A 51,749-nucleotide genomic window follows, 5' to 3' on the forward strand; every position below is an offset into this window, starting at 1 on the left:
TTAAAATTCAACCACCGCGCCATCATTTGAACCGACGGAAGCTCAACCCAGTTCGCCTGACTGTGGTGAGAGCAGTTGAAGAAAATCCACCCCAGGGTGAAACTCCAGTCAGCTGGTTATTACTCACAACTGTTCCGGTGTCCAGTTTTGATGATGCAGTTCGTTGCCTGCGCTGGTACAGTTATCGATGGCTGATTGAACGCTATCACTACACTCTGAAAAGTGGCTGCGGTCTGGAAAAGCTTCAGTTAGAAACAGCCCGTCGTCTTGAGATGGCTTTGGCCACTTATTCAATTGTGGCGTGGCGATTGTTGTGGCTGACCTATGAAGCTCGCAAGAATCCAGACACTCCTTGTGACACGGTTTTGTCAGCTCACGAGTGGCAGTCTCTTTATGCAACGATTCACCGGACGCCAAATCCCCCGTCCACACCGCCTTCGTTGCGAGAAGCCGTGCGCATGATTGCGCAACTTGGAGGCTTTTTGGGTCGTAAGGGTGATGGGGAACCGGGAGTCAAGACAATTTGGCGTGGGCTGTGTAGACTCCATGATATTGCCTCTACTTGGCAACTGAGGGACTCTGGCCACCCCAAAGAGGTGATGGACTTCCAAATGGGCTATACATAAATCTTCATTAAGAAAGATGTGGGTAATGGATAGCCCTTTATGGGAGAGGGGGGTTAGGGGGGTGAGGGTGAAAATCTGAGGAAAATGGGATGCTCCGATGAAAAACCCCCGCCCCTACAGCACCCACCGGCTCACAGGAGATACAGGAGCACGAACAAGATAACCCAGATAACGTCTACAAAGTGCCAGTAAATTTCAGCTGCTTCCACGCCAAAGTGGCTTTCATTGGAGTAGTGACCGGCTTTGAGCGAGCGCCACAGCACAGCCAAAATCAGCAGCACCCCAAAAGTAACGTGCAGCCCGTGGAAGCCGGTCATGACGTAAAACGAGCTGGCAAAAACATTTGAGGTCAGCCCAAATCCCAGATGGCTGTACTCATAAGCTTGGCCGGCTAGGAAAATCGCCCCCATAATAGCAGTAGCCGCAAACCAAGTGCGCAAACCCGCAACATTGTTCTTCTTAATCGCCCCATTGGCTTGGTTAATCACAAAACTGCTAGAGAGCAGAATTACCGTGTTAATTCCCGGCAGGACAAGCTCTCGCTCAATGCCTTCCGGAGGCCACACCGGCGAGACAGCCCGAAAGATCAAATAGGCGGCAAACAAGCCGAAAAATATCATCCCCTCTGCGAACAGAAACACGAACACCCCGAACATGCGGAGATCGGGATGGGCTTCGTGGTGGCCTGATGCCGCCTCCGGGTTGTGGTGATAGTTGAGTTCGGTCTTAGCGGGATCGATGATGGGAGTTTGCATGAATTTATAATGCCAGTAGCTTGACAAAATACTGTTGGGCATCGGGCATCGGGCATCAGGAACCCAAGATTGCTTTTAACAGCTCATCGTTCCCAGTGCCAAGCGCCCAGCGCGTTAGCGAAGCGGCTCCGTAGGAGCGGCGTGCCCAGTGAGCGCCAACAGCGAATACCAAGTTGAGATAGATAGGATTTTTTCCTGTGGCTGAAAAGGCTTTTATGCCGCCTTTTTAAATCCAAAATCCCCAATCCAAAATCCCAAATTGGTATAGCTGCTAGCGATTGTGACTTTCCCCCTCACGGTCGTCCGGATGGGCAGCAACAGCCGGGTCTGGCTCAGCACGCAAAACAGAACTCGGACCGGCAGACAAAAGTGGGTCTTTAGCCTCAGACAGAGGCACCTTCACCTCAGTGCTGCGGTCGCCCATACCGTAGTCATAAGGGCCGGTTGCCAGCACCGGCACCCCTTCAAAATTCTCCACCGGCGGCGGTGAAGCCGTCATCCACTCCAGAGTCAGCGCTTGCCAGGGATTGTCGCCCGCCTTCGGGCCATACATCCAGCTCCAAATCGCATTCACAATAAACGGAAGCGTCGAAACTGCCAGCAGGTAGCTGCCGACCGTACACAGCATATTCAAGCCGGCATATTTCGGGTCATACATTGCCACCCGCCGGGGCATGCCTTGCAGGCCCAGAATGTGCATCGGCAAGAACGTCAAATGAAAGCCAAAATACGTCAGGCAAAAGTGAACAATGCCCCAAGGTTCATTCAACATCCGCCCCGTCATCTTGGGGAACCAGTGGTAGATCGCCGAGTAAATCCCAAACACCGCGCCGCCAAAAAGCACATAGTGCAGGTGAGCCACCACAAAATAGGTGTCGTGAACGTGAATGTCGAAGGGCACCGAAGCCACCATCACGCCGGTGATGCCGCCGAGCACAAAAGTAGAAATAAAGCCCATCGCGAACAGCATAGCGCTGTTCAGGCGGATTTTGCCGCCCCACATCGTCGCCAGCCAGCTGAAAATCTTAATCCCAGTCGGCACAGCAATCACCATCGTGGCGATCATGAAAAACATGCGCAGCCAGCCGGGAGTGCCGCTGGTAAACATGTGGTGCGCCCAAACAATCAAGCCGAGAAAGCTAATCGCCAGACTGGAGTAGGCAATTGCCTTGTAGCCAAAAATCGGCTTGCGGGAGTGCACCGGAATCACTTCCGACATCACCCCAAAAAACGGCAGGATCATAATGTACACCGCCGGGTGGGAGTAAAACCAGAACATGTGCTGGTACACCACCGGATCTCCCCCGCCGGTCGGGTTAAAAAATGCCGTTCCCGCCAGCAAGTCAAACGACAGCATAATCAGCGCCGCTGCCAGCACCGGCGTGGCAATCAGAATCAGCGCCGAAGTCGCCAGCATCGCCCAGCAGAACAGGGGCATTTCATTGAAACCCATGCCCGGAATCCGCATCTTAAAGATGGTGACGACAAAATTCACCGCCCCCAAAATTGATGAAGTTCCCAGAATCAAGACGCTGAGAATCCACAGCTCCTCGCCGACTTTGCCGGTTATCAAGCTCAAGGGCGGATAGGAAGTCCAGCCCGCCTGTGGCGTGTTCACCAGCAAACTGCTCAGCAGCAGCAAACCTCCCGGCGGAATCAGCCAGAAGGCGACCCCATTCAGCCGGGGGAAAGCCATATCCTTCGCCCCAACCATCAGCGGCACAAGGAAGTTAGCAAACCCCGCCCCTGCCGGTACGATCCACAAGAAAATCATTATTGTGCCGTGGAGCGTAAACAGGCCATTGTAGAGTTCAGGGCTGACAAAATCGGCATCCGGCGTGGCGAGTTCCGTGCGGACTGCCGTCGCCAAAGATCCGCCGATCAAGTAGAAGAGAAACGAAGTGACCAGATACTGAATCGCGATCACTTTGTGGTCGGTACTGAACCCGAAGTAGTCTCGCCAATTTCTCTGAGCCGGCTCTGTACCGTGAGCCGGCAGATTGGCTGTTTCTTGCAGCTGTACTTGTGATGTCATAGCTTTTTATAGTCACAGGTGCGAGGGGAAAGGGCGTTGCGCAGTTCGGGGATGAACCCCACCCCCCAACCCCAGCCCCTTATCCCCAGAGGGGGCCCCCCCTTCCCCGCTTGCGGGGAGGGGGAGAAAAATGCCAGGTTCTGGAACAGGCTGGAAACCTCAGCTCAGTCTCCAATCCTCCTCCAGATCCCCGAATCCCTAGTTTGTTTTTGACCTAATTCCCCGCATGGTGAGCGGCGTGGTGCTCGGGGTGCAACTGCTCTAGAGTTTGTTTATCAATCCCGATTTCCGCCGCATAAGGAGCCAGAAACTCGCCATCGGACAAGTTCGCGGGGCTGACCGCCACTGCTCCCTCCAGGTTTTGGGAGCTGGCAATTTCTTCAAGCTGACTTGACAGCCAGCTGTCGAACTCTTCCGGCGTGTGGACAATCATCTGCGTCCTCATCGATCCGTGGTATGAACCGCACAGTTCAGCGCAGACGACGGCGTAGTCGCCGACTCTTGTCGGTCTGAACCGCAGTTCAGTCGCCCGTCCGGGAATTGCATCCTGCTTGAGTCGCAGTTCCGGAACCCACAGGGCGTGGATGACATCGCTGGCGGCGATATTCAGCTGGACTTCGCGCCCAACCGGCAGGTGCAGCTCGCCAGAGGTGACGCCACTCTCACCGTAGTTAAAAATCCAGGCGAATTGCAACCCGGTGACATCGATCTTCAGGTCTGCCGGTTTGCCTTGCTCATCTGGGGAAGCGCCAATGCCGACGGCGAGCAGACGGGACTCAGCCGGCAGCATCTGGTGGGTTTCTCCCGCCTCTGAGGGCAGGGGAGCTGCGATCGCCGACCCAGGAGGCATTTTGGCTATTTGCATCCGGCTGTGGTCGTGGGAGGCCATCGGGTCCAGACCGCCCATCGAGTTGTAAATTTCAAAGCTGTAGACAGAGATGCCGAGAACGATCACCGCTGGGATCGCTGTCCAGAGAATTTCTAAGGGAACATTGCCGTGCACCGGCGGGCCATCGGTACTGTCGCCCTTGCGCCGGCGAAACCTAATTGCCGAGATCAGCAGCACCCCCTGCACCAGGATAAACAGGCCGGTGGAGATGGTGACCATCGTGTTGAACAAGTCGTCCACGGCGGATGCTTCTGCGGAGGCGGCCACCGGCATCAGACCGTGGTTCTGGCCGTACCACAGGCTGACGAGTGTCAGCGCAATGCCGGCCAGCATGGTGAGTATGGAATTTGGGACGCTCACAGCGAATTAGAACCTCCTAACCAAATTTTTTGAGCTCTGGCTATGCTAAGGAGCCTAGCAACACAGATCCAGTAACAGCTCACACCTCATCACCCGCACAGGCCAAGTGCGGCAACAGTCGCCACTGATTTTCAAGTTCCGCACTACTTCCTTAAGGTAAAGCAGGTATTAGCTCAAATGGGGCCCAATCTCCTATCTTTTGGGATTTCTTTGGGATCGCTCCGTGGCCCTCTCTATTGCAGAGCGCCCCATCCCATCTCCCCCGTGCCGGTCAAATTGGCCCAGCCCAAATAAAGAACTGTAACAATCGGAAGAATTCCTAAAGCCTGCCAGCTTTTCAGGAAGCCGACTATAAGGTGTTTCTAGCAAGATGAGCAAACGCTCAGGATTCGATTAAGTTTTATTTCCTAGTGAAACTGAGGTATAGCGCATGGCCAACTCTGTACTGCATCAAGACGCAGCAATAGCAGCCCCGCAGTCCGGGGCGGGGGAACGCATCCGCCGCCTGGTGTGGAAACTGGCGGTGGCGACACTGCTTTTGATGGCCATTGGCAGTGCGACGCGGGTGATGAATGCCGGACTCGCCTGCCCAGACTGGCCACTGTGTTACGGGGAATTGGTGCCGGCCCAGCAGATGAACTTTCAGGTCTTTCTGGAGTGGTTTCACCGGCTCGACGCCGCCTTAATTGGCTGTGGCGCAATCGCACTCGCCGGCATGTCGTGGTGGCACCGGCGCTCTGTGCCTGGGTGGCTCCCGTGGGCTTCCAGCTTCGCCCTCGGCTTAATAATTTTCCAGGGCGTCTTGGGAGGGCTCACCGTTACAGAACTGCTCAGATTTGACATTGTAACCGCTCACCTGGGAACAGCGCTGCTGTTTTTCACCACCCTCCTGGTCATCTGGCTCGCCCTAATCCCCTATCAAGGCGCAGGCACAGCCGGCGTCTTGCGCTGGGTGGGGCTAGCGGCAGCCATCCTAGTCTACCTGCAAAGCCTTTTAGGAGCCCTCGTCGGGTCACAGTGGGCCCTGCACCAGTGCTTTGGCTATGGCCAGCTGTGCGCCGTCATGAACAGCCACATTGCCGGCGTTGTCCCAGCCAGCTTAGCCACTCTCTCAGTCGCCCTTCTGGCGTGGCGCAAGCCGGCCCTCCACCCAACCCTGCGCAACCTGGCCTTCTGCGCCGGCGGATTGCTAGCCGGCCAAATCGCCCTAGGCGTCGCCACCTTCTACCTGCGCCTGCAAGTCGAGCCCCTAACCGTCGCTCACCAGGCCACCGGCGCAGCCTTGCTCGGAGTCCTAGTCGCCTTCTCCGTCCTAGCAATGCGCGACCAACCCTCCAAAACTATACCGCAAAATTAACCCTCACCCCCTCCCACTTACTCCTAATTAACTTCCCCTCCCACCTCCCTCTCTTGTTCCTTGGCGCTCCCTCACGGGGGCGGTTACTAAAAAAAAATCAAACAAAAATCCATGCAAGAAATCATTGGCACTGCTGGTGTGAGCAGGCACCATGAAAACCTGTTGCAGGTGATGCAAAGCTACTACCAGCTAACCAAGCCCCGCATTATCCTGCTATTGCTAATCACCACAGCCGCCGGCATGTGGGTAGCAGCCGGAGGACAGGTCGATCCGCTGCTGTTACTTGTGACCCAGACCGGCGGAGCGCTAGCTGCCGGTGCCGCCAATACCATCAACTGCCTCTACGACCGAGACATTGATTATATCATGGAGCGCACCCGGCACCGCCCGATTCCTTCCGGTCGGATTAAGCCTCGCGACGCGCTGATATTTGCCATCGCTCTCGCTTCCGTTTCCTTCACCTTGCTAACAGTTTTCGCCAACCTGCTGGCAGCGTTGCTAGCGATGTCTGGCATTGTTTTTTATGTGCTGATTTACACCCACTGGCTGAAGCGCCACAGCACCCAGAATATCGTGATTGGGGGGGCTGCCGGTGCGATTCCGCCCCTGGTGGGGTGGGCGGCTGTCACCGGCGATTTGAGCCCGGCACCTTGGGTGATGTTTGCCATCATTTTCTTGTGGACGCCCCCCCATTTCTGGGCGCTGGCGATGATGATTCGGGATGACTACGCGGCGGTGAACGTTCCGATGCTGCCGGTGATTGAGGGAGATGAACCGACGGCGCGGCAAATTTGGCTGTACACTTTAGTTTTGCTGCCGGTGACGCTGCTGCTGGTTTATCCTTTGCACGCGACGGGGGCGGTGTATGCCGGTGTTGCTGTCTTGCTGGGGGGAATTTTCGCTCAGAAAGCTTGGCAGCTGTTGCGGGCTCCTAGCGAGCGGGATGTGGCGCGTTCGCTGTTTAAATACTCGATTCTGTACCTGATGCTGCTGTGCGCCGGCATGGTGGCTGACAGCTTGCCGGTCAGTCACCAGCTGACGGCTACAGTGATGGAAAACCTGCGGGCGTTAACTGCCGCAATTTCCATCCTGTAATGCTTAAAGACAATTGCAGATTCTCCTGTGGGGCGGGCGATAGATTGCCCGCCCTTTTTTGCGCTATCGCCCAGACGCGCAGGAGTTTCACGAAGCAATGACCATCACGCGCGTGAAAACGGATCGCTTTGGGACGCATTTGTTCGTCAGGGAAATGGCAGCGAACCGCATCGCGAACAATTTCCCGCAGGCTTTCTAGATCGTCAGCCTGAGTGAAAATCGACTCGCCTAGCGCCCTAGCGGTATAGCCTCCGTCCGGATCGTCTTCAACCAGAAATACAATTTCAGTCATAGCTCATCTCTCTGAATTTTTCCTCTTTTATTAATTCCCCTCGTTCCCAGGCTCTGCCTGGGAACGCTTCTCGTTTAGGCTCTGCCTCCTTTCGATCGCATGCAGCATTATTAGCTTAACAGCTTAATGGATATCACATTCTTCAAGCCGGGAAACGAGAATGTGGTTTATCCCGACATTAAAAAACATCGCCACGGAAAAGACAAACTTGCCGAACCCCTGGCGAGCCAAAACACACGCCGGCAGGTGTCCCTCAGGAGCGTTTAATGTAAAAGTGATGTTTTCATAGTTAATCGAACCATTCACGCGCCAGCCAACGCGGTCGCAAAAATCGTCAAAAGTAGCGTAGGGGTTGCTCTTTACAATTTCCTCCCAAATCCGCTTCTGGACACTAAACCCAAAGCGCCCCATGCTATATCTTACCCAAAGATCGTTGATAGTGCGGAGGTCTGCGCACGGAAATTTTTCCAGGTCTTCTTTTCTGATCCAGCCTTGACTGGTCCGACCGGCAACCTGCAGCATGACAGTCTTTGTTTCCATATCTGCCTCCTCCCAGTTTGCAGCGGCGAGTAAATCCCGCAGTCTCGTGTAATCTACCCTCACTGCTGAACTGAGACTGTCAGGGGGAGAAACATTCACCGGCTCTGATGCTGTGGCGCTTGCCTGAGATAGGCTAGGAGTTGGCGCATTGAGAGCTTCCAGCACCTGACCGGCATCTTGATAGCGATCCCTGACGCGCTCCTGTATGAGCTTGTCCAAAACTTCGCCCAACTGGGGGCTAATCACTGTGCCGGTGGGCAAACGCTCGCGCCAGATCCAGCAAGCGTTCACCCCATCATAAAGCCCGTCGGAACCGTCTTTCTTTGGCAAACACCCAGTCAGCAACCTCATGCAAGTTACGCCCAAACTGTATAAATCGCTAGCCGGATAAACCAGACCGCGCAGCTGTTCCACCGGCGCATATCCAGGCGTCCCAACTGTTGTCCCCACTTGACCGGTAAGAGTTGCCGCCGCCTGTTTGGAGACGCCAAAATCAATCAGCACCAACTCTCCCCTCTCCCTGTGCGGGGTTAGGGTTGAGGGTGAGGGCGAGCGCCGGCGCATAATATTCTCAGGCTTAATATCGCGGTGAATCACCCCGCGCTCGTGAACAAACTTGAGAACCGGCAGTAAATCCGCCAGCAGCTGCCGAATTTTTCCCTCACTAAACACACCCTGCTGCTGCAATTCTTCCAGTAAAGTCTGCCCCTCAATAAACTCCTGCACCAGATACAGGCGCTTGTCTTGCTCAAAATAAGCAATTAGCTGGGGAATTTGGGGGTGATCTCCCAGTTCGTAAAGTCGCTTCGCCTCTTCCTTAAACAGTTCCGTTGCTTTTTCGAGCGCAACCGTTCCCTGAACTTGCGGAAAAAATTGCTTAATCACACACGGGGCGTCCATCCTGTCCGCATCTGTGGCTTCATAAGTTCTGCCAAATCCTCCCGATCCCAAGAGTCGAATTACGCGGTAGCGGTTGCGGAATAGGGGGGTGAGGGTTGGCGAGCCGCAATATTGGCAAAACTTATGGCTGTCGGGATTGAAGGGATTTGAGCAGATGGGATTGGAGCAGTAAAGCATATCTGCGAAGGAAGCGCCGGATTTATTCTATGATAAATCTTATTCGGGGTTTTCACAAGACCTCAGTCACCGGCACTCGCCGGCGATCCGCCAGACTGAAGGGGCGGTCTTGGAAGGGTGTGCCGGCGCGATCAGCGGATGTGCCGGTGCTATACTGAAGACAGTCAGCAGGCAATCCCTATGAATCCCATAACGAATCCCGAATCAGCAGAAGTCCAAGACTATCAAGCCAGACACGAGCAACTCATCGAGCAGTTGCGCCGGTTTATGGGCGGACAGATGCGCTACGTTGAAATCTGGCTCAACTCTCCCCATCCTGACTTGGGAGGTTTGACGCCTCAATTCTTCATCGATGCCGGGAAGATTGAAGTTGTCGAATCCCTCGCCTGGGCGATCGAGCATTGCCTTATTGGGTAAAGGACATCCTAAATGCTTACAGGTAATCAACTTATCGCCGCTCTGGCGGCACTGCCCACCGTGTCCCTACCTGGGGAGGTTTTTCGTGTTGTTCAGGCAAAATACATCAATACCGCCTTATCCTCGGTTGGCTCTCGATTGGGTGGCAGGTACAATCCACCATCAGCATTTGAGGCGCTCTATCTGGCTGACAGTTCTGTAACTGCCCTGCTAGAGGTTGAAGCTTTAATCAAAGCAGGGACACTGCTGAGGTCTATTGCCAAACCGCCTCTGATTGTACTTTCCATCAACTCCCAGCTGAACGCCGTTTTAGATATCACCAATCTCAACAGCCAGCAGGCATTGGGCACCAATTTGCAGGAACTCACCGGCAATTGGCGATTGATGAATGCTCTGGGTCAGATTGCTCCCACTCAAAGCCTCGGAGAGGCGGCGTACAATTTATAAACCATCGAAGCCTTGAAAGTGCCTTCAGCGCGTGACCCCAATTCTTACAATTTGGTTGTCTTTCCAGACCGGCTTTCTGCTAACAGCTTCTTGCGAGTTTACGACGATTCTGGCACGATTAGCGCACAACTGCCTTGAGCGATCGCTGTTTGCAGATTCGGGCTTCAGCCCCCACACCCCGCAGAGGAGGGCCCGCACTGCGGCCAACCTGCCCACCGGCTGAAAGCCCCCACCGGCGATATCATAAAATACAATAAAAGAGTGTTTAGATTTGTATCAACCCCTCAAACATAGAGAAAATCATGGCTCCAGCCGTTTTAATCGAGAAACTCCAGAAACGCTACGGCTCGGTGGAAGCCGTGAGAGACGTTTCCTTTCAAATCGAAGCGGGGGAAATTTTTGGCCTGCTCGGTCCCAACGGTGCCGGTAAAACCACAACCATCCGCTGTCTGTGCACTTTGGCGACGCCAGACGCCGGTCGCCTGGAAGTGTGCGGCATCTCCGCTGTCGAAAACCCCAAGCTTGCCAGACAGCGCCTCGGCTACGTCGCGCAAGAGGTCGCCATAGATAAGGTGCTCACCGGTCGGGAACTGCTGCAACTGCAGGCGGCATTATACCACATTCCAAATAAATTGGCAAAAGAGCGGATTGACACGGCAATTTCCTTGCTGGGGTTAGACGAGTGGGCGGACAAGCAAACTGGCAAGTATTCTGGCGGATTGCGCCGGCGTCTCGACTTGGCGGCGGGGTTGCTGCACCAGCCGGCGGTTTTGGTGCTGGACGAGCCTACAGTCGGGCTCGATATCGAAAGCCGCATAGCGGTGTGGGATTTCCTGCGCCGGCTGCGGGATAGCGGCACCACAGTGCTGATCACCAGCCACTATCTCGAAGAGATTGACGCCCTCGCCGATCGGGTGGCGATTATTGACCGGGGGGTGGTGATTGCCACCGGCACCCCCTCCGAGTTGAAAGACCGGGTGGGAGGCGATCGCATCACCCTGCGCATCCGGGAGTTTTCCCCCATCGAAGAAGCGGAAAAAACCAGAGACATGCTGAAATCGCTGCCCTTTGTGCGGGAAGCGATTATTAACAGCGCCCAAGGCAACTCCCTGAACTTGGTCGTCACGCCGCAGAGTGACGCCCTGCTGACAATTCAGCAAGCCTTGCGAAATGCCGGTTTGCCCACTTTTGGCATTGCCCAGTCTCGCCCCAGCTTGGATGATGTCTATCTAGCGGCGACCGGTAAAACCTTATTGGATGCCGAACTCGCTGCAGCGGGGACACGCGATCCCAAGGCGGAACGCAAGCAAAACATGCGCTAATCGGCGTGGGTGCCGGTATTCGCCCGCAATTGCTCGCAGGGTCGAAACCGGCTCCCCCTGTGGCGCACCCCACCCCCAGGGAGATTTAGTTTAACCGGATGCTCCCAAAGGGATTTGGCTTGAGAGCGGAACGCACTGTACCGCACCGCCAAAAACGCCCTAGTACGCTGCCATCACCTACTTTTTAAACGCCAAAGAAGCCCTAACAAAGCTGGTGGTGTGCTCCCATTTCCAGTGCCCCCTTTTTGCCGCGCTACCTGTGAGGTTAGCAGAAGCAGCCACCGGCACGCCCGCCAGCCGGCTGAGCTTTCGCACAAAAGCTTGACCAATTTCCCCAGCTGCCACCTCGCACCCATAGAGGAAAATAGCAGGAGAATCGGAAGGAAATAAGAACTTAAAGAAAAAAGGTTCATCCCAAGTTTCCAACTTGCCAATTTTCCAAGCTGCAAACTCTGGGGCATAAATATCGAGGTTGTCGGGAGTCAGTCGGGTGCTGCCCAACTTCAACAAACCCGGACCGCCGTGGCATACAATGTGCACAGTATTAATCTCGGCGTATCTGGCTAATACGTCACTGATCTGTTCTATGCCATCTTCTGTAGCGTCGAGGACAATCACTTCAAAGTTGCCTGCCACACCGGCAATCAGACTTTCCTTATCCTCAACTGCTGAGTCAATAAACACGAGCCTGCACCCGCTATTGCTATCGCCTGCCGTTTTTTCTTGTAATCTCAACCCCTCAATCAACATTTAAATTTGACCTCATTAAAGTGTTAGTCTAGTTTGGAACGATATCTCACAACCCCAAAGAATAGGTGGTCGCGCCGGAAAATTTGACAGAAAAAAGCAATCGCAGATGTTAGGCTTTTAATCGGCTTGTTGCAGAGAGGAAGCAGAGCCGGCCCAGCCACGTTCCCATCTGCCCGGAAACGCGGGGGAGAGCGCGCGGGAGACAGTAGTTGTCCGGCGCGACGAAACCCCCTTGATGCCCGGGTTTTTAATGCAAAATCCCAACGCTAGAATCCGAAATTGGTATTGCCCCCTAAGCGCCCGCAAAATGGGAGCGGGGAGGAAAAATCTCATCGTTTTCTCACTCCGCCCTCCCCTCAATCTCCAGAGGGGGGGTGAGGGGGAAGGCGGAAGTGCGGTAATTCCAGGACATAATATAAAACTCTTGCTCACCTTCTGGCAAAGGCAGCCACGATCAGAAAAAAACTTGCCCCCTGAGAAAAAAGTCTCTAAAAAAATCAGTAGTGTTCGCTTGTTGGGGCTTCCACTGCGCCGGTCGGGTGGGGCCCAACCCCTATGCCGGTTTGCGCCGGCTCTGAGCCGCTGAACTGTCACAGCTTTATCATGGTGGCATTGTGCCGGCACATCCCCTTAACTGCGTCAGAAGTAGTGATTTCAGGAACCACTTCAGACGCAGAGGACGCCGAGCTGCCAGAAAAAGAGGGTTTGTCGTGGTTGATATGTCACTCTTTGTTTAGGATTGCCGTCGTGCGGTCGCCCTCTTTCTTTTTATTGTGCCACCACTGTGCCACTTGACCTGTTGAGCGGCTTGCTCCAGTTGCTGCCCGGGCCCGCACCACTCCAGACCATCGCTGCTTCCCCTTTTGCGGGGTCTTGTTCAGCGCTTGTTTCATCGGGCAGACCGGCGGTCAGCGCTGCCAAAGCGCTCTGCGCGGCACTGTCGGGCCAGCTGGCACCGGAGGTGGCACACTCACCGGCACCCGCACCGGCACCCGCACCGGCACCCGCACCGGCACCCTCAGTTGGGTGGGCGATTGTGCCATTTTCGATCGCAGTGCCGGTGTTGCAGTAGCAAACTGCCGCCGACACATCCAGGGTGGCTCCCGTGACAACAGTCAAGGTGCCACTGTTGCTAAAAAAGCCCTGGATGGCACAATCCCCAGCCAGAACCAGCTCAGATAAGCTAGACAAATCCCGCAAGGTCATCCCGTCCGTTCCCGGGTGGAAAGTCTGGGGGCTATTTCCGCAGAAGGCGAAAATAGGGGTTCCCTCAACGGTGCCGCCGGTGCGGGTAAAGTCGCCATAGAAAATGTAGTAGCTGCTGAATTCACTGGAAAAGGATACCGCACCACCTTTGAGAAAGACGTTTCCTCTGACGCTGCCACCATACCACAAAACAGTTCCGCTGTCAACAGCCAGATCGCCACTAACCGACAGGTAGCTTCTGACTATAGCATTTTCAATGGTGAGATGGCCGCCAACCGAGAGGCTGACCTCAACGGTTCCGCCGGCAATCAGGGCGTTTTCCTCAACCTTGAGTTCATTCCAGCCCGACAAGGTGCCGGTGCAGTCGCGGGTGACAGTCAAGCTTTTGATTTGCGGGCTGGTGTCGAGGAGGACATTCTCAGTGCAGGTTTTGTCGAAGACGGCGAGATCGAAATGTGCCGGCACTTGCTCTCCCGACCAGTTGAGGGGGTTGCTCCACTTGCGGTTATCGCCGCCCCCAGTCCAGTAACGGGTGGTGCCAGGGTTGGTGTGGCGGCTGGAGGCACTGGGCGACAGGCGAGAAAACCACTGGACCGGACAGTTGCCGGTGCCGGTGGGGGCGGTGCAGAGGTTCCAGCAGGTGTCAGTGCTGGCAGCAGCCAGTTCAGGGATCTGGGGCAGCCCAGGCGAAAAGGGGGGCATCTCCCCAAGCCCCTTTATATCGAGGGGGGGAGAAGAGATATTCACAGGCGGGAGTTGCTCCCCTTTTTTCTGGGGGATCGGGGGGGGATCGCAAGGCACACCGCAACCATAGAGGAGGATATCAGGCTCAGTAGGGGCATCTGCCCACTGCTGTAAAAGCGTGCGGTCGAGGCTGTCCAAGCTCAGCTGCGTGTTGCCCAGCTGCAACTGGCCAGGGACACCGCCGCAGACAATATGGATGGCGCAGATGCCGGTGCGCTGTGCCAGCACCTCAGTAATTTGCTGCACCCCGCATCTGGCCGGTTCGAGAACAACCGCCTCCGCCTCCGGCATAACAGCGCCAACTAGGCTCTCAAAGTCCTCGACAGCGGAGTCAATGAAGACAATACTGCCCGTGCTGTTCATATTTGCCATTTTTTCTCTTAAACATAATAAATTGCCCAGCATTGAAGGAGCCCCTCCTCAAAACATATTTGCACCGGATGGGGGGTGCCCCTGATGGCTCGGCTGGACTTTTCCTGTAGCGCGGGCCAGCGCTAAGCTAGAAAGCCACGCCCCTGTGGGGAAGACGAACCGTGCGGGATCTAGTTCGCGCCGCCGGCATTCGCCCTGACTCGGCTTCTTTGTGTATATATCATGGAGTCTGGATTTGGGGCGAATTGGCTCAGTTGGCGGCTCAGTTGGCGGCTCAGTTGGCGGCTCAGTTGGCGGCTCAGTTGGCGGCTCAGTTGGCGGCTCAGTTGGCGGCTCAGTGGCTCAGTTGGCGGCTCAGTTGGCGGCTCAGTGGCTCAGCTGGCGGCTCAGCTGGCGGCTCAGTTGGCGGCTCAGTTGGCGGCTCAGTGGCTCACTTTGCGGCTCACTTGGCGGCTCAGTGGCTCAGCTGGCGGCTCAGTTGGCGGCTCAGTTGGCGGCTCAGTTGGCGGCTCAGTTGGCGGCTCACCTATTTTGGGCAGATGAGCTATCACCCCGAAACAAACTTGATAACTTAGAAAAAAGCCCACCAGGGGATTACCTTATGACCAATCGTTTGAGGGCGACAGTCCTCAGTGCCTCTGCAAAGGGGTTAGAACTCGTAGATGAGGCCAGAAACAAGAAAGGCTGGAAAAAGACGGCGACGGCTTGGTGTCACGCCGCCCAGACTGCCGAGGCCACCTTGAAGCGGTTTTGGCGGCGCATACCAATTCGGCAAGAGGCTTTTATCAGTATTTGTCAAGCGGTGGGGGTGACTGACTGGAAACAGATTGTTGACAGTCACCCCCAGATAGAGGCGCACACAGACTGGGGGGAAGCGCCGGATGTGGCTGTTTTCTATGGACGCACCGGCGAACTGACGGCTCTCAAACAATGGCTGGTGGAAGACAATTGCCGCCTGGTGGCGCTTTTGGGGATGGGTGGCATCGGCAAAACCGCGCTGTCGGTAAAATTAGCCCAAGAGGTTCAAAATAACTTTGACTGTATCATCTGGCGTTCCCTGCACCAAGCCCCGCCGCTGGAAGAACTCCTGGGCGATTGGTTGGAATTTCTCTCTTACCAGTCCGCCGCTGACAAGCCGGCAGATATTGGCGAAAGCATCTCCCGCCTGATTGAGTGCTTGCGCCGCTACCGCTGTCTGCTGGTACTGGATAACATGGAAGCGATTCTCAGCAGCGGTGATTTCGTAGGGCACTATCGAGACGGCTACAAACTCTATGGCGATCTCTTGAAACGAGTCGGAGAAACCCCCCACCAGAGCTGCTTGTTACTAACCAGTCGGGAAAAACTCCGAGAAGTTGCCCTATTAGAAGGAGAAACCTTACCCGTTCGCTCCTGCCAGCTGCAAGGTTTGGGAGATGACGCCCGGGAAATCTTGAAGGAAAAGCGCTTGTCCCAACCGGAAAAGTGGGGCACCCTGATTAACATCTATCGGGGCAATCCCTTCATGCTAAAAATTGTCTCCGCTTTGATTCAAGAAGCCTTTGACGGCAAAGTCGGTGACTTCTTAAAGATGGGAACCACCCAAGTCACGCGCGATATCAGCGATTTCATTGAAGTTCATTTCGATCGCATTTCCCACTTAGAAACAGAAATCATGTACCAGATGGCGCTAGAAAAAGAGCCAGTATCGCTGAGCGAATTGCAGGAGAGCTTATCAGGCGTGCCACCCGTTGAATTAGCTAATGCGCTGGCATCTTTAGTGGGGCGCTCCCTGATTGAAAAAAGTGCGAGCGGATTCACTCTACAGCCAGTTGTGATGGAATACGTCACCAGTTTGGGGACTCCTGAACTAGAATAAGTGAGCTACTGTATCAATCCCAGATGCCCCAACCGGCAAAATCCTGACAATCTGGCCAACTGCCAGAGTTGCGGAACCCTCCTGCTTGTCAATAACCGCTACCGGCTGCTCAAACCCCTGCGCGAATTAGACGAATTCTCTCCCACAGAAATTTTTGAGATCGACGACGCGGGCGCATCCAAAGTCCTAAAAGTTTTGAAGCGCCCCAAGTTGAGCCAGATGTTCGAGCGAGAAGCGCGCGTGTTGCAGCAGCTGAAGCATCCGGGCATTCCCCAAGTGGAAGCAGACGGTTATTTCACCGTTTCCCCGGCAGGCCAAGGGGCCAAGCCACTGCACTGCTTGGTAATGGAGAAAATTGAGGGAGAGAATCTGGAGCAGTGGCTAGCTAAGGGCGGCAGGATTACTCAAACGCAGGCGCTGGATTGGCTGATACAGCTAGCAGAAATAATCAAATTAGTGCATGAAAAAAAAATATTTCACCGGGATATAAAGCCATCCAATATTATGCTGTATCCCACCGGCAAGCTGGTGCTGATTGATTTTGGCACAGTCAGGGAGGTAACAGGAACTTACCTGGCGAAAGTCGGGAGCGACCGCCAAATCACCGGCATTATTTCTCCGGGCTACACGCCGCCAGAACAAGCCACCGGCAAAGCCGTGCCGCAATCCGATTTTTTCGCACTGGGACGCACTTTGGTTCATTTACTCACCGGCTCGCATCCGGTTGACTTAGGCGAAAACCCTCAAACCGGCGAGTTGATTTGGCGAGAGCTAGCTCCTGATGTTTCGCCTGATTTTGCCAACTTAATTGATGGCCTGATGGCACCTTTTCCAGGAAAGCGCCCCGCTGACTCGCAGATGGTTTTGCAGCGCCTGGAACAGGTGCGATCCAACTGGCAGGAGGGGGTGTCAGGGGCGGTCGATCTCAGGGGAACTCGGTGGCGGGGGAGAAAAATTAATCCCTGGGGAGATGAGAGAAAACCGCCTCGGTGGCTGGCGGCGACTGTGTTACTATTGATAGGGGTATGGGGCTTTTGGGGGTTGGGTCGCGCTTTAGCGGTGTACTATTACAGTCGCGGACTGGAAAATCACTTAGCTCGTCAGTGGGAGGAGGCGGAAAGCAACTACAAGCAGGCGCTCAAACTGAACCCCAACTATGCGGAAGTTCACAGCGCCCTGGGATTTCTCTGCCAAAACCGGCAGGATGCGGAGTGCGCTCGCAGCGAGTACGAAAAAGCGATCGCACTAGACCCTAACCTAGCGATCGCTCACCTGAACTTGGGAATTCTCTGCGAAGACCGGCAAGACTGGGAGTGTGCCGGCACAGCCTACTGGCAGGCGGCGCGGAACGGGCTGCCGGCTGCTTATAACAACCTGGCTCGCTTGCGCATTCTCCAGCAAGACTTTGACGCCGCCGCAGAGCTGCTGTCACAAGGGTTGCAGCTGGCCAAAGATCCTAACACGCAATACGCCACGCTAAAGAATCTCGGCTGGGCAAAGCTCGGTCAAAAACGCTACTTTGAAGCTGAGGAAACGCTGCGAAAGGCAATTGAACTCAAAGGCGACCGCGCCCCGGCTTACTGCCTGCTGGCGCAAGTTCTGGAAAGCGAACACCAACCGCAAAATGCGCTGCCAGAATGGGAAAATTGTCTGAGATACGCTTCTCGATACAGCCCAGATGAAGCAGCCTGGATTGACATGGCACGCGAGCGCTTGAACGCCCAAGGAGAGGGACAATGAAACGTCAATTCCCGATAGCAATCGCCCTCACCGCGATCCTCTTGCCGGTGGGCTGGGGAACCGGCACCCAAAAAAAGCCGGCTCTTCTCGCAGCAGCCGCAGAAGCTATCCCTCCCGCCCGGGCGGCGACGGGGGGATACCGGCTGGTGGAAGTCAGGGGCGAAGTGCAGCTGATGCGTGCCGGGGAGCGAAACTCCCGCCCGGTGACGGCTAATATGGAACTCTATCCAGGGGATCTTCTCAAAGTTGCCAGGGGGGCAACAGCCACTGTCCTGTGCGCCACCAATGGCCAGACTTGGACGCTGCCAGCCGGTCTGTCCGGCGTCACCAATGGCTGTCCCCCAGAAAACCCGATAAATCCGCAGCTGCCACCGACTCGTGGGTCGGTAGATAAGAACTCTCCTTACATTATCAGCCCCCGCCAAACAGCCCTGCTCAACAGCTGGCCAAAGCTGCGCTGGAATGATCTGCGCACAGAATCCGGTTACATCGTTCTGGTCAGGGGCGAGGATGGCACGAGATGGGAAAAGACTGTCACCGCCTCTGAAATCACCTATTCTGGTTCTCCCCTGAAACCGGGTGTCACCTACCAGCTGATTGTCCAGTCCGGCAGCGGTGAGGGGGAAAGCCAGGACTACGCCACATTCTGGCTGCTGGACGAACAGACCGCTCGCGCCGTGCGGGACAGGGCAGCCGCACTGGGTCAGCAGCCGTGGTCTGAGGAGGAGAAAGCTCTGGCCACCGCCGATCTGTACCGCGCCCACAGCTTGATTGCCGAGGCGATCGAAACTCTGGAAGCTTTGAAGGGCAAAACAGAAGCAGTTAAGCGGATGCTGGGAGAACTCTACGAATGGGTGGGACTGGCTCCGCAGGCGCAGCGGCACTACTCGCAGGGCATCTGGCAAAAAGCATCTGGCATCAAGCCGGCTCGCACTGGCCCCTGATAGCGGTCGATCGACAGCAGGTGATATAACTGTTTCGGAGATTCACAAACCCCACCCTCAACGGCGGGTTTCTTCTGGCAGGGGGGCGGTATCCGCAGATGTCTGCCGGAAGCAAAAATTATAGCAGTAGGCACTTAGGTTAGAACATTAGACTTGGGGGCAGGCGATACGCCTGCCTTACGCCTATCCTTCATAGGATAGGCGTTCCCTCCGACCCAATGTCCTCAACTGACTGTCTATTGCTATATCTGCTTACTTTGCTCCTGCGGCAGGCCACAAAGACGATCTGCAAAGCCGCCCCTACTTGGTATGAGTGGCATTTACAGGCAAACTATATAAGTAGGTGAACATCAATAAATCGCTGGTGTTGGCAAAGATCGCGCCGGCGCAGACCGCGCACCGCCCCTGCGCGCTCACGCTAGGTGCAACCGGTCTCATCGCCCTTTGTTTCGCAGCTGCCACTGAAATGGCCACTCCCCAATCCAGCACAGCCCAGATCCCTCCTGCCGGCCTGGAAGCCCACTGCCCTGAAGTTCCATCAAATCCGCTTAATTCCACCAATTATATCCCCCAACCCCCCACAGGGAAACCGGCCCCAAAAGAACTTGAGGTCAGGGGAGCAGGGCTGAAAGCCACAAAAATTGGTATTATACCAAAAAAGCATCTCAGTGTCAAGAAACCGGCAGCTTCACCTGTGAGTGATTCTCCAGAACCGGCAGCTCCTGAACCCGCCGGTCAGCCGCCCAGTCTTCGCCTAGTGCCTGAGCCTGGCTATCAGGCATCGCCAAATATCTCAGTGGGGGTGCCTTTTGCTTATGGCTTGTCCTGGGGGAGTGGCGGCATGGGTTTGGGCTGGCAAGAACGCACCCGCTACACCAAACAGCCTGACGGAGGGGTGGGGATGGGCATCGGGTTGGGGAACCCTAATAAATCTGTCGGGTTCGATGTCGGGGTATCGATTCTGGATGTTTCCGATTTCGCCCGCCGGGGTTCGCTGAGCTTTAAAATTCACCGCGCCCTATCTGATGATTTAGCTGTGGCAGTTGGGCTGCAAAATGCTATCGTCTGGGGCTCTACAGATGCCGGCACCAGCGCTTACGCTACAGTCACTCAAACGTTTCACCTGAGAGAAAGTCCTGATAAATTATTTAGTTCGCTCACGGTTAATGCCGGCATTGGCGGCGGACAATTTCGTTCAGAATCCGATATTAAAAACAGCATCGAGTCAGTGGGGGTTTTCGGCAGTGTGGCGCTGCGAGTGTCGGAACCCATCAGTGCGATTGCCGAGTGGACTGGACAGGATTTGACCCTGGGACTGTCCTGCGTGCCATTCCGGGACAGGCCCCTGACCGTCACCGGCGCTCTTACCGACCTCACCGGCACCGCTGGCGACGGGAGCAGGTTCCTTTTAAAAATTGGCTACTCTTTTTAAGCAAAGCGATGAAACTTATTAACCTCTTACTGAAAATTGCTGTTTTCCTGAGTTTGACTGTGGTTTCCCTGAAACTGGCGCTTGCCAACCCGGTGCCGGTGAGAGAAATTCCTAGAATCCCACTTTTATCGCCCCGACTCTCCCTAGTACCGGCACCAGCAGAGAGGGGGAGTTTGGTGAGTTTGCTTCCCGCCTCTCCCTACTGGGAAGAGGGGGGTGAGGGCGGTGAGGGAAATAGGTCCTCACTCAAAACGAGAATCCTCCCCATCCCCAGAGATGCTCTGATTTTTAGCCAAACGGGAAATTTTTCCGATGCGACTGGGCCTTCCGTTATAGAATTTTCAGCGCCCAGCATCTCCACTCCAGCGTCCCAGGCTGTCCAAGCGCCGGCGGCAGAGTCGGCGGCAGAGAATTCTCAGGCAGGCCAAACTGGAAATTCGGTTGAGGTAGCCGTTCAGCTCTTTGAAGATCATCAAGCGAGGGCGTTCGCACAATACTTCAACAAAATAATTGTTGGCAAGTTCCCATCCGCTGACTTAATCAGCAAACAGCTCTGGGAGATGGCAAGGCAAACCAGAAAGAAAGCCGCACTAATTTATGTAACATCTTTTCCCGAATACCTGCAAACGGTATCGGTATTTCCCAATACTGGAACCGCAGCAGGCCAGCAACGGCCAGACAGCAAACAATCCGCTAACCAGGGGATTGCGGAAACGAAGCGAGAAGCAGTCGAGAAAACTGTTAGGGCTTGGCGAGGGGAAATTGAACCGCCTCCCCTTGGCCCGGGCACCGGCTCACTCGCTGAGGCGAAAAAACTGTATGAGTGGCTGGTTCAGCCCCTGGAGCCGGCACTGCGATCTAACCAGATAGATACTTTAGTTTTTCTCATGGATGCTGGGTTGCGCTCGCTTCCCATAGCGGCTTTGCATGATGGCAAACAGTTCCTAATTGAGAAATACAGCGTGGCGCTGATTCCCAGTTTTGGCCTGACGGACACCCGTTACTCTGACCTGCGATCGCAGATAATTTTAGCGACCGGCGCGTCGGAATTTCCAGACTCAGATCTACCGCCTTTGCCGGCTGTGCCGGTGGAGCTGTCTGCTATCTTGAGACGCCCCTGGCAGGGGATCTCCTTACTCAACGAAGACTTCACGCTGGACAGGTTTCAGTCTGTTAACCGGCAGCAACATTTTGGGATTATTCACTTGGCAACCCACGCGCAATTTAACCGAGGGGATGCCAGGGAATCATTCATCCAGTTTAGGAACGCAAAACTGTCACTGGACAAGCTGGGCGAAGTAGCGCGGAAATTGGGGTGGCCAGAACCTCCTCCCGTGGAAATGCTGGTGCTGAGTGCGTGCGAAACCGCCTTGGGAAATGAACCGGAATTAGGATTTGCCGGCATCGCTGTTCAGACTGGGGTTAAGTCGGCACTCGCCAGCCTTTGGCGCGTCGGCGACACCGCCACTTTGGCGCTGATGAGCGAGTTTTACAAACAGCTGGCTCAAATGCCCAAACCTCTGAAAGCAGAAGCCCTCAGGCGAACTCAGCTAGCGATGCTCAGAAAAGAAGTCCGCCTGGAAAATGGACAGTTGCGGCTGTCGGACGGGGATCTGATTCCTCTCCCCCCAGAGATGGCTGCAGCGGAGCCGGCAACGTTCTCTGACCCGCACTACTGGGCTGGGTTCACCCTCATCGGTTACTGGAATTGAGAGCAATTTTGGATTTTGGATGCAAGGATTTTGGATTGGGAAAGGGGGCAGGAAAGCCTTTCCAGTCCGGGGAAAAAATACTATAGCAGTATGCACTTAGGGCGCGGACATTAGATCAAGAGGGCAGGCGAGACGCCTGCCCTACGCCTTTTTTCCTAGGTCACTGATGTCCTAACCAATATGACTGCTGCTATATCTATCCGAACTCGGCCAAACTTTCACGCATTTAATTTGCGCTATCCATCTCTATCCGCTCGCTCCCAGACTCTGCCTGGGAACGAGACTCTGGAGGCTCTGCCTCCTTTCTACAAAAAGCAGAATAAAAGCCTAACAGCTTGCGGAGCCACCCGATTGACACAAAGTTTTCAACCGGAATTGATATTATTTCGATTTGTAAATTAGGATCGGTGAGGGGGGGTGGGCGCTTCCCGCCCTCGCCTGTCACTCTTTGAACTCTTTGAGGAAATTGAAATGAGTCGCACTATAACGCCTGCCAAACCCGAGATCAGCTGGCCGGCGGCTTCGGGCCAGCCGGCAGAGGCCACAACCAGCGTCCTGGGGGAATTTGTCCAAGAAACCCTGGCGCTAACCCGCCGGCTGTTCATCCAGCTGCAGCGACGCCCTTCCACCCTAATCGCCGGGATTGTCCAGCCCCTGATGTGGTTAATCCTGTTTGGTGCCCTGTTTCAAAACGCACCGGCTGGTCTGTTCGGTGAGAGCCAGAATTACGGGCAATTCCTCGGTGCCGGTGTGATTGTGTTCACCGCGTTTGCCGGCGCGCTCAATGCCGGCTTGCCGGTGATGTTTGACCGGGAATTTGGCTTTCTCAACCGGCTGCTTGTCGCTCCTTTGGCATCCCGGTTTTCCATTGTCGTCGCCTCCGCAATCTTTATCGTTACCTTAAGCTTTATCCAAACAGGAGTCATTATTACTGCTGGCGCTTTTTTTGGTGCCGGCTTGCCCGGTCCGGCGGGACTCGTCGCGATCGCCCTGATTATCTTCCTCCTGGTCTTGGGCGTCACCGGCTTGAGTTTGGGTCTGGCTTTTGCCCTTCCCGGACACATCGAACTGATTGCGGTGATTTTTGTGACCAACCTCCCCCTGCTGTTCGCCAGCACCGCCCTCGCGCCCCTCTCCTTCATGCCCAAATGGCTGCAAGTCGTGGCGAGCCTCAATCCTCTCAGCTACGCCATTGAGCCAATTCGCTACCTCTACCTGCACAGCGACTGGGCGCTCAGCAGCACAGTCATGCAAGCACCCTGGGGCGATATCAGCTTTGCCGGTGCCCTGCTGGTGCTTGCCGGTTTCGATGCCGTCGCCCTTTTGAGCATTCAACCCCTGCTCCGCCGCACCTTTGCGTAAAACTTCCGGGGGGCGAACCGAGGTTCGCCCCCCCCACCGGCGCACCTTTTGGGAGTATAATCGTCTGTAAACTAGAAAATTTAAGCAATAAGTATGCAAAGCCAAAACTCACCCGCAGCAGCCAAGTCCCGCAACGGATTGATTCTGGCAGCCCTCGCCGGAATCGGAGTCGCTACCTTGGCGCTGCCTCAAGCCAGCTTCGCTCAAGCTTGCAGTGACGGTCAAACACTGCAGGGCTGTCCCTCCCCCAATGAGCGAGACTCTTTCTCTGGTTTAGACAATGGGCAGCTCAACATGTATGATATCATTCACAGAGCTCAAATGGGCACTATTACCAATATTAATGAATTCACTGCCGAACAGCGGCAAAACCTGAATTCTGCAGCGGATGATTTCCGGGCGCAACAGCTCCAGCGCATGCAGCAAGCGCAACAGCAAGCTGCGCCGGTCGAGCCGGCAGCCGCACCGGCACCGGCACCCCAGAACTGACACCAATTTTGGATTTTAGATTTTGGATTTTGGATTGAAAAAGCCGCAGTAAAGCCTTTCCCCTCGTTCCCAGCCTGAGGCTGGGAACGCCGTGAAGGAGGCTCTGCCTCATTCGGTGCTTTCCTTGGGTTATTTATAGAGGTTTTCTGTTGGATGATGTGCGCATAAAAAACCCGGTTTCTTTAAGAAAACGGGTTTCTCAGTATCTCTAGAAAAACCCTACATTTCCAGCGACTGTAGGGGCTTCAGCGCGGGAGCGAGGAATTATGGCTGGATAAAATGCGCCCAAATATTCCCATCAGGACCGGCAACTTGATTCAAATAGCCATAGGGATAGAGCAATTTTCCCCCTTCTGTATCGGAGTAGCCGGTGAGGGCATCTCCCCAAGGATCGTTGACAATCAAACCTTCGGAGGTGTGCCCAACACCGCAGATGACATGCCCGCTGGCTGTAAAGTCACCGGCAAGCACGAAAGGACGCCCGTTATTCAGCTCATTTTTCACCTCTGACCAAGTGCGGTTGGCACTAAAACTGGTCTTGAAACCATAGGCGCGAATCAGCTCGGAAAGCACGGTATGATCTGTCTGAGATCCTTCCCCATACTGGCTGACGCACCACTCCAGCAATTCGTCTTCCAGCTGCCCTCCCGAATTGCTGCGAATGCCATAATAATAGAATGCCATTGCAATCGAAGTGACGTTGCAAGTAGACCAGTAGAAGCGGGGGTTGTCCCGCTGGGAAAAATACGGCACGTTCAGCTCGACTTGGTTGGGGAAAGGGTCGAAAGTTGTACCCCCCCGCCGCATCTGGATATGGCTGGGATAGAGGTAGCCGGTGTTGCCAAACTGCTGCAGCTGTTCGGTCAGGGATACTTTAATGTGACCCTCTTCTAGTGTGTAGCTGGCTACCCCGTAAACTCGTCCCACCGGCAGAGCGATCTTCTCAGTATTGCTCAACTGGCTGGCATCCACCGGCTTCTTTTTCAACACCGTCGGTTGCAGGACTGTCGCCGTGAGAGCGTTCGGGTCATACGTCACCACCCGGTCAAATTTTTTAATTTTAACGTGACGCCAGTAGACGTACCCAACATTTCCGAAACCGGGAATTGATTGGGTGAGAGTGACGCGATAGTGCCCTTTAATGCTGGCGTAACCACTTATAGCATAAACTTGCCCCAATGTCAAGTCATATTTCTGATTTTTTGCCAGCTCGGATGAATCGACCGGCGCAGCTTTGAGGCTGGTGGCTTCTGTGACGAGCATCTGAGCGCTGACGTGAGTGTCGGGCACATCGTCGATATCAAATTTGAGGATTTGGTTGCCTTTACTCAGCTGTACATAAGGTTCGTAAAAATAGCCAAAATTTCCCACCGGCTCCAGGGGCGAGCTGAGCGTTATCTTCAGGTGCCCTTCTGCCAGTCCGTATTGGCTGACGCCAAATGTTTTACCGGCTTTCACCAGAACTTTTTGCTGGGAATTCAGGCTGGAAGAATCTACCGGCGCTACCTTAAAAAAGGTGTCCTTGAGAGTTTTCAATGTCAGCGATTTCCCAACCGTCGTCGCATTCTTGCTGACGGTGATGTTCACCAGCTGGCTGCTAACAACTAGGCCGGTGCTGTCTTTACCTTTCAGCCGCAGCCAGCGTGCGCCGGGTTCCTGAAATCCTTGACTCAGCTTGACTTGCCAGGTGCCTTGCGAGCGGTTGAGCGTGACTGCAAGGGGATATTTATCCTCAGCAACCAGCTCTACAGAAGCCACTCGCAGGGGGTCAAAAGTGCCGGTGAGTGTTGTGGGCTGTTTGGCCAAAACTTCTGTTGGGCCATTGAAGCCTGTCACCTGCGCGTCGCTGAGGGAATTGCCACCCCGACTCAGCTGCACAGCATCCGGAGATAAGTAGCCGGTGTTGCCAAATCCGGGGATATTTTCTGTCAGCGAGACTTTCAGGTTTCCCGCTTCCAGCAGGTAGCCGGCGACGCCATAAACCATCCCAGCGGGGAGGGAAATTTTTTCTGCCGGTTTCAGGGTGGCGGGGTCAGCGGGGCGCTTTTTTAAGGCAGTATTTTTGAGAATGGTTAACAGGACAGCGTTGGGGTCAAACCGCACCTCTTTGCCGTCTTTTGTGATTTTAACGTGCTGCCAGTAGAGATAGCCGGTTGTGCCAAAGCCGGGAGTTTTTTTGGAAAAGGTGACTCGAAAATGCCCTTCAATGCAGGCATATCCGAGGATGTAAAAGGTCTGCCCTTTCAGCAGCTCGACTTGCTGGTAGGGGGCGAGCTGCGATGAATCTTCGGGTTTGGTTTTAAGTTTTGTGGTTTGGGTAATGGATAGTAGGGAAAAGCCGGGAGGAATTGCTGAGGGGGCGTCCGACTGGAATTTGGTAGAGATCATAAGTGGCTGTCGCCTGCTAACGGTTACGTTCTTTATCCTTATGGCTGCAATTTTTTTCCGGCACGGCTAGCGGTAGGGTATTCCGAACTTTTCTATACAAAAAACCGCCCTCAGGCAACTTGACGGGCGGTGACTAAGCAATTCCGTTAGTTTTCAGATGGTCTTGTCAAAGGATTAGTTCCCCAAGAGCGCGCCAGGACGCCTTACGCACAATCCGGTCAGGCGATTTGCGCCAGAATATCCTGGGCGTGGGTTGCGGTATTGACTGCCGCGTCCACTACAGCGATTTTGCCTTCCGGGTCGATGACGTAGGTGACGCGCTTGGCGTAGCCGCCCCCATCCACATCGTAAGCTTTGGTGAGAACACCATCGACATCTGCCAGAAGTGGGAAATTCAAATTGTACTTCTGGGTGAAGAGTTGGTGGGACTCCTGATCATCCCTGCTGACACCCAGCACCACTATCTCTTTGCCAAGATATTCGGTGTGGGTATCCCGAAAACTGCAGGCTTGTTTGGTGCAGCCCGGTGTGTCGTCTTTGGGGTAAAAGTACAAAACGACGGTTTTGCCAGCGAAGTCAGACAGGCTGACGGTATTGCCGTTGGTGTCTTTTACGGTAAAGTCCGGGGCGACAGTGCCGACCGCTAAAGGCATAAATGCTCCTCACGAATTTTAGGATTTGTTAAAAATTGTAACACTCGCCGGCAGCGGGTGTGCTGGTGCTGGGGGGGCGAGTGCCGGTGGCCCCCTCGCCGGGGGCCGGTTGGCCCGCCCTCCCAGGACACTGGGCCGGAGGGAACGCAGAAACCCGGTTTCTGAAAGAAACCGGGTTTCTCAGTACCTCAATGCGCCGGCTCACACCATTGCCGCGAGGATATCCTTGGCGTGGGTTTCGGTGTTGAGACTGTCGCCTTCATAGACTTGAGCGATTTTGCCGATTTTGTCTATGATATAGGTGACGCGCTTGGCTTTCTCGCCTTTTACAGCGTCGTAAGCTTTGGTGATGGCACCATCCACATCTGCTAGCAGCGGGAAAGGCAGACTGAATTTATCGGTGAATTTTTGGTGGGACGCTTCATCATCCCTGCTGACGCCGAGTACGGCAATATCTTTGCCCCGGAATTCGCTGTAGGAGTCCCGGAAACTGCACGCTTCTTTTGTGCAGCCCGGGGTGTCGTCTTTGGGGTAGAAGTACAGGACGAGTATTTTGCCGGCGAAATCAGACAGCTTAACGGTTTTGCCGGTGGTGTCTTTGGCGGTAAAAGCGGGGGCAGCTGCGCCCACAGGTAGGGTCATATCTCTTTGTCGATAGTTTTAATCGTTATTATATAGCGTCTCTCATATTAGTGAGGTACTGAGAAACCCGGTTTCTTAAAAAAACCGGGTTTCTGGGCACGCTATAGAGCCTGCCGTGGGGCATTTCCAGGGGAGCTTCGATAAAATAGGAGGCAGTCGCTTCGGAACTGCGCACACCGCTAGCAGTGAAAACTTGCCTTGAGGGCGGGGCAACGGTTGGGCTAAAGCCCAACTACAAACCTTTTCAAGGCAGCGCCTCTTGTGGGGCGCTCCCAGGCGCTCGCCTGGGAACGAGCAACCGGCAATCTAGTTGGCCGAGGCGGCCAGCACAGCTTCTTCTCCCCGCAGCAACCCCATGATTTCATCCTTCAAGTCCTGAAACTTGGCGGAGCGCTTTATGTGATAATTTCGCTCTGCCGGCCACTCCACCTTCAATTCCTGTTTAATGCTGCCCGGGCGCGCATTCAAAACATAAATCCGCTGCGACAGGAATACCGCCTCATCAACATCATGGGTGATCATAAAAATAGTCGTGCCGGTGCGCCGCCAAAGTTCGAGGAGAAATTGCTGCATCGCTTCTTTTGTCTGCACATCTAGCGCGCCAAACGGTTCATCCATCAGCAGAATTTTCGGCTGGCAGGCTAAAGCGCGGGCAATTGCCACTCGCTGCTTCATCCCCCCCGACAGTTCCTTCGGCAGCGCGTTGGCAAATTCCAACAGTCCCACCACCTCCAAGTAGCGCTCAACTCGCCGCCGGCATTCCGCTGCCGGCACCCCTTGCAGCTTCAGCCCAAAACCCACATTAGCCGCCACATTCATCCAGGGGTAAAGGGTGTAACTTTGAAACACCATGCCGCGATCTGGTCCGGGACCCGTCACCGGCACTCCATCGACTCGAATTTCACCGGCTGTGGGCGTATCCAGCCCAGCCATCAGCCGCAGCAGTGTTGACTTTCCCGAACCAGACGCGCCAACCGCACAGACAAATTCTCCTTCTTCAACGTGCAGGTTGATATCTTTGAGGGCGACGATGAATCCCTGTCTTGTTTTGAATTGTTTGTGAAGGCGAGAAACTTCTAGGTGCATCATAATTTAGAGGGAGTTGGTAAGGGGGAATTTTTTGGGGTGCCGGGATTGGGGGATTGGGGGATTGGGATTCCCCCAGTGACTGGCGGGCTGTTCATTCTGCTGCCCACCGGCAAGCAACTCGCAGCAGCAAGCGAAACAGCAGGTCGATGGCTAGACCGATGAGGCCAATGACAATCAGTCCGGCAAAGATTTCATCGGTTTTGAGGAATCTTTGAGCGACGCTAATGCGCCGGCCTAACCCTTCTGTTGCGGCGACTAATTCTGAGACGATGACGAGGTTCCAAGAAGCGGCCATGTTGACGCGACAGGCGTCTATGATTTTGGGTAAAATGTAGGGAGAGATAACGAGGAGCAGGACTTGGAGTCGCTGCCCCCCTAGGGTGTAGGTGGTTTCTATTAAGTCTTTGGGGACGAATTTGACGGCATCCATTATCATTAAGGTGTTGAAAAAGAGGGTGCCGATAAAAATCAGGAGAACTTTGGGCACTTCGCCCAAGCCGAAGTAAAGGATGAGGAGGGGAATAAAGGCGGGTGCCGGCATATATCGCACAAGGGCGATGATGGGTTCGGTGAGGGAGCGGATGCTGGCAAAGGCACCCATGAGAATGCCGAGGGGGATGGAGATAGCAGCCGCTAGCAAAAAGCCGCTGAGCACCCGAAACAGGCTGAATACTGTATCGGTTTGTAATGAGCCGTTTTGCCAAAGACGCGCTAGGGCTTCCCAAACTTGAGCCGGTGCCGGCAGGAATAGCGGCTGGACAAATCCTGAGTTGGAGATGAGCCACCACACGCCAAAAGGCACGCCCACGGATAGGGCCATCAGCGCCCACGTCAGGGGTTTGGGAATGTCTTCGCTAATTCGCCAAAATACTGTGGCCGGCAGCATTTTTTGAGGCCGGTCTGAATCGTTTGAGTTTAAGTATTCTAGTTCCATATCTGTGACACTGTTGGTTTTCTGTTATAGCAGCAGACAGTCAGTTTAGGTGATGGGCATTGCGGCGGGATTGGGGCATTGCACAAATCAATCCCAAATCCCAAATCCCAAATCCAAAATCCAAAATCCAAAATCCAAAATTTGTATTAGTTTTGGCGACCGGCTGCATACGCTCTCACAAATCTGTCGTCAAAGAGCCGGGTCAGGTCTGGCGCTTTTTTTATCAAGCCGGCTTCCAGTAAAAATTTGCTGATTTCCTGCGCGGCGTGAGGCAAGGAGGTCATATCATTGCCGGGAGTGAGCGCCTTCAAATTATCTGCTATACTGAAGATTGCCGTGCCCGCACCGTATTTTTTGTAGTCTTCAACGGACACACCGGCACGTTTGGCCATAATCTCGTAAGACTTGTCTGGGTTCTTTTGGATGAAGTCTAATATAGCAAACCAGGTATTTACCAGAGCCTGAACCTCTTGCGGCTTTTCCTCAACCAGTTTGCGGCTGACGGTCAAATGATCTGGAATTGCTCCCGGAAAGTCTTTTGAGCTAAATAGCTCTTTGCTGCCCTTGCGCTCTAGGGCCTTTGTGGTGAAAGGAGCAAAAACACCTACGGCATCTACTTGGCCGGCGGCAAATGCTGCTGCAGCCGCTCCTGTTTCTAGGGGCTGAATGCTGACATCTTTTGCGGTCAGGCCGGCTTTTTGAAGTCCCAGCAGCAGCAGGAAGTGATCGACTGTCCCCTCCTCTACGGCGATTTTCTTTCCTTTCAGGTCAGCAATGCTGTTGATGTCTTCGCGGACAATAATTTTGTCATTGCCCCTGGAGTTGTCGTTGACTAAAACAATCACTTGCTCGGAGCCGGCGGCTAGGGAGGTAATGGTATCATTGAGGGTTTGGGTGTTGGCGTCTAGCTGGCCGACTGCTAGGGCATTAATGGAATCCAAATACCCGTCAAACCACTTCAAATCGACACTGACGCCATTGGCTTCAAACAGCTTTTCTTGTCGGGCGATTTCCCAGGGAATCCACCCGGGCCAAGCGCTAAAACCCATGCGCACCGCTGCAGCTGCCGGTGGCGTCCCGGAGGGCGTGCAGCTGGCGGCAGCGATTAAACTGGCTAAAAATAAAGCCAGTAAAGGCAGGAGCGAGCGAATTTTCATTAAATCTCCTTTGGCGAATTTATGCTTTCCCCCTCCTTCCGCAGGGGCTTTCCTTGAATGGGGGAGGGGATTTCCTCCCCTTTCCCCTGTCGCGCGACTAGCGTTCCGCACCCTGTTTGACTTGCTGGCGCACCCAGTCAAACCAAGACGGCAATCCGCTGCCGGTTTTCGCAGAAACAGGTATAATAGTTATGTCGGGATTCATCTGGCGGACATTTGCCTCAATGCGGCTGATGTCAATTTCCAGATAGGGCGCTAAGTCCATCTTGGTAATCAGGAGGCAGTCTGCCTGCTGGAACATGATGGGGTATTTGAGGGGCTTGTCCTCTCCTTCCGTCACGCTCAGCAGGGCAACCTTGGCGTGCTCTCCCACTTCAAACTCAGCTGGGCAAACGAGATTTCCCACATTTTCCACCAGCACCAAATCAAACTCTGAGGGATTGTACTGGTGAGACAGGGTGTGAAGGCCACCGGCCACCATCCGGGAATCTAAGTGACAGGAGCGACCCGTATTAATGGCAATCACCGGCACCCCGTACCGGCGCAGCCTTTCTGCGTCTAGCTCGGTGGTCATATCCCCTTCGATGGCGGCAATTTTCAGCTCGCCGCTCAGCGCCTCTAGCGTGCGCTCTAAAAGCACCGTTTTGCCGGCACCCGGGCTGCTCATCACATTCAGGCAAGTAATGCCCCACTGATCGAAATGCGCCCGATTGTGGTCGGCTCCCTGCTGGTTGGCGTGCAGCAGATTGATCTCCAACGCCGCGTCAAGTGTTTGGTGCATAAGCGTCTGAACTGTATTCAATGCGGTCAATTTTCAGCTCCCGACCCGAGCGGATATCCTCCATCGGAGACCGGCACTGGGGGCAGGCATATTGAATGCCTATTTCGGGGGCGTATTCCTGCCGGCAGCGGTGGCAGTAGGCAATCAGGGGCGTCTCCCGAATTGCCAGCTCAACTCCCTGCAAAAAGGTGCTGCCAGTTTGCACCTCAAAGGCGAATTGCAAAGCAGCCGGCTCCACACAAGTAAATTTGCCTACCACCAAGTGAATGCACTCAATTTTGAGGCGTTCTGGCTGGGATTCCCACCACTCTCTGACGGTGAGAATTAACGCCTTCGTCATATCGGTTTCGTGCATGGCCCTAGCTGCCTTCTGCAATCAACTCTGGCTGCGCTTCTGGGTGAATGTACGCCGGCTTTTGGGAGCGCGGCAATTGGCCAGAAAGGACTAAGTGGGCCATCGTGTCGCAGATAACGCGAGTCGCCATCAGCGAGGTGATGTCGCTGATATCATAAGGTGGCGAAACTTCCACCACTTCCAGCCCGCACACCGGCGCTCGCCGGACAATTTGCCCCAGCATGTAGAGCGCTTCCCGAGGCAGCAAGCCCCCCGGTTCGGGCCAGCCGGTGCCGGGGACAAAACCGGCATCGATGCAGTCAATATCAAAGCTGATATACACGCAGTCCGTGCCGTCAGTCGCTCGCTCTATGGCAAATTCTACCGCAGCGTTCAAGCCCATTTCTGTAATATCTGTTACCGTTAGGATATTGGTCGCGCGCTCCCGGCAAACTTTCACCCCCTGGCGCGGCACCTGCCAGCCGCCAATTCCCAGCTGCACCAGGTTTTTCGCCGGCGCGTTTTTGATGTTGGTGGCGTGGAACCAGGGGCAAGTGTGCATGCGCTCGTCCAAGTCCGTTTCCTGGGTGTCCACATGCCGGTCAAAGTGAATAATCCCCACCTTTTTGTCCCCCAGGTGCCGGCAAACTCCCCGCACGGTAGGATAGCCTATCGAGTGGTCGCCGCCGAGAATAATAGGAAAAGCGCCCGAACTGAAAATGTGGGCGATGCCTTTGGAAATTTGGTCAAAGGATTTTTCGTTGTTCGCCGGGATGGTGAAAATATCCCCGACATCGCACAGGGTAATTTGCTCGCGCAAATCGATGCCGAGTTCAAAATTGTAGGGGGTGTAGAGGGCGGAGATGCGCCGGATGCCTTGGGGGCCAAAGCGGGTGCCGGGCCGGTAGGTGGTGCCGGAGTCGTGGGGGACGCCGACAATGGCGACATCGTAATTGCCGACTTGGCGCACGTCTTCCAGGTAGGGGGCTTTCAGGAAGGTATTGATGCCGGCGTAGTGAGGCAGTTCGCCGCGCGAAAAGGTGGGAATGCTGCGGTCGCGGATGCTCTGAGCCGCCTCCAGGCCGAACTCCAGACCTCTCGACACTTCCTGCTGCCACCCAGTCAGCGGCAGTCGCGCCTCTCGCTCTAGGGCTCGCTGCGCCTCGGTTTCGGGAAGCCGGTGCCCGCTGGAGTCTGGAGTTTTAAACAGTTCGTTTTCGCTCATATCTCAATTCGCTGTTATAGCAGTAGCCACTTAGGTTGGGACGTAGGACAGGCGTCTCGCCTGTCCCTGTCCCTACGACCCAGTGAGATGCCTTGTCCTAAATTGACTGTCCATTGCTAGAGCTGTCAGAGGAACCCGACCGGCAGTGCAGAAAACCAAAAAGCCCGAGAGGGTAACAGCAGTGCAGTGACTGCCGCACACTCCTCCCGGGCTTTTGTCCCGCCGTGTTACAGCTTAGCACTGTTTACCGTGCCAGAGCAGGGTGCTTATCTTGGACTAGACGTTTAAATCAGGGGGATTTCAACCGGAACCGATACTTGTTTGCTAACAACCTTTAACAGTCGCTAACAAATACATAAGCTGAGAGAGTCTCTCAACCCTCGGCGTATCAACCAATGCCCGCAGTCAAATCCCAGCACCATTTTGAGTTCAATCTAGATCCCGTTTACCACTCTATAAAGTTAAAGAAACGGGCATCCAAATGAGAGAGAAGTCAACCGGACGAATGGTTTTCAGGTTAAGATGGCTCCCTATTTCAAGGCAACCGTCCGCCTTTGGTTCTCGGGCTATTGTCCGCTGCCAATCGCAAACTATAGCATATTTTGGCAAGCGTAACGCTCTCTCGGCTGCCTGCAGCAGCCGACGATAGACTGTCGAGCTTGCCTGCCAAACAGCTCTCATCCATCGGTGAAGTGCCCGGACAGCCAAGCTTTTTTGCAATGGATGTTACAACTGAGAGAGATTTCTACCAGTCCCTCAAACTCGCTGCTGTAGCAAAAGATACACAATGACAGCTGTCGCACTCAAAAACAGGCAATCGATTCAGTACCCCCCCCGCACGGTGGCACGCGCCAAGCGAGCCATGCGCTGCGCCCCTTTCGGGCTGCACTTATATACCGCCATGCAGCGGCAAAGCGTGCCCCTCGCCAGCATGGCCGGTTCTGAGGGCGTGCGCCACCAGTACACGAAAGCGCCGGTGCCGGAATTGGCCGCAGAAAACGCCCTCCTGTGGCTGATTCAAGTTGGCGTCCTGCGGCGAGAAGTGGATGGCCAGGGCATTACCGACAGTTTTCGCCTGACGCCCTTGGGACGGATGCTGTCAGACAAATGGCAGAGCGCGGTCGGAAGCTTGCCGCCCCCCACTTGGCGAGATCGCCTTTATAATGCAGTGAGCCGGTGGTTGCGACTGCCTTTTTAGCGGTCAGCTTGCGGGAGCTGCTGAGTTCTCCTTTGAAACCCGGTTTCTTTAAGAAACCGGGTTTCTTAACCCCTCGAAACCCCTCACTCCTTATTTTTTTATGAAAGCCATTATGGTAGTGGGAACTACATCCCACGCAGGAAAATCGCTAATAACAACAGCCCTGTGCCGGCTCCTGTCGCGCCGGGGTTGGCGAGTCACTCCTTTTAAAGGCCAAAACATGGCCCTGAATGCCTATGTTACCACCAGCGGTGGGGAGATCGGCTACGCGCAAGCCGTGCAAGCTTGGGCAGCCGGCGTGACGCCTTGGGTGGAAATGAACCCGATTTTATTAAAGCCCCAAGGCGATATGACTTCTCAGGTTATTATTAAAGGGAGAGTGGCCGGGAAAGTCAGCGCCGCTGAATATTACGAGCAATATTTTGAGATCGGGTGGCAGGCGATTGAGGAATCCCTCCGACAGCTCGGGAGCGAGTTTGACCTGATTGTTTGTGAGGGGGCCGGCAGCCCCGCTGAAATTAACCTCAAACACCGCGACCTGACAAACATGCGGGTGGCAAAATACTTGAAAGCTCCCACAATTCTGGTGGTTGACATCGACCGGGGCGGTGCCTTCGCCCACGTTGTCGGCACCTTGGAATTGCTCGAACCGGACGAGCGAGCTTTGATTCGGGGGGTCGTTATCAATAAGTTTCGCGGACAGCGCTCGATCTTGCAACCGGGGATAGACTGGCTGGAAAAACGCACCGGCATCCCCGTTCTCGGCGTCATGCCCTGGATAGACGAGCTGTTCCCGGCGGAAGACTCGGTTTCTTTATTGGAGCGCTCTTCTCGCAAAACCCACAGCGAACTCACTGTCGCGGTTATTCGCCTGCCTCGCATTTCTAATTTTACCGATTTTGACCCCCTGGAAGCTGAACCCACGGTCACGGTGAAATACATCGGGCCCAAACAGTCGCTGGGACATCCAGATGCTGTGATTTTACCGGGGACCAAAACCACGATTCCTGATTTGCTCCTCCTGCAACAAACCGGCATGGCGGAAGAAATTAAAAACTATGTGGCTGCCGGCGGCACAGTTATGGGCATCTGCGGCGGCTTTCAAATGCTCGGGCAAATCCTCTCAGATCCAGAGGGGATTGAGGGCGAGCAAGGCCGGCACGAAGGGCTGGGACTGCTGCCGGTCAAAACTGTGATGACTGCCCAGAAAATCGCCCGCCAGCGGCAAGTTAGCTCTGCCCAGCCTCAAGCCGGTTTGCCGGTTCTCGGCTATGAAATCCATCAAGGTCGCACCCAAGTGCTCGAAGAAAAAAAAGTCAAACTTCTGTTTGACGATCCTAATTTAGGTGTGGTCAGTACCGACCAATCTGTCTGGGGCACCTATCTCCACGGCATCTTTGATAATGGCCCCTGGCGTCGCGCTTGGCTGAATCACCTCCGCCAGCAGCGCGGTCTGATTTCTTTGCCCACCGGCATCCCCAACTACCGGGAACAGCGAGAAACTTTGCTCGATTCCCTGGCAGATATTGTGGGTGAGAGCTTAGATTTATCGCCAATTCTGTCTCATTAAGGGAGAAGGAAGAAAAAATATGAAGTAACCTAAGTGGCAACTTTTGGAGGATCTCGCTCCCAGGCTCCGCCTGGGAGCGAATATCGGGAGGCTCTGCCTCCCTTAATTTCGCCGAGAGGCAAATGCTGAAATGGCAATTCTAAATTCTGCTGGCAGCCTCACCAGAGACGCGACATGTCGCGTCTCTACAAATACGCTACATATCGCGCACCTGTCCGATAAGCAGGGCAACAAAACGTAACATCAAGAAACCGGGTTTCTTAAAGAAACCCGGTTTCTGGTCAAGGCCATGTTAGGTTTTATAATGACGTCATAGTTAGGTAAATTTATGAGCGTTCGCATTCGATTTTTGCCAGATGAGGTCACAGTTGATGCAGAGGTTGGAGAGCCCCTGCTGGATGTTGCCGAGCGTGCCGGTGTCTCGATTCCCACCGGCTGCCTCATGGGCTCGTGTCACGCCTGCGAGGTGGAAATTGATGGCGGCGGGACTGTCTGCTCCTGCATTACAGCAGTGCCGCCGGGGCGAGATAAGCTGACGATTAATATAGATTTTGACCCGACTTGGTAAGAGGTGATACCAATTGTGGATTTTGGAGTTTGGATTTGGGATTGAAAGAACCTGACTGGGGAGGGTGCGTTCCTGGGGTAACGCACCCTACTGATGTTTAGTTAACTGACAGCAACCGAACGGCTTCTCCAAAGGTAAAATGTTCCAAACTCAGCCCGCCGGGAGTCACCACCCACAGCACCGGCAACGGAGGCGGTTCCGCCGGAAAGGTGCCGTAGCCATCGGTGAGGTAAACGCAGACGCCGCTGGAGTGCCAATCCCTGTTGGCGCTGACTTTCTCAAAAAACGGCACAAAGGAAGTGCCGCCACCGCCCACCGGCTTTGGGATGGAGCTATCTGGTGTCAGGGAATAGGGTCCGTAAGCGTCTGCATCAGCATAGTACAGTTCGCATTTCAGGTGGGGGTAAGCGCTGAGAATTCCCAGGACTTCACTGAGGAACATCTGCATTTGGCCATCCCCAACGGAGCCACTGGTATCGACTGCAACAAACACCTGCACGGATTCGCCTTCCAGCGCTTCCAAATAAAGTCCGCGCCCGATAAACCGGCGGTCAAAGCCGGTGAAATCTGTCGGGGTTTGCACCAAATAGCGCCAGAGGTACGAGCGCCAGTCGAGCTGCGCCCGAGTTAATGCCCCCAGCTCACGCTGCATCTCCGCCGGCACGCTTCCCTGGCTGTTGCTAGAGCGAGCCACAACCAAAGCTTGCTGTATGGCATTTTTCCAGTGCGTTTCCAGAGAGGCTTGTTTCGCTTTATTTAGAGAGCCGGTGTCGCTTCCAGAACCTGCCGGTGTCTTGCCGGCACTGCTGCTGCTCTCGCGCCCGTCTCCTGATACGTCAGCTGGAGCCTGACTTAATAAATCCAGTTGACTAAGCTGGTAAAATGTGGTATTCTTAAGCAGGATTTCATAAATTTCCTCGACGCTCAGGTGTTCGAGCTGCCGGTTACGAATGCCGCCGGCGGGGAGTTCAAATCCGGGCTGCCCGACAATCATCCCATTCACCACAATATCAGCGGCAATATTCCACAGGGTGGGCTCCCGCTGTCCCCGCCGCACAACGTGCAGCAACGCCGCGTGCAGCACTTCATGCAGCAACAAACCGTCCACTTGAGGTGAGCTTAGCGAGCGCACAAAATCTGGGTTGATAAAAATATCTTGACCGTCAGTGCATGCAGTGGGCAAAGTCTGCGTAGCTTGGAAATGGGTAAACAGCGCCAGCGTGGCGAAAAAAGGAGATTTCATCCGCAACCGCAACAGGGAAGCGCTGACAATCCTCTCAATATCCGGTTCCAATTTCATATTAAATCTATTATCCGCTCAATCACTCCTACTTCTTACATTGGCGATCTAAGCTGTTAGGCTTTTAATCTGTATATGGTCGAAAGGAGGCAGAGCCTCCAGAGTCGCGTTCCCAGCCTGAGGCTGGGAACGAGGGGAATCTCCTCTCCTCTCAATCCTTCCCTTGGCGCTCTTGCACGGGGGCGGTTCAAATAAAATCGTTCCCTCTCACAGCCCCACCAACCCCTGAAAATCTTTCAGAAAACCTCTCAGTTGCTCGTTCTGCTGCACCAGTTTAGCCAAAGCTCCCATTTGCCCTTTCAGCCGCATCTGGCGGAACAAGTCCACGGCGAAAAGCTGCACCCACTCAGCCGTCGCCACCTCCGAAATCCAGGTGAAGGCATTGTAAGCTTGGGTGGCGTCACCGGCTCGCACCGCCAAGCCAATGGTGGTGGCGTAGCGCACAGAAGGCTCGGAGGGAAAGCGAATCGCATCGCCTTTGCCCATAAAAATGCGCGTCAAGTCGGGCAAATTCTGGTAGAGCTTGACAAAAGCGTCAAATTCTGATTCAACTTCCATACCTACTGCGGGAGCAATGCTCAGCCCTGCTTTGTGGAGGTGGCTGGCCATCACCCAGGAGCGGGGGGAGGGCCAAGCCGGCTGCTGGTGGTCGAGTTTGTGGAGCAGGGTGGTGCGGAAGGAGAGGAAGGCGATGATTTGCTCGTGGACGCTGGTAGCGAGGGCGTAGGCTTTGAAGCTGTCGAAATCTGGCTCGACTTGCAGGTGCAAAAAGCGGTTGGCGAGGGGGGAGGGCATGTCAAAAACGGCGGCGCGATCTTCTTTGCGGTTGCCGGCAGCCCAAACGTACCAGCCGGGGGGAACTTCGTAGGAGCCAACGCGCCGGTCGAGGATTAATTGTTGGGCAACTCCTTGCATGGCCGGTGGGGCCATATTGAGTTCGTCGAGAAACAGGATGCCCTTGCCATTTCGGGGGAGGAATTCCGGGGGATACCACTTGGAGATGCCATTTTCGGCAACCGGCAGCCCGCGCAAGTCCGTGGGAGCCAGCTGAGAGAGGCGCACATCGGTGAAGTCGATTTTATGTTTGCGGGTGACTTGGGCGACGATGCTGGATTTGCCAATGCCGGGGGGTCCCCAAATCATGGTGCTGATTTGCAGGTTTTTGCTGACTAGGCTGTTGAGGTAAGCTTTCAGGGCAGCAGGAGTCATGGCATTTTAGATTCGGGATCGGAGAGTTGAGGTTTATAAAAGCCTTTGGATCGGGCATTTTCCGGATCGAAAAAGCCGGCTGAATTCTCCCCAAATGCTATTATTGCTGGTTTTTGCGATTCTGTAAATTCGCTCTGGCAGCAGCGCGGACAATGCGGTTGGCGTCCCTTGCCAAAGTTTTGAGCGCTGCCGGTGGGGTATTGGGGTGCTGCGCCACTGCATAGCGCTCCCGCCACCGCAATGACCTGCTGTTGGCTGCCAGCGAGGTGCTGGGAACTAGGGGGTGCAGGAGAATAAACAGCCTGCTGTATCGAGGAAAGGAGTCTTTGGGATAGCGCTGGAGCACCACTGGCAGCCCGTCTGGGTTTTCAGCCAAGTATCGCACGACTGCAATTTCCAGAACTTTCTCTTCATAATCGCCCAAAAGCCGCTCCAATATTGAGACAGGTATGTTAGGATTAAAAACAAGGGAGCGGCGAACCTTGGAATCGCTGTCTTGCCCCAACACTTCCAGGAGGCTGGCAGGGGTGTTAGGGTTTGTGGCAAGGGCTTGGCGAACCTTATAATTGCTGTCTTTCGCCAGCAGCTCCAGCACGCTGGCGGGCGCGTTGGAATGAGATGCAACCTTTTCGCGAAACGAGGGATTGCTGTCTTTCGCCAGCTGTTCCAGAATGCGGGCGGGGGCGTTGGGATGAGAGGCAACCTGTTCGCGAAACCAGGAATTGCTGTCTTTTGCCAGCAGCTCCAGAACGCCGGCGGGCGCGTTGGGATTGGCGATAATGCCTCGCCGAACCCCCACATCACTATCTTTCGCCAGCAGCTCAAGAACGCGGGCGGGCGCGCTGGGATTCGCGGTCACGCCTCGCCGAACCCCCACATCACTGTCTTTCGCCAGCTGTTCGAGAATGCTGGCTGGTGCCTTGGGATTCGCCGCCACACTGCAGCGATATTTGGAATTACTATCTGACGCCAACAGCTCCAAAATGCTGGCGGGCGCGCTGGGATTAGCGGCTACACTGCAGCGAATCGCGGAATTAATATCTTTTGCCAGCTGCTCCGAATCGCTGCCTAGGGTCCGGGGAAAGGCAGCCCACTCGCGAAGAATATCCGAATGATTGTCTGTCGCTAACTGCACGAGCAGGCTCGCCGGTGCGCTGGGATTGGAGGCAACGTTTTGGCGAACCCACTGGTCATTATCTTTCGCCAGCTGCACAAGAACGCTCGCCGGCGTGTTGGGATTAGCGGCAACGCACCGGCGCACGGAATAGTTCTCTTTCGCCAATGGCTCAAGAGTGCCGGCTGGGGTGTGGGAACCGGCGGTAACGGTTTCGGGAACCCGCCAAGTCCTCTTTTGCGCCAACCGCAAGAGCAGGCTAGCCGGCGCGTTGGGATTCGAGGCAATACTTTGCAGGAGCGACTCACTATTCTCTTGCGCCAACTGCTCCAGAATCCTGGCCGGTGTGTTAGGATTCGCAGCCACGCCATAGCGAATTTGCGACTCCCTATCTGAGGCTAACTGCATCAGGATGTTCTGCGGCGTTTTAGGATTTTTAGCAACGCAACTGCGAAGCCACAAATCCCCGGTTTTTGCAAACTTCTCCAAAAGAATAACTGGTGCGTTTAGATTGGAAACCAGAGAGCTAAAAATCATTTTATTTTCTGGGAAATACTTTATAATAATATCGGGATGAGCTCCGATATTCATAAATAGAAGAAGTCGGGGGTCGTAGGGGGTGTGAATCTCAGGCTTGCTGCCCGGAAGTGAGAAGTCCCACATCAGGTCCTTGGCCGCACTCTCCCAACCTTCTGCCATCTCTCCTGCCAAGCTGACGTGCAGCTTCAAGGACTGCTTCACGTCTAAGTATAAATATTTACTTTCCAGTTTATTGAGAAGGGATAGAGGAGTTTTGGGGTTGTTCGTTAAGGCTAATATCACATCGTTATAATATTCCTGATTGGCCGCCCATTCCAAAAAATAAACTGGCACCGTCTCCAGCTGGACAAGACTCGCCAGAGTTGCCGGTGGCATTTCCTGTAACAGTCTGGGATTCTCTAGGAACAGAAGAGAAAAGACCGGATTTCTCAGCAGTTCGTCGGGAAACTCAGCGCCCAGGTGCAGCAATACCTCCGTCGGGGTATTGGGATTCGCTGCCACATTTTTGCGGGTGGGGGCATCCCCGCTGCCAGCGAGCAGTCGCAGCAGTGCCGGTGGCGCGCTGGGGTTCCTGGCAACCAGTCGCGCCAGATAGGGGCTGTTTTTAGCAAGTTTCTCCAGGCGAGCGCCTGAAGTCTTTTCGCTCGCGGCTTCCTGTTGAAGACGCACCGAGTGAGGGGGTTTTGCTTCCATCATCCGCTGGGAGGAAAGTGCTTATTCCTACTCTAGGAATTTTCAGCCTCAAACAAGCCGACTGAATTCTCCCCAATCGTATTATCCCTGGATTTGGCGATTTTGTAAATTCGCTCTGGCAGCGGCGCGGACAAGGCGGTTGGCGTCACCGGCCAAAGTTTCGAGCGCATCGGGTTGGGTATTGGGGTGCTGCGCCACAGCATAGCGATACCACCACGCTAATGACCGGCTGTGTGCTGCCAGCACGGTGCTGGGAACTTGCGGGTGCAGTAAAATAACGAGCCGGCTGTATTTAGGCGAGCTATATTCAGGAGTAGAATCTTTGGGATAATGCTGGAGTACCACGGGTAGTCCGTCAGGGTTTTTAGCCAAGTACCGCCCGACTGCAATTTGCAGAATAGTCTCTTCTGGAGCGCCTAATAGCTGCTCCAGCACGCTGACCGGCGTGTTGGATTTTTTGGCCAAGTAGTCGCGAATCAACCAATTACTATCTTTCGCCAACTGCACAAGCAAGCTGACCGGTGTGTTTAGATTTATGGCAACTTGGCTGCGAACGCTCACATCACGATCTTTCGCCAACTTCTTCAGGACGCTGACCGGCGTGTTGGGATTTTTGGCAACTGCTGCGCGAACCTTCCAATCCCTATCTTTTGCTAACCGCACAAGCAGGATGACCGGCGTGTTGGGATTTTTGGCAAGTTCTGAGCGAACCAGCACATTACTATCTTTCCCCAATTCCACAAGCAGGCTGACCGGCGTGTTGGGATTTTTGGCAAGTTCTGAGCGAACTGCCGCATTACTATCTTTCGCTAACTCCACAAGCAGGCTGACCGGCGTGTTGGGATTTTTGGCAAGTTCTGAGCGAACCAGCACATTACTATCTTTCCCCCATTCCACAAGCAGGCTGACCGGCGTGTTGGGATTTTTGGCAAGTTCTGAGCGAACTGCCGCATTACTATCTTTCGCTAACTCCACAAGCAGGCTGACCGGCGTGTTGGCATTTGAAGCTACGCCTGCGGTAACTCGCCAACAAATATCTTTCGCTAACTGCACAAGCAGGCTGACCGGCATGTTGGTATTGAGGGCAACATTTGTGCGAACTTCAAAATCACCATCTTTCGCCAGCTTCTCCAGGATGCTGACCGGCAAGTTGATATTTTTAGCTACCTCTGAGCGGACCATCCAATCACTATCTTTCGCCAACATTTCCAAGACGCTGACCGGCGTGTTGGGATTTTTTCCCACCGCTGAGCGAACCTTACAATCACTCTCTTTCGCCAACTGAGCCAAGATGCTGCCCGCCGTATTGGGATTTGAGGCCATCCTAGGAAAGTAGCCAGCGATCTCTGGTAAACTGCTAATTAACAACTCCGGAATTGCTCCTAATTTTTCTAACACTTCTATTCCCTGCTGATAGGGCGACACCAGAGACGCCCCATGCGATAACTTCCAAGCTCCTATTTTATCATAAAAGTAAATTTTACAAATCTCTTTTCTTGCCGCTGGCTCCCATCGTTCGGTCATTTCTCCCGCCAAGTTGACATGAAGCTGCGCTGCCTGTTGGACTGCGCCAGAGGCGCTCTTCGCCAGTTTTTCCAAGATCGCCAAAGGAGTTTTGGGGTTGTTCGCTACTTCTAAGAGTATTTCCTTTAGCTCGTTTCTCTTTGCCGCCGCCTCCCAGACAAAAAGCGGCACCGGCTCCCGCTTGACAAGACTCGCTATAGTTGCCGATGGCATTTGCTCTGCCACATGGGGATTCTCTAACAGCAAAAGAGAAAATACCGGATTGTTCAGAAGTTCTTCTGGAAACTCAGCGCCTAACTGCAGCAGCACCTCAGCCGGTGTATTGGGGTTGGCTGCCACATTTTTGCGGGTGGGGGCATCCCCGGTGCCGGCCAGTTTTTGCAGCAGTGCCGGTGGCGCACTGGGGTTGCTAGCAACCAGTCGCCCTAGGGAGGGGCTGTTTTTGGCAAGTTTCTCCAGACGATCGCCTGAAGTCTTTTCGTTGGCGGCTTCCTGTTGAAGGCTCAGGAATTGAGGGGGTTTGGCTTCCATCATCCGTTGGGTGGAAATCTCTTATTCCTAGTATAGGCTGCCGGCAATGACTTTTGAAACCCTTGCCTTGCGGGTTTCGTCTGTCGCCGTAGCTAGTTGCGGGGCAAACCGGCTGTGTGGGGGCGGGTTTATTAATGCCCTTCACTGTGTCTGAAAGATTTCGGGCGAACCCGCCCCTACAGGGATATAAAATCGGGAGCCCCCGGCTATGATATCATAGCTGCTGGCTGCGACGCTGTAAATTATAACCTTTGCTATTCCTACTAGATAGCGGCTCTCATTTGGATGAGTTACGCATAAGAAACCCGGGGTCTTAAAAACCGGGTTTCTCAGCACCTCACTAATATGAGATACGCTACAGACAGTATTTTCCCCTGGAGTTGCAAAGGCTTTAATGCCGCCTTTTTCAATCCAAAATCCCAAATCCAAAATCCAAAATAGGTACTAGCTGCGCCCCTGCAAATTGGCTTTAGCAGCAGCCCGAACAATGCGGTTGCTATCCCGCGCCAAAACCTCGACTTCACTCAGTGGCGTATTCGGATGCTGGGCGACAGCATACCGCTCTAGCCATACTGAGGAGCGGACGTTTTCCGCTAGAATTTTAGCGGGAATTTCGGGGTGCAGCAGAAGCAGGAGCCGGTTAAAAGAAGGCTTGTCATCCTTGCTGTAATGCTCCAGCACCAGGGGTAAACCCTCTGGCTTTCTCGCCAAGTACGGCGCGACGGCAACTTGGCGAACTTCGGCGTTGCCATCGCTTACTAGCTGTTCGAGAATGCTAGCAGGATTGCTGGGATTTAAAGCGATATTGTAGCGAACCCCATAAACCTTATCTTTCACCAGCAGCTCCAGAATACTTGCAGGAGCGTTGGGATTTAAGGCAATGTTTTGGCGAATCCCATGAGCGCTATTTTTCCCCAACAGCTCCAAAACGCTTACAGGCGTATTGGGATTTGAGGCAACTTTTTCGCAAACCTTAGAATCACGGTCTTTCCCCAAGAGTTCCAATGCACTTGCAGGAGTGTTGGGGTTGGCGGCGCAATCCCGACGGATTAAATAATGATTGCTGTCAGCCAGCTTTTGCAAGATTATTCCAGGAGTATTGTGGTTTAGGGCGAGTTCCCAACCCAGGAAAAAATCATCCTCTTTCGCCAACTGCTCCAAGATTATATCAGGAGTATTCGGATCGCGGGCGATTTCCAGCCTGTCCCACAAATCATTATTAGAGAGAAATTCTTCCAACCGGCTTGCCGCCTGACTGCTTAAACTTTTCTCAGCCAACTCTTCCAAGGATTTCCCATCCAACTCCCGCACAATCTTTTGAGCGGCTTCTAACCATCCATCCTTGTTGTCTCCCGCCCAATCCAGGCGCAGCCGCGCTACTGATGCCACTTTACCATACCGGCTTTTCACCAACTTCTGCAATGCCGGCACAGGAGTTTGGGCGTGCGCCGCCACAGCTAATTGCACCTCAGAGCGCACCTCTCGAAGCGCTAAATGCTCCAGAACCCTTGCCGGCGTGTTGGAATTGCGGGCAACTTCCCAGCGAACCCACCAATTTTTATCCTGACACAAGTGAGCGAGACTTCTCGCCGGTGTTCTGGGATTTGCCGCAACCGCCTGACGGATTTCCCAATCCGTATTTTTCACCAATTCCTCCAGCGTTCTTCCAGGCGTGTGGGGATTGCTGGCAATCAGGAGAAAGAGCTGGCTATTCTCAGGTAAAGTTTGAATGGCAAAATAAGGAATGGCACCTATATGGGATAATCTTTCTAAGAAAAAGCAATATTTCTCCTGACTGATAGCAGTGTTTTGAATTGCCCGAAATTCTGCCTCACCCAAGCCTTCTGCAATCTCTCCTGCTAAATTCACATGCAGCATTGCAGCTTCTGCTACCTCAGAATACCGGCTTTTCGCCAGTTTCTGTAATGTCGCCGAAGGAGATTGGGCGTTTGTCGCCACCGCCATCTGCACTTTGGCATCCGAGCTGTGCGCTGCATACTCCAGAAAAGACACCGGCACCCCCTCCTGCTCGACGATATTTCGCAGAGCAGCCAGGGGCATTCGGTTGACAATATTCGGGTTTTCCAGAAACAGTAAAGAAAAGACAGGATTATTCAGAACTTCTTGTGGAAACTCCTCCCCTAAATTCATCAACACTTCAGTCGGCGTGTTGGGGTTAGCTGCCACATTCTGGCGAGTGTGGGGATTTGTGCTCTCGGCAAGTTCTCGCAGCAGCTCTGGAGTTGCGCCCGGATTGCTAGCAACCAGTCGCGCCAGATCCGGGCTAACTCCTGCAAGTTCTTTGAGGCGATCAGCTGAAGTCTTCTCGCTCACCGCCTCCTGTTGAAGGCTTGGGGATTCAGGGGGCTTACCTTCCATAATTCTTTCCTATAAATTACCACCAGAAACCGGGTTTCTTTCAGAAACCCGGTTTCTGCTCTCTCACTTGTTGTTTGCCAGCACCTTCTCAGGGGATTCCAGTGTGAGGGCGTACTCGCGAAACCGCTCCAAATCCGCCTGAATTGTTGACTCAACCGCTCGCCCCAAAAACAGGTTATCCATCAGCTTGCCAAGAATCCCGGGAATCGCGTATGAAACCGTCAGCTTCACAATACTGCTCCCGTGCCGGTCATAAAACCGCACCGCCCCCCGATTTGGCAGCCCATCAACAGATTCCCACTGAATAATCTGGTGCGGCACTAATTTCACAATCCGCGACAGCCAGCTGAATTCCAAATTGCCGGTGGCGAGTTTCCAGCGCGACAGTTCTGGCTTTTCCTCTAGTACATGGACGGATTCAATCCACTTCATCCAGCGGGGCATTTGCTCCAAATCAGACCAGAGGATCCACACCAACTCAATGGGAACCGCCACCTCTACCTGCACACTATGTTCTAGCCAATCTGACATTTTTTTTTAGATTTTGGATTTTGGATTTTGGATTTTGGATTTTTTTCGTTTTTCGTTCGTTTCTCGTTTCTCGTTCCCAGGCTCCGCCTGGGAACGCTCTTTGGGAGGCTCCGCCTCCCGATTATTTGGGAAACTCCGCCTCCCGATTATTGAACCGGCGGCGAGATGGAGATAGAAACCGGGTTTCTCAAAGAAACCCGGTTTCTCGCACCGGCACAGAACGATCGCGCGTGAGCAAAAATAGGCGCTTTAGGTGGGTGACACTTCCCCCTCCCCGCTTGCGGGGAGGGGTTTAGGGGGTGGGGTTCCCTCAACCGGCAGCCACCGGCACTCGCCGGACAAATTGCTGGGCGCTCTCCAAAATCGCCTTTGCCGCCTGACGCCCCGAAATCGTCGCGCCTTCCATACTGTCAATATAATCCTGCATCGTGTAACTGCCGGCGAGGAAGAAATTCCCCACCGGCGTCTTTTGTGACGGGCGGTAAACATCCATCCCCGGCGCTTCCCGATACAGGGATTGAGCCAGTTTCACCACACTGTACCAGGTCATATTCAGCTCCCGCGATGACGGGAACAGCTCATGCACCTGCTTGAGAACGTGCCCGGCGATCTCCTCATTGCTCTGCTTAATAAACGGATCTCCCGGCGTCAGCACCAGTTGCAGCAGAGAGCCCTGCCCCTGCCGGTAATAATCCCCAGGACTTGTTAGAGCCAAATCCGCAAAACAAGAAAAGTCCGCATCCGGCGTATAGAGCAAATTATCCATCCCCGCCGCCCCCTGCAATTGCTTGCGCTTCTCGGCGTCGTGCAATTCCGTCACCCAGCCATCAAACCGCAGCTGCACCGTCGCCACCGGCACTGTATCCAGCTTATAAATATTGTCAAATTCTGGCCACTTGCGCCACTCTTGTGGCAGCACCCGCTGAATCCCCGGCACATCGCAGGCGAAAACATAAGCATCCGCCACAATCGTTTCTTCCGTCTCGCCCTTCGCCACCACCATGCCGGTGACGCGAGTCTCCCCACCGGCATCCTCGAAGGCAATCTCCCGCACCCGCCGGCGCGTATAGATTTTGCCGCCCCGCTCCTCTATATATTTAACAATGGGTTTGTGCAAATACTCATCCGGAGAGCCTTCCAGCATTCGCAGCACCGACGCCTCAGTTTTCGCTGCAAAAAACTGGAAAATTGTCAACATGCAGCGGGCGGAAATATTTTCGCAATCGATGAAGCCCAAGGCGTAGGCGATTGGGTTCCACATCCGCTTGATGCTGCCCTCAGAACCGCCGTGACTGCGGAACCAGTCCGCAAAGCTGATTTTATCCAGATCGCGGATAGTTTTCATCGCGCCGTTGAAGTCCACCAAGCCGCGCACCAGGGGGCTGGTGCCCAGGGCGAGAGCATTCTGGAGTTTGTCCTGCAGCGACAGCTGAGAGGTGGTGAAAAATGCCTTCAGCCCGTTGAAAGGTGCCCCCGTGATGAACCGGAAATCCAGAGCGCCGGTGGTGCCGCCCCTGTTGACAAACATGTGAGTGTGCTCTTTCAGGCGCAGATTATCAATTGCGCCCACTTTCCCCATCAACTCGAACAGGTTATAGTAGCAGCCAAAGAAGACGTGCAAGCCCATTTCGATGTGGTTGCCGTCCGCGTCGGTCCAGCTGCCGACTTTACCCCCCACAAAGGGGCGAGACTCAAAGATTTCCACTTCGTGGCCGGCATCGACCAAATCGACAGCCGTGGCCATACCTGCCAGTCCTGCGCCGGCGATTGCTACTCGCATTCTGCCTTTCCTGTTAAATTGCTTCACATATTTTAATACGACACGGCGCTCCCCCGGCGTCCTGCCCGCTCACTCCGGCGTGCCGGTGAAATTTCTCCACGCAACAGCCCCCTATCATGCACTTAATTTGCGCTTTTTTATCTAACCCATCGCTCACAGGCTCTGCCTGGGATATGGGCTCTGGAGGCTCTGCCTCCTTTATTTAAAAAGCAGATTTAAAGCCTAACAGCTTAAGGGGAGTGGGGCCAGCGTTCCCGCCGGCAGTGCCGGCGATCCAGCCCGAGCTTGTAGAGCGCGCCCTTGTCTCTACCGAACGGTGGTAAGCTTTTAGGCTTTTAATCTTGCTATCTGGCCAAAGTCGGCACAGCCGACCGGACGGCGTCTCCCATAAGGAGCTTGGGAACGAGGGATATAGCAGTAGTCATATTGGTTAAGACATTAATGACATGGCTTATGGGGCTCATGCGCATCGGGCTCATGCGCATGGGGTAAGTAGGGGCGGGTTCACCCAAGATGTCTCTGGGTTTTATAGCAGCAGCGGCAACAACGCTGGCATGTATGGAAGTGCGGTCAGCCAAGAAGGCAGAGGCAGCACAGCAGAGTGAGTCGCCAGTCTAGATAAAGCGCAATTTGTCTCGTTTCCAGAGTCCAGCTTTTTTTCTCGTTTCGCAGCGAACCGCCTGAGAGCATCTCTAAGCTCAGTCAGGAGCGAGAAACCGGGGGGATGCACCCTGCTGAGAAGAACTGCCTGAGAGCGTGTTTCAGATCGCTCAAAAGCCAAAAAGCCGGTTTCTTCTCAAGACCTACTCATAAGTTCTGCTTTTTCACCCTAAAAACCCCCGTTTCTAGGGATTATTTTTTAGGTAAAACCCTCTATAAGCCTAATATCTCGCCACAAGGCATCTGGTCGGTAAGCCAACATAAATAGACATCAACCTCTCAGATAATTCCCCAAATTTTCAATCGACAGGTCCTCTCTTCCCTCCCCTTTAGCAAACACTTCTGGAGAAAACATCTCCAACAGCGCCTGAATATAGGGCGCAAACAGGGCGTGCGATTCAGCCGGCAAGCACCTTTGGATTTCCTCTTCTAACAGGGAGAGCATTTGCCGCACCAGATCCCACTTGATCCCCAAAATAGGGTACAGGAAAACGCACAGCGGGAACAGCTCCTGCTGCACCGCAGCGATGCTCCCCTCCAGGAGGCACACCCACAGGTAAACTTGGAACATCTCCGCATCTCGGGCGCTAGAGAGGTAGACTCTTGGCTGGCTGAGCTCGCCACTGAGACTGCGATAGTGGGGGCGCTGCTGGGTCACCCGCCAGCATACTTTTTGGGCAATCTCGCTGCTGACTCGCAGGAACTGCTGCACCGCAACCAGTTCCGGCGACTGGGCATCTCGGGCAACTGCTGCCTCGTAGCTGCGCTGCAGCGGCATATTCAAGTTATCCTCAATGACTTTGAAATAATAGCCCAGCTGCGCCCGCTCGGAATCAGGCAGCTGTTCCAGCAGTGACACGCCGGTGTGGTGGAACTGCAAGTTAACAAAACCGAGCACTCGCGGGTCAGTGGCCGTGTGGGTTTGCCGAAGTCGCCCGAGATCCCGCGAAATCGAGAGGGAAAATCGTTGCGGCGCTTCCCGATCGGCATAAAATTCCAGCGCTCGCTCGTAGATATTATGAGCGTCCGCCGCGATTTGCCAGGGATTGATCAGCTCGAGGTCGATCCCGTGTCGCTTCACTTCCCGGGCCAGCAGCATCTCGGTTTTTGACCAGCCACCGGCACACGCCAACCGCAGCGACTGCCGCAGCTGTTCAGCCATTTCCGCCCGACTTGGTTTGCGCCCACCCCCAGTAACCAGGCCAGCTGCCGGTTCTCCCGCCCCCACAGAACCGCCTTGCAGGTTCTGCACATACCTTTTGGCCCATTGCTGCGCGAGTGATGTTACCGGCCTGGGGCTGCTTTTGGGTGGCCTGAGAATATAACGATCGAAGCGAGGATTTATATGGTTTTCCATCTTATCCCTTCCAGCTGACTCTACCCTCTCCACCGATTTGGCTGCCGAAAGGCTGCCCCTGCGACTCAACAGCCGAGCCGGTTTTTTCCGCTCCCTCGCGGGAACCATTTCCGGGCTCTCTTGAGTTGCTGCAATCCGCCACCGGCATAAATGCCTCTCGCCGACTGAGCCAGACGCTAGCAGGGGCGCACTTTGGCGGAATTGTTAAATCTCCATTAAATATTTTACCCCCGGGACAATACCGAACTATCCCCCAGAAGCAGGATACAGTAATAAGTATTTTTTATATCGGGGCTTTCACTGATCGGCAGGGGCGACCGGCAAAGGACAAGATTGCACAAGGATCTCAGCGAAAAACAATTCTTATCCTCTCGGCTCGCATTTTTCTAATGGCAGGAGCCGGCTCATCAACACCCTGGGCCGCAGGTATAGCAGCAGTCATATTGCTTAGGACATCAGTGGCCTGGGATAAAAGGCGTAGGGCTGCGTAGCGCGTGCCGCGCCGCAACGCTTACGGCCTGTCCCCCCTATGAAGCTGGCATTTCGGGGGGTGAGGGCTGCCGGTGTGCCTGAAGCTGCTCTCTTGTTTCGGTTTCCCGTAATTCCTGATGCGGTAAACCGAACAGCCAGCGCGGTGCGACGGTGGCCAAGGTGAAATCCCCTATGAAGCTGGCATTTGCGGGGGGTGAGGGCTGCCGGTGTGCCTGAAGCTGCTCTCTTGTTTCGGTTTCCCGTAATTCCTGATGCGGTAAACCGAACAGACAGCGCGGTGCGACGGTGGCCAAGGTGAAATCCCCTATGAAGCTGGCATTTGCGGGGGGTGAGGGCTGCCGGTGTGCCTGAAGCTGCTCTCTTGTTTCGGTTTCCCGTAATTCCTGATGCGGTAAACCGAACAGACAGCGCGGTGCGACGGTGGCCAAGGTGAAATCCCCTATGAAGCTGGCATTTGCGGGGGGTGAGGGCTGCCGGTGTGCCTGAAGCTGCTCTCTTGTTTCGGTTTCCCGTAATTCCTGATGCGGTAAACCGAACAGACAGCGCGGTGCGACGGTGGCCAAGGTGAAATCCCCTATGAAGCTGGCATTTGCGGGGGGTGAGGGCTGCCGGTGTGCCTGAAGCTGCTCTCTTGTTTCGGTTTCCCGTAATTCCTGATGCGGTAAACCGAACAGCCCCCCGGACTGGGACGCCTTACAAGGGGAGGTTTTTTCTCTGTGTTGGGCGTGCGACTATAGCAGCAGTCACTTAGATTGGACGAGCGGACAGGCGTTCCCTCCTTAGCGCAAGCGGGACACGACAGCGTCCTGCCCGTGTCCTAAACTGACTGCTTACTGCTATACAGTTCTGGCACCAACCCGCCCTTGCGCTTTTACGCAATTGATACAACCGGATAATCTATACGTTATTGAGCCGTAGAACGAACATAAATTCCCAAAAACAGGATTTATTATGAAGAAGCGCTGTCTGAACTGGGAAAAGATTCGGTTGATTAGTTTGTGAAATATATGACAGCAATCAACCGTATTGGCGCTCATGTCATCTCCGGCTGAGTAACTGCAATCAGGAGCGGGGCTCGGGCGACGGTCGTGCCCCATGCCCCATGCCCCATGCCCCATGCCCCATGCCCCATGCCCCATGCCCCATGCCAGCAGGGGAGGGCTAAAGCCCAACTACAAACTTTTGGGCTAAAGCCCAACTACAAACTTTTGGGCTAAAGCCCAACTACAAACTTTTGGGCTAAAGCCCAACTGCAAACTTTTGGGCTAAAGCCCAACTA

45 protein-coding genes are annotated in these 51,749 nt (G+C 54.4%); 19 read left to right on the forward strand and 26 right to left on the reverse strand.

The features are described from left to right. Positions 1-626, forward strand: a 626-nt coding sequence (locus tag OSC10802_RS40305; protein WP_044170140.1) for an IS4 family transposase, incomplete at its 5' end; no start/stop codon positions are given. A 131-nt stretch (positions 627-757) separates the two neighbouring features. Here the strand turns inward: OSC10802_RS40305 and OSC10802_RS0115260 are convergent. From OSC10802_RS0115260 to OSC10802_RS0115270, 3 genes are all read right to left on the reverse strand, one after another. Beyond that, positions 758-1,381, reverse strand: coding sequence for a cytochrome c oxidase subunit 3 (locus tag OSC10802_RS0115260; RefSeq protein WP_017717636.1), 624 nt, complete (start codon positions 1,379-1,381; stop codon positions 758-760). Positions 1,382-1,652: 271 nt separating this feature from the next. Beyond that, complete coding sequence (gene ctaD / locus OSC10802_RS0115265) at positions 1,653-3,416, reverse strand: cytochrome c oxidase subunit I (RefSeq protein WP_017717637.1); 1,764 nt, start codon at positions 3,414-3,416, stop codon at positions 1,653-1,655. Between the two features lie 214 nt (positions 3,417-3,630). After that, entirely contained in the window at positions 3,631-4,638 is a 1,008-nt protein-coding gene (locus OSC10802_RS0115270) for a cytochrome c oxidase subunit II (RefSeq protein WP_017717638.1), read from the reverse strand. Positions 4,639-5,095: 457 nt separating this feature from the next. Here OSC10802_RS0115270 and OSC10802_RS0115275 point away from each other — a divergent pair, with 457 nt between their 5' ends. Then, positions 5,096-6,022 carry a COX15/CtaA family protein gene (locus OSC10802_RS0115275; RefSeq protein ID WP_017717639.1) on the forward strand — a complete coding sequence of 309 codons (927 nt, stop codon included), beginning with the start codon at positions 5,096-5,098 and terminating at the stop codon, positions 6,020-6,022. 111 nt (positions 6,023-6,133) lie between these two features. Beyond that, positions 6,134-7,117, forward strand: a complete 984-nt coding sequence (locus OSC10802_RS0115280; RefSeq protein ID WP_017717640.1) for a heme o synthase — start codon at positions 6,134-6,136, stop codon at positions 7,115-7,117. On the opposite strand, the gene OSC10802_RS54505 is transcribed toward OSC10802_RS0115280, so the two are convergent. From OSC10802_RS54505 to OSC10802_RS55645, 3 genes are all read right to left on the reverse strand, one after another. Next, positions 7,065-7,409 carry a hypothetical protein gene (locus tag OSC10802_RS54505; protein WP_232731688.1) on the reverse strand — a complete coding sequence of 115 codons (345 nt, stop codon included), beginning with the start codon at positions 7,407-7,409 and terminating at the stop codon, positions 7,065-7,067. The genes OSC10802_RS0115280 and OSC10802_RS54505 overlap by 53 nt on opposite strands. Before the next feature lie 123 nt (positions 7,410-7,532). Next, complete coding sequence (locus OSC10802_RS0115285) at positions 7,533-9,026, reverse strand: serine/threonine-protein kinase (protein WP_017717641.1); 1,494 nt, start codon at positions 9,024-9,026, stop codon at positions 7,533-7,535. Positions 9,027-9,078: 52 nt separating this feature from the next. Then, positions 9,079-9,201 (reverse strand): hypothetical protein, encoded by a 123-nt coding sequence (locus OSC10802_RS55645; RefSeq protein WP_255349139.1) that lies wholly within the window; start codon positions 9,199-9,201, stop codon positions 9,079-9,081. Between the two features lie 5 nt (positions 9,202-9,206). Here OSC10802_RS55645 and OSC10802_RS0115290 point away from each other — a divergent pair, with 5 nt between their 5' ends. The 4 genes from OSC10802_RS0115290 to OSC10802_RS0115300 all read left to right on the forward strand — a co-directional run bounded on the left by OSC10802_RS0115290 (position 9,207) and on the right by OSC10802_RS0115300 (position 11,212). Beyond that, positions 9,207-9,443 carry an antitoxin Xre/MbcA/ParS toxin-binding domain-containing protein gene (locus OSC10802_RS0115290; RefSeq protein ID WP_017717642.1) on the forward strand — a complete coding sequence of 79 codons (237 nt, stop codon included), beginning with the start codon at positions 9,207-9,209 and terminating at the stop codon, positions 9,441-9,443. A 12-nt stretch (positions 9,444-9,455) separates the two neighbouring features. Continuing rightward, positions 9,456-9,890, forward strand: coding sequence for an RES family NAD+ phosphorylase (locus OSC10802_RS0115295; RefSeq protein ID WP_017717643.1), 435 nt, complete (start codon positions 9,456-9,458; stop codon positions 9,888-9,890). A gap of 12 nt (positions 9,891-9,902) precedes the next feature. Then, positions 9,903-10,028 (forward strand): hypothetical protein, encoded by a 126-nt coding sequence (locus OSC10802_RS55650; RefSeq protein WP_255349140.1) that lies wholly within the window; start codon positions 9,903-9,905, stop codon positions 10,026-10,028. A 164-nt stretch (positions 10,029-10,192) separates the two neighbouring features. Then, positions 10,193-11,212, forward strand: coding sequence for an ABC transporter ATP-binding protein (locus OSC10802_RS0115300; protein ID WP_017717644.1), 1,020 nt, complete (start codon positions 10,193-10,195; stop codon positions 11,210-11,212). 177 nt (positions 11,213-11,389) lie between these two features. Here the strand turns inward: OSC10802_RS0115300 and OSC10802_RS0115305 are convergent, their stop codons facing one another. Then, positions 11,390-11,896 (reverse strand): DUF4347 domain-containing protein, encoded by a 507-nt coding sequence (locus OSC10802_RS0115305; RefSeq protein ID WP_198525124.1) that lies wholly within the window; start codon positions 11,894-11,896, stop codon positions 11,390-11,392. A gap of 834 nt (positions 11,897-12,730) precedes the next feature. Then, entirely contained in the window at positions 12,731-14,284 is a 1,554-nt protein-coding gene (locus tag OSC10802_RS56165; RefSeq protein ID WP_198525125.1) for a DUF4347 domain-containing protein, read from the reverse strand. Positions 14,285-14,445: 161 nt separating this feature from the next. Here OSC10802_RS56165 and OSC10802_RS49960 point away from each other — a divergent pair, with 161 nt between their 5' ends. From OSC10802_RS49960 to OSC10802_RS0115350, 8 genes are all read left to right on the forward strand, one after another. Next, complete coding sequence (locus OSC10802_RS49960) at positions 14,446-14,859, forward strand: hypothetical protein (protein ID WP_017717647.1); 414 nt, start codon at positions 14,446-14,448, stop codon at positions 14,857-14,859. 26 nt (positions 14,860-14,885) lie between these two features. After that, positions 14,886-16,142 carry an NB-ARC domain-containing protein gene (locus OSC10802_RS0115320; RefSeq protein ID WP_017717648.1) on the forward strand — a complete coding sequence of 419 codons (1,257 nt, stop codon included), beginning with the start codon at positions 14,886-14,888 and terminating at the stop codon, positions 16,140-16,142. Beyond that, positions 16,143-17,882: a serine/threonine-protein kinase gene (locus tag OSC10802_RS0115325; protein WP_017717649.1), complete on the forward strand. Its 1,740-nt coding sequence runs from the start codon at positions 16,143-16,145 to the stop codon at positions 17,880-17,882. Then, positions 17,879-18,826, forward strand: a complete 948-nt coding sequence (locus OSC10802_RS0115330) for a fibronectin type III domain-containing protein (protein ID WP_017717650.1) — start codon at positions 17,879-17,881, stop codon at positions 18,824-18,826. Before OSC10802_RS0115325 ends, OSC10802_RS0115330 begins: the two co-directional genes overlap by 4 nt. A gap of 466 nt (positions 18,827-19,292) precedes the next feature. Next, the gene (locus OSC10802_RS44400; RefSeq protein WP_155967841.1) at positions 19,293-20,258 is read left to right on the forward strand and encodes a hypothetical protein; all 966 of its coding nucleotides are present in this window, start codon (positions 19,293-19,295) and stop codon (positions 20,256-20,258) included. Positions 20,259-20,266: 8 nt separating this feature from the next. Further along, complete coding sequence (locus OSC10802_RS40320; protein ID WP_017717652.1) at positions 20,267-21,970, forward strand: CHAT domain-containing protein; 1,704 nt, start codon at positions 20,267-20,269, stop codon at positions 21,968-21,970. 471 nt (positions 21,971-22,441) lie between these two features. Further along, positions 22,442-23,332: an ABC transporter permease gene (locus OSC10802_RS0115345; RefSeq protein WP_026098508.1), complete on the forward strand. Its 891-nt coding sequence runs from the start codon at positions 22,442-22,444 to the stop codon at positions 23,330-23,332. A gap of 93 nt (positions 23,333-23,425) precedes the next feature. After that, on the forward strand, positions 23,426-23,821 hold the full coding sequence (locus OSC10802_RS0115350; RefSeq protein ID WP_017717654.1) for a hypothetical protein: 396 nt from the start codon (positions 23,426-23,428) through the stop codon (positions 23,819-23,821). A 264-nt stretch (positions 23,822-24,085) separates the two neighbouring features. Here OSC10802_RS0115350 and OSC10802_RS0115355 read toward each other — a convergent pair whose 3' ends face one another. From OSC10802_RS0115355 to OSC10802_RS0115400, 9 genes are all read right to left on the reverse strand, one after another. Then, complete coding sequence (locus OSC10802_RS0115355; RefSeq protein ID WP_017717655.1) at positions 24,086-26,209, reverse strand: C39 family peptidase; 2,124 nt, start codon at positions 26,207-26,209, stop codon at positions 24,086-24,088. Between the two features lie 218 nt (positions 26,210-26,427). Continuing rightward, positions 26,428-26,862 (reverse strand): peroxiredoxin, encoded by a 435-nt coding sequence (locus tag OSC10802_RS0115360; protein ID WP_017717656.1) that lies wholly within the window; start codon positions 26,860-26,862, stop codon positions 26,428-26,430. Positions 26,863-27,063: 201 nt separating this feature from the next. Continuing rightward, the gene (locus tag OSC10802_RS0115365) at positions 27,064-27,504 is read right to left on the reverse strand and encodes a peroxiredoxin (protein ID WP_017717657.1); all 441 of its coding nucleotides are present in this window, start codon (positions 27,502-27,504) and stop codon (positions 27,064-27,066) included. A 306-nt stretch (positions 27,505-27,810) separates the two neighbouring features. Further along, positions 27,811-28,590, reverse strand: a complete 780-nt coding sequence (locus tag OSC10802_RS0115370; RefSeq protein ID WP_026098509.1) for an ABC transporter ATP-binding protein — start codon at positions 28,588-28,590, stop codon at positions 27,811-27,813. A 94-nt stretch (positions 28,591-28,684) separates the two neighbouring features. Further along, positions 28,685-29,527 (reverse strand): ABC transporter permease, encoded by an 843-nt coding sequence (locus tag OSC10802_RS0115375; protein ID WP_017717659.1) that lies wholly within the window; start codon positions 29,525-29,527, stop codon positions 28,685-28,687. Between the two features lie 146 nt (positions 29,528-29,673). Then, positions 29,674-30,684: an ABC transporter substrate-binding protein gene (locus OSC10802_RS0115385; RefSeq protein ID WP_017717661.1), complete on the reverse strand. Its 1,011-nt coding sequence runs from the start codon at positions 30,682-30,684 to the stop codon at positions 29,674-29,676. 97 nt (positions 30,685-30,781) lie between these two features. Beyond that, complete coding sequence (gene hypB, locus OSC10802_RS0115390) at positions 30,782-31,465, reverse strand: hydrogenase nickel incorporation protein HypB (RefSeq protein WP_017717662.1); 684 nt, start codon at positions 31,463-31,465, stop codon at positions 30,782-30,784. Then, positions 31,449-31,820: a hydrogenase maturation nickel metallochaperone HypA gene (hypA, locus tag OSC10802_RS0115395; RefSeq protein WP_017717663.1), complete on the reverse strand. Its 372-nt coding sequence runs from the start codon at positions 31,818-31,820 to the stop codon at positions 31,449-31,451. The genes hypB and hypA overlap by 17 nt, the downstream gene beginning before the upstream one ends. A 4-nt stretch (positions 31,821-31,824) precedes the next feature. After that, on the reverse strand, positions 31,825-33,024 hold the full coding sequence (locus OSC10802_RS0115400; protein WP_017717664.1) for an agmatinase family protein: 1,200 nt from the start codon (positions 33,022-33,024) through the stop codon (positions 31,825-31,827). A 602-nt stretch (positions 33,025-33,626) separates the two neighbouring features. On the opposite strand from OSC10802_RS0115400, the gene OSC10802_RS49965 reads away from it, so the two are divergent. From OSC10802_RS49965 to OSC10802_RS0115415, 4 genes are all read left to right on the forward strand, one after another. Continuing rightward, positions 33,627-33,815, forward strand: coding sequence for a hypothetical protein (locus OSC10802_RS49965; protein WP_155967844.1), 189 nt, complete (start codon positions 33,627-33,629; stop codon positions 33,813-33,815). Next, entirely contained in the window at positions 33,812-34,222 is a 411-nt protein-coding gene (locus OSC10802_RS0115405; RefSeq protein WP_017717665.1) for an Npun_F0494 family protein, read from the forward strand. Before OSC10802_RS49965 ends, OSC10802_RS0115405 begins: the two co-directional genes overlap by 4 nt. Positions 34,223-34,322: 100 nt before the next feature. Further along, on the forward strand, positions 34,323-35,792 hold the full coding sequence (gene cobQ, locus OSC10802_RS0115410) for a cobyric acid synthase CobQ (protein ID WP_026098511.1): 1,470 nt from the start codon (positions 34,323-34,325) through the stop codon (positions 35,790-35,792). Between the two features lie 328 nt (positions 35,793-36,120). Next, entirely contained in the window at positions 36,121-36,360 is a 240-nt protein-coding gene (locus tag OSC10802_RS0115415) for a 2Fe-2S iron-sulfur cluster-binding protein (protein WP_017717667.1), read from the forward strand. Positions 36,361-36,457: 97 nt separating this feature from the next. Here the strand turns inward: OSC10802_RS0115415 and OSC10802_RS0115420 are convergent, their stop codons facing one another. The 9 genes from OSC10802_RS0115420 to OSC10802_RS0115465 all read right to left on the reverse strand — a co-directional run bounded on the left by OSC10802_RS0115420 (position 36,458) and on the right by OSC10802_RS0115465 (position 51,033). Next, positions 36,458-37,660 carry a vWA domain-containing protein gene (locus OSC10802_RS0115420; RefSeq protein WP_017717668.1) on the reverse strand — a complete coding sequence of 401 codons (1,203 nt, stop codon included), beginning with the start codon at positions 37,658-37,660 and terminating at the stop codon, positions 36,458-36,460. A gap of 207 nt (positions 37,661-37,867) precedes the next feature. Beyond that, positions 37,868-38,869 carry an AAA family ATPase gene (locus OSC10802_RS0115425; RefSeq protein ID WP_017717669.1) on the reverse strand — a complete coding sequence of 334 codons (1,002 nt, stop codon included), beginning with the start codon at positions 38,867-38,869 and terminating at the stop codon, positions 37,868-37,870. A gap of 100 nt (positions 38,870-38,969) precedes the next feature. Then, the gene (locus OSC10802_RS0115430) at positions 38,970-41,219 is read right to left on the reverse strand and encodes a variant leucine-rich repeat-containing protein (RefSeq protein ID WP_017717670.1); all 2,250 of its coding nucleotides are present in this window, start codon (positions 41,217-41,219) and stop codon (positions 38,970-38,972) included. A gap of 78 nt (positions 41,220-41,297) precedes the next feature. Continuing rightward, positions 41,298-43,274: a HEAT repeat domain-containing protein gene (locus tag OSC10802_RS0115435; protein WP_052334310.1), complete on the reverse strand. Its 1,977-nt coding sequence runs from the start codon at positions 43,272-43,274 to the stop codon at positions 41,298-41,300. A 441-nt stretch (positions 43,275-43,715) separates the two neighbouring features. Next, complete coding sequence (locus tag OSC10802_RS0115440; RefSeq protein ID WP_017717672.1) at positions 43,716-45,650, reverse strand: variant leucine-rich repeat-containing protein; 1,935 nt, start codon at positions 45,648-45,650, stop codon at positions 43,716-43,718. Between the two features lie 63 nt (positions 45,651-45,713). Next, positions 45,714-46,181, reverse strand: a complete 468-nt coding sequence (locus tag OSC10802_RS0115445) for an SRPBCC family protein (protein ID WP_017717673.1) — start codon at positions 46,179-46,181, stop codon at positions 45,714-45,716. A gap of 310 nt (positions 46,182-46,491) precedes the next feature. Continuing rightward, on the reverse strand, positions 46,492-47,961 hold the full coding sequence (gene zds, locus OSC10802_RS0115450; RefSeq protein WP_017717674.1) for a 9,9'-di-cis-zeta-carotene desaturase: 1,470 nt from the start codon (positions 47,959-47,961) through the stop codon (positions 46,492-46,494). 931 nt (positions 47,962-48,892) lie between these two features. Next, on the reverse strand, positions 48,893-49,978 hold the full coding sequence (locus OSC10802_RS0115455) for a bilin-binding protein (protein ID WP_044170142.1): 1,086 nt from the start codon (positions 49,976-49,978) through the stop codon (positions 48,893-48,895). Between the two features lie 527 nt (positions 49,979-50,505). Continuing rightward, on the reverse strand, positions 50,506-51,033 hold the full coding sequence (locus tag OSC10802_RS0115465; protein WP_017717677.1) for a hypothetical protein: 528 nt from the start codon (positions 51,031-51,033) through the stop codon (positions 50,506-50,508). Between the last annotated feature and the right edge of the window lie 716 nt (positions 51,034-51,749).

Origin of the sequence: Kamptonema formosum PCC 10802 (assembly GCF_000332335.1) — a bacterium.
Lineage (GTDB): Bacteria > Cyanobacteriota > Cyanobacteriia > Cyanobacteriales > Oscillatoriaceae > Oscillatoria.

Coding starts and splice junctions, on each gene's coding strand:
- OSC10802_RS0115260 (WP_017717636.1), bottom strand. CDS start 1,381: ATGCAAACTCCCATCATCGATCCCGCTAAGACCGAACTCAACTATCAC.
- ctaD (WP_017717637.1), bottom strand. CDS start 3,416: ATGACATCACAAGTACAGCTGCAAGAAACAGCCAATCTGCCGGCTCAC.
- OSC10802_RS0115270 (WP_017717638.1), bottom strand. CDS start 4,638: ATGCTGGCCGGCATTGCGCTGACACTCGTCAGCCTGTGGTACGGCCAG.
- OSC10802_RS0115275 (WP_017717639.1), top strand. CDS start 5,096: ATGGCCAACTCTGTACTGCATCAAGACGCAGCAATAGCAGCCCCGCAG.
- OSC10802_RS0115280 (WP_017717640.1), top strand. CDS start 6,134: ATGCAAGAAATCATTGGCACTGCTGGTGTGAGCAGGCACCATGAAAAC.
- OSC10802_RS54505 (WP_232731688.1), bottom strand. CDS start 7,409: ATGACTGAAATTGTATTTCTGGTTGAAGACGATCCGGACGGAGGCTAT.
- OSC10802_RS0115285 (WP_017717641.1), bottom strand. CDS start 9,026: ATGCTTTACTGCTCCAATCCCATCTGCTCAAATCCCTTCAATCCCGAC.
- OSC10802_RS0115290 (WP_017717642.1), top strand. CDS start 9,207: ATGAATCCCATAACGAATCCCGAATCAGCAGAAGTCCAAGACTATCAA.
- OSC10802_RS0115295 (WP_017717643.1), top strand. CDS start 9,456: ATGCTTACAGGTAATCAACTTATCGCCGCTCTGGCGGCACTGCCCACC.
- OSC10802_RS0115300 (WP_017717644.1), top strand. CDS start 10,193: ATGGCTCCAGCCGTTTTAATCGAGAAACTCCAGAAACGCTACGGCTCG.
- OSC10802_RS56165 (WP_198525125.1), bottom strand. CDS start 14,284: ATGGCAAATATGAACAGCACGGGCAGTATTGTCTTCATTGACTCCGCT.
- OSC10802_RS0115320 (WP_017717648.1), top strand. CDS start 14,886: ATGACCAATCGTTTGAGGGCGACAGTCCTCAGTGCCTCTGCAAAGGGG.
- OSC10802_RS0115330 (WP_017717650.1), top strand. CDS start 17,879: ATGAAACGTCAATTCCCGATAGCAATCGCCCTCACCGCGATCCTCTTG.
- OSC10802_RS44400 (WP_155967841.1), top strand. CDS start 19,293: ATGGCCACTCCCCAATCCAGCACAGCCCAGATCCCTCCTGCCGGCCTG.
- OSC10802_RS40320 (WP_017717652.1), top strand. CDS start 20,267: ATGAAACTTATTAACCTCTTACTGAAAATTGCTGTTTTCCTGAGTTTG.
- OSC10802_RS0115345 (WP_026098508.1), top strand. CDS start 22,442: ATGAGTCGCACTATAACGCCTGCCAAACCCGAGATCAGCTGGCCGGCG.
- OSC10802_RS0115350 (WP_017717654.1), top strand. CDS start 23,426: ATGCAAAGCCAAAACTCACCCGCAGCAGCCAAGTCCCGCAACGGATTG.
- OSC10802_RS0115355 (WP_017717655.1), bottom strand. CDS start 26,209: ATGATCTCTACCAAATTCCAGTCGGACGCCCCCTCAGCAATTCCTCCC.
- OSC10802_RS0115360 (WP_017717656.1), bottom strand. CDS start 26,862: ATGCCTTTAGCGGTCGGCACTGTCGCCCCGGACTTTACCGTAAAAGAC.
- OSC10802_RS0115365 (WP_017717657.1), bottom strand. CDS start 27,504: ATGACCCTACCTGTGGGCGCAGCTGCCCCCGCTTTTACCGCCAAAGAC.
- OSC10802_RS0115370 (WP_026098509.1), bottom strand. CDS start 28,590: ATGCACCTAGAAGTTTCTCGCCTTCACAAACAATTCAAAACAAGACAG.
- OSC10802_RS0115375 (WP_017717659.1), bottom strand. CDS start 29,527: ATGGAACTAGAATACTTAAACTCAAACGATTCAGACCGGCCTCAAAAA.
- OSC10802_RS0115385 (WP_017717661.1), bottom strand. CDS start 30,684: ATGAAAATTCGCTCGCTCCTGCCTTTACTGGCTTTATTTTTAGCCAGT.
- hypB (WP_017717662.1), bottom strand. CDS start 31,465: ATGCACCAAACACTTGACGCGGCGTTGGAGATCAATCTGCTGCACGCC.
- hypA (WP_017717663.1), bottom strand. CDS start 31,820: ATGCACGAAACCGATATGACGAAGGCGTTAATTCTCACCGTCAGAGAG.
- OSC10802_RS0115400 (WP_017717664.1), bottom strand. CDS start 33,024: ATGAGCGAAAACGAACTGTTTAAAACTCCAGACTCCAGCGGGCACCGG.
- OSC10802_RS0115405 (WP_017717665.1), top strand. CDS start 33,812: ATGACAGCTGTCGCACTCAAAAACAGGCAATCGATTCAGTACCCCCCC.
- cobQ (WP_026098511.1), top strand. CDS start 34,323: ATGAAAGCCATTATGGTAGTGGGAACTACATCCCACGCAGGAAAATCG.
- OSC10802_RS0115415 (WP_017717667.1), top strand. CDS start 36,121: ATGAGCGTTCGCATTCGATTTTTGCCAGATGAGGTCACAGTTGATGCA.
- OSC10802_RS0115420 (WP_017717668.1), bottom strand. CDS start 37,660: ATGAAATTGGAACCGGATATTGAGAGGATTGTCAGCGCTTCCCTGTTG.
- OSC10802_RS0115425 (WP_017717669.1), bottom strand. CDS start 38,869: ATGACTCCTGCTGCCCTGAAAGCTTACCTCAACAGCCTAGTCAGCAAA.
- OSC10802_RS0115430 (WP_017717670.1), bottom strand. CDS start 41,219: ATGATGGAAGCAAAACCCCCTCACTCGGTGCGTCTTCAACAGGAAGCC.
- OSC10802_RS0115435 (WP_052334310.1), bottom strand. CDS start 43,274: ATGATGGAAGCCAAACCCCCTCAATTCCTGAGCCTTCAACAGGAAGCC.
- OSC10802_RS0115440 (WP_017717672.1), bottom strand. CDS start 45,650: ATGGAAGGTAAGCCCCCTGAATCCCCAAGCCTTCAACAGGAGGCGGTG.
- OSC10802_RS0115445 (WP_017717673.1), bottom strand. CDS start 46,181: ATGTCAGATTGGCTAGAACATAGTGTGCAGGTAGAGGTGGCGGTTCCC.
- zds (WP_017717674.1), bottom strand. CDS start 47,961: ATGCGAGTAGCAATCGCCGGCGCAGGACTGGCAGGTATGGCCACGGCT.
- OSC10802_RS0115455 (WP_044170142.1), bottom strand. CDS start 49,978: ATGGAAAACCATATAAATCCTCGCTTCGATCGTTATATTCTCAGGCCA.